Source organism: Mesorhizobium sp. M1A.T.Ca.IN.004.03.1.1 (assembly GCF_003997555.1).
In the GTDB taxonomy this organism is placed as follows: Bacteria; Pseudomonadota; Alphaproteobacteria; order Rhizobiales; family Rhizobiaceae; genus Mesorhizobium.
Genome location: NZ_RZTV01000011.1, coordinates 1 through 43,006, shown reverse-complemented (window position 1 = coordinate 43,006; position 43,006 = coordinate 1). Strand labels below are relative to the sequence as shown.

General features: G+C 60.5%; 43 protein-coding genes and 2 pseudogenes. 25 read left to right on the top strand and 20 right to left on the bottom strand.

The annotated features are described in order from the left end of the window. From EOD29_RS36075 to EOD29_RS25720, 4 genes are all read left to right on the top strand, one after another. A partial coding sequence (locus tag EOD29_RS36075; protein ID WP_164763837.1) for a type I secretion C-terminal target domain-containing protein occupies positions 1-1,941 on the top strand: 1,941 nt, incomplete at its 5' end. Between the two features lie 72 nt (positions 1,942-2,013). Then, the gene (locus tag EOD29_RS25730) at positions 2,014-2,382 is read left to right on the top strand and encodes a hypothetical protein (protein ID WP_095826434.1); all 369 of its coding nucleotides are present in this window, start codon (positions 2,014-2,016) and stop codon (positions 2,380-2,382) included. Positions 2,383-2,408: 26 nt separating this feature from the next. Further along, a complete protein-coding gene (locus EOD29_RS25725; protein WP_245475428.1) occupies positions 2,409-3,815 on the top strand; it encodes a penicillin-binding protein activator in 1,407 nt (468 codons plus the stop codon). A 29-nt stretch (positions 3,816-3,844) separates the two neighbouring features. Beyond that, positions 3,845-4,936, top strand: a complete 1,092-nt coding sequence (locus EOD29_RS25720; protein ID WP_127248298.1) for a phosphatase PAP2 family protein — start codon at positions 3,845-3,847, stop codon at positions 4,934-4,936. Here the strand turns inward: EOD29_RS25720 and EOD29_RS25715 are convergent. The 6 genes from EOD29_RS25715 to EOD29_RS25690 are packed head-to-tail and all read right to left on the bottom strand — an operon-like array spanning position 4,901 to position 10,432. Beyond that, a complete protein-coding gene (locus EOD29_RS25715; protein WP_127248297.1) occupies positions 4,901-5,941 on the bottom strand; it encodes a phosphatase PAP2 family protein in 1,041 nt (346 codons plus the stop codon). The two genes, EOD29_RS25720 and EOD29_RS25715, sit on opposite strands and share 36 nt — an antisense overlap. Before the next feature lie 24 nt (positions 5,942-5,965). Continuing rightward, positions 5,966-6,511, bottom strand: coding sequence for a prepilin peptidase (locus tag EOD29_RS25710; RefSeq protein WP_127248296.1), 546 nt, complete (start codon positions 6,509-6,511; stop codon positions 5,966-5,968). Beyond that, the gene (locus EOD29_RS25705) at positions 6,508-7,056 is read right to left on the bottom strand and encodes a tetratricopeptide repeat protein (protein ID WP_127248377.1); all 549 of its coding nucleotides are present in this window, start codon (positions 7,054-7,056) and stop codon (positions 6,508-6,510) included. The genes EOD29_RS25710 and EOD29_RS25705 overlap by 4 nt, the downstream gene beginning before the upstream one ends. A gap of 54 nt (positions 7,057-7,110) precedes the next feature. Continuing rightward, positions 7,111-8,067 carry a type II secretion system F family protein gene (locus tag EOD29_RS25700; protein ID WP_164763847.1) on the bottom strand — a complete coding sequence of 319 codons (957 nt, stop codon included), beginning with the start codon at positions 8,065-8,067 and terminating at the stop codon, positions 7,111-7,113. An 8-nt stretch (positions 8,068-8,075) separates the two neighbouring features. Continuing rightward, positions 8,076-9,047: a type II secretion system F family protein gene (locus tag EOD29_RS25695; protein ID WP_127248295.1), complete on the bottom strand. Its 972-nt coding sequence runs from the start codon at positions 9,045-9,047 to the stop codon at positions 8,076-8,078. Then, on the bottom strand, positions 9,047-10,432 hold the full coding sequence (locus tag EOD29_RS25690) for a CpaF family protein (protein WP_127248294.1): 1,386 nt from the start codon (positions 10,430-10,432) through the stop codon (positions 9,047-9,049). The genes EOD29_RS25695 and EOD29_RS25690 overlap by 1 nt, the downstream gene beginning before the upstream one ends. 496 nt (positions 10,433-10,928) lie before the next feature. Between EOD29_RS25690 and EOD29_RS25685 the strand changes: the two genes are divergently transcribed. The 10 genes from EOD29_RS25685 to EOD29_RS25640 all read left to right on the top strand — a co-directional run bounded on the left by EOD29_RS25685 (position 10,929) and on the right by EOD29_RS25640 (position 19,099). Continuing rightward, a complete protein-coding gene (locus EOD29_RS25685; RefSeq protein ID WP_127248293.1) occupies positions 10,929-11,141 on the top strand; it encodes a Flp family type IVb pilin in 213 nt (70 codons plus the stop codon). 95 nt (positions 11,142-11,236) lie between these two features. Beyond that, entirely contained in the window at positions 11,237-12,271 is a 1,035-nt protein-coding gene (gene cpaB / locus EOD29_RS25680) for a Flp pilus assembly protein CpaB (protein WP_127248292.1), read from the top strand. 69 nt (positions 12,272-12,340) lie between these two features. After that, the gene (locus EOD29_RS25675; protein WP_127248291.1) at positions 12,341-13,783 is read left to right on the top strand and encodes a type II and III secretion system protein family protein; all 1,443 of its coding nucleotides are present in this window, start codon (positions 12,341-12,343) and stop codon (positions 13,781-13,783) included. Continuing rightward, positions 13,770-14,057, top strand: coding sequence for a hypothetical protein (locus tag EOD29_RS25670; protein ID WP_127248290.1), 288 nt, complete (start codon positions 13,770-13,772; stop codon positions 14,055-14,057). The genes EOD29_RS25675 and EOD29_RS25670 overlap by 14 nt, the downstream gene beginning before the upstream one ends. A gap of 68 nt (positions 14,058-14,125) precedes the next feature. Continuing rightward, positions 14,126-15,646, top strand: a complete 1,521-nt coding sequence (locus EOD29_RS25665; RefSeq protein WP_127248289.1) for a pilus assembly protein TadG-related protein — start codon at positions 14,126-14,128, stop codon at positions 15,644-15,646. Positions 15,647-15,651: 5 nt separating this feature from the next. Then, positions 15,652-16,149 carry a TadE/TadG family type IV pilus assembly protein gene (locus EOD29_RS25660; protein WP_127248288.1) on the top strand — a complete coding sequence of 166 codons (498 nt, stop codon included), beginning with the start codon at positions 15,652-15,654 and terminating at the stop codon, positions 16,147-16,149. 41 nt (positions 16,150-16,190) lie between these two features. Beyond that, positions 16,191-16,778, top strand: coding sequence for a TadE/TadG family type IV pilus assembly protein (locus tag EOD29_RS25655; RefSeq protein WP_245475426.1), 588 nt, complete (start codon positions 16,191-16,193; stop codon positions 16,776-16,778). Next, positions 16,775-17,938, top strand: a complete 1,164-nt coding sequence (locus EOD29_RS25650) for an AAA family ATPase (protein ID WP_127248286.1) — start codon at positions 16,775-16,777, stop codon at positions 17,936-17,938. The genes EOD29_RS25655 and EOD29_RS25650 overlap by 4 nt, the downstream gene beginning before the upstream one ends. 55 nt (positions 17,939-17,993) lie before the next feature. Then, a complete protein-coding gene (locus tag EOD29_RS25645) occupies positions 17,994-18,557 on the top strand; it encodes a L,D-transpeptidase (RefSeq protein ID WP_127248285.1) in 564 nt (187 codons plus the stop codon). After that, a complete protein-coding gene (locus tag EOD29_RS25640) occupies positions 18,554-19,099 on the top strand; it encodes a hypothetical protein (protein ID WP_127248284.1) in 546 nt (181 codons plus the stop codon). The genes EOD29_RS25645 and EOD29_RS25640 overlap by 4 nt, the downstream gene beginning before the upstream one ends. Positions 19,100-19,142: 43 nt before the next feature. Here the strand turns inward: EOD29_RS25640 and EOD29_RS25635 are convergent, their stop codons facing one another. After that, positions 19,143-19,679 carry a hypothetical protein gene (locus EOD29_RS25635; protein ID WP_127248283.1) on the bottom strand — a complete coding sequence of 179 codons (537 nt, stop codon included), beginning with the start codon at positions 19,677-19,679 and terminating at the stop codon, positions 19,143-19,145. A gap of 130 nt (positions 19,680-19,809) precedes the next feature. On the opposite strand from EOD29_RS25635, the gene EOD29_RS25630 reads away from it, so the two are divergent. Together EOD29_RS25630 and EOD29_RS25625 are read left to right on the top strand one after the other, a co-directional pair. Beyond that, on the top strand, positions 19,810-20,511 hold the full coding sequence (locus tag EOD29_RS25630) for a thermonuclease family protein (protein ID WP_127248282.1): 702 nt from the start codon (positions 19,810-19,812) through the stop codon (positions 20,509-20,511). A 258-nt stretch (positions 20,512-20,769) separates the two neighbouring features. Beyond that, positions 20,770-21,510, top strand: a complete 741-nt coding sequence (locus tag EOD29_RS25625) for a GGDEF domain-containing protein (protein ID WP_127248375.1) — start codon at positions 20,770-20,772, stop codon at positions 21,508-21,510. 65 nt (positions 21,511-21,575) lie between these two features. Here the strand turns inward: EOD29_RS25625 and EOD29_RS25620 are convergent. The 7 genes and pseudogenes from EOD29_RS25620 to EOD29_RS37270 all read right to left on the bottom strand — a co-directional run. After that, positions 21,576-23,051, bottom strand: a pseudogene (locus tag EOD29_RS25620) (NAD-dependent succinate-semialdehyde dehydrogenase). A 359-nt stretch (positions 23,052-23,410) separates the two neighbouring features. Then, entirely contained in the window at positions 23,411-25,177 is a 1,767-nt protein-coding gene (locus EOD29_RS25615; RefSeq protein ID WP_127248281.1) for a tetratricopeptide repeat protein, read from the bottom strand. 456 nt (positions 25,178-25,633) lie between these two features. Continuing rightward, positions 25,634-25,885: a hypothetical protein gene (locus EOD29_RS36545; protein ID WP_206520495.1), complete on the bottom strand. Its 252-nt coding sequence runs from the start codon at positions 25,883-25,885 to the stop codon at positions 25,634-25,636. A 338-nt stretch (positions 25,886-26,223) separates the two neighbouring features. Beyond that, positions 26,224-27,420, bottom strand: coding sequence for a hypothetical protein (locus EOD29_RS25605; protein WP_206520494.1), 1,197 nt, complete (start codon positions 27,418-27,420; stop codon positions 26,224-26,226). Between the two features lie 264 nt (positions 27,421-27,684). Next, complete coding sequence (locus EOD29_RS25600; RefSeq protein ID WP_127248279.1) at positions 27,685-29,016, bottom strand: TfuA-like protein; 1,332 nt, start codon at positions 29,014-29,016, stop codon at positions 27,685-27,687. Continuing rightward, a complete protein-coding gene (locus tag EOD29_RS25595; RefSeq protein ID WP_127248278.1) occupies positions 29,013-30,263 on the bottom strand; it encodes a YcaO-like family protein in 1,251 nt (416 codons plus the stop codon). The genes EOD29_RS25600 and EOD29_RS25595 overlap by 4 nt, the downstream gene beginning before the upstream one ends. A 120-nt stretch (positions 30,264-30,383) precedes the next feature. After that, positions 30,384-30,464: pseudogene (locus tag EOD29_RS37270) on the bottom strand (thermonuclease family protein); the annotation flags it as partial. A 176-nt stretch (positions 30,465-30,640) separates the two neighbouring features. Here EOD29_RS37270 and EOD29_RS25585 point away from each other — a divergent pair. The 8 genes from EOD29_RS25585 to EOD29_RS25550 all read left to right on the top strand — a co-directional run bounded on the left by EOD29_RS25585 (position 30,641) and on the right by EOD29_RS25550 (position 37,856). Further along, positions 30,641-31,252 carry a cupin domain-containing protein gene (locus tag EOD29_RS25585; RefSeq protein WP_127248277.1) on the top strand — a complete coding sequence of 204 codons (612 nt, stop codon included), beginning with the start codon at positions 30,641-30,643 and terminating at the stop codon, positions 31,250-31,252. Positions 31,253-31,372: 120 nt separating this feature from the next. Continuing rightward, complete coding sequence (locus EOD29_RS25580) at positions 31,373-32,311, top strand: substrate-binding domain-containing protein (protein WP_127248276.1); 939 nt, start codon at positions 31,373-31,375, stop codon at positions 32,309-32,311. Between the two features lie 76 nt (positions 32,312-32,387). Then, the gene (locus EOD29_RS25575) at positions 32,388-33,185 is read left to right on the top strand and encodes an ATP-binding cassette domain-containing protein (protein ID WP_127248275.1); all 798 of its coding nucleotides are present in this window, start codon (positions 32,388-32,390) and stop codon (positions 33,183-33,185) included. Next, positions 33,182-34,186, top strand: coding sequence for an ABC transporter permease (locus tag EOD29_RS25570; protein WP_127248274.1), 1,005 nt, complete (start codon positions 33,182-33,184; stop codon positions 34,184-34,186). The genes EOD29_RS25575 and EOD29_RS25570 overlap by 4 nt, the downstream gene beginning before the upstream one ends. 4 nt (positions 34,187-34,190) lie before the next feature. Beyond that, complete coding sequence (locus tag EOD29_RS25565) at positions 34,191-35,282, top strand: phosphotriesterase (protein WP_127248273.1); 1,092 nt, start codon at positions 34,191-34,193, stop codon at positions 35,280-35,282. A gap of 52 nt (positions 35,283-35,334) precedes the next feature. Continuing rightward, positions 35,335-36,105: a glutamine amidotransferase gene (locus tag EOD29_RS25560; protein ID WP_127248272.1), complete on the top strand. Its 771-nt coding sequence runs from the start codon at positions 35,335-35,337 to the stop codon at positions 36,103-36,105. A gap of 3 nt (positions 36,106-36,108) precedes the next feature. Next, entirely contained in the window at positions 36,109-37,017 is a 909-nt protein-coding gene (locus EOD29_RS25555) for a PfkB family carbohydrate kinase (protein WP_127248271.1), read from the top strand. Then, positions 37,014-37,856: a BtpA/SgcQ family protein gene (locus tag EOD29_RS25550; RefSeq protein ID WP_127248270.1), complete on the top strand. Its 843-nt coding sequence runs from the start codon at positions 37,014-37,016 to the stop codon at positions 37,854-37,856. The genes EOD29_RS25555 and EOD29_RS25550 overlap by 4 nt, the downstream gene beginning before the upstream one ends. A 178-nt stretch (positions 37,857-38,034) precedes the next feature. On the opposite strand, the gene EOD29_RS25545 is transcribed toward EOD29_RS25550, so the two are convergent. The 6 genes from EOD29_RS25545 to EOD29_RS38040 all read right to left on the bottom strand — a co-directional run bounded on the left by EOD29_RS25545 (position 38,035) and on the right by EOD29_RS38040 (position 41,774). Next, positions 38,035-38,559 (bottom strand): hypothetical protein, encoded by a 525-nt coding sequence (locus EOD29_RS25545; RefSeq protein WP_127248269.1) that lies wholly within the window; start codon positions 38,557-38,559, stop codon positions 38,035-38,037. Positions 38,560-38,562: 3 nt separating this feature from the next. Then, complete coding sequence (locus EOD29_RS25540; RefSeq protein ID WP_127248268.1) at positions 38,563-39,225, bottom strand: hypothetical protein; 663 nt, start codon at positions 39,223-39,225, stop codon at positions 38,563-38,565. 663 nt (positions 39,226-39,888) lie between these two features. After that, positions 39,889-40,713: an MFS transporter gene (locus EOD29_RS37265; RefSeq protein ID WP_348630448.1), complete on the bottom strand. Its 825-nt coding sequence runs from the start codon at positions 40,711-40,713 to the stop codon at positions 39,889-39,891. After that, entirely contained in the window at positions 40,710-41,102 is a 393-nt protein-coding gene (locus EOD29_RS37260) for a hypothetical protein (protein ID WP_245475424.1), read from the bottom strand. Before EOD29_RS37260 ends, EOD29_RS37265 begins: the two co-directional genes overlap by 4 nt. 10 nt (positions 41,103-41,112) lie before the next feature. Further along, entirely contained in the window at positions 41,113-41,616 is a 504-nt protein-coding gene (locus tag EOD29_RS25530; RefSeq protein ID WP_348630447.1) for a peroxiredoxin-like family protein, read from the bottom strand. A gap of 29 nt (positions 41,617-41,645) precedes the next feature. After that, positions 41,646-41,774 (bottom strand): hypothetical protein, encoded by a 129-nt coding sequence (locus tag EOD29_RS38040; RefSeq protein WP_348630446.1) that lies wholly within the window; start codon positions 41,772-41,774, stop codon positions 41,646-41,648. Between the two features lie 105 nt (positions 41,775-41,879). On the opposite strand from EOD29_RS38040, the gene EOD29_RS25525 reads away from it, so the two are divergent. Then, complete coding sequence (locus EOD29_RS25525; RefSeq protein WP_127248267.1) at positions 41,880-42,770, top strand: LysR family transcriptional regulator; 891 nt, start codon at positions 41,880-41,882, stop codon at positions 42,768-42,770. Positions 42,771-43,006: the final 236 nt, after the last annotated feature.

The following is a 43,006-nucleotide window of genomic DNA, read 5'->3' as shown; positions in this document are numbered from 1 at the left end:
GGCACCAACAGCCTGTTCGAGAACATGACCGTCTCGCTCACCGACCAGGACGGCCAGAACGCCACCGGCACGCTCTCGGCCAACATCATCGACGACGTGCCGACGCTGAACAGCGTGCAGGGCCAGCAGGCCAGCAACGACCCCGCGCAGACGCCCGCCGTCGGGGCCATCAATTTCGTTCCCGGTGCTGACGGCGCCGGCGCGGCCATGACGATCACGGTCAATACAACCGGGTTGACCTCCAATGGGCACAATCTTGTCACAGAGCAGGTCGGCAACGTGCTGACGGCCTACGCCGACAACAACAACAACGGAAGCCATGACGCCGGCGACACGGCGGTCTTCACGGTCACGGTGAACACCGCGGCCGGCACCTCGGGGCAATACACCTTCGATCTGCTGGCCAAACTTGACGGCATGACAAGCAATGTCTCCATTGCCTCGAGCGGTTCATTCGGCGCCGGCCCCAGCAACTCCATCGTCGTGACGGCCGGCGGTCAGAACATCGTCATGGTGACCGGCTGGGCGCCCACGGATGCCGGCGGCATCTTCACTGGAGCTCACGAGGCTGCCTGGCTGGCAGGCGGCGATCCGTCGCTCGCGCAGACGTCCAACGTCAACGGCTCGACCGCCGGTTGGGGACTTGGCAACAATAACTTCGACGCGGGCGAGTTCATGCGCTTCGATTTCGGTGCGCCGAACGACTACGACGGCGCCGGCGGCTATACGCCCCCGGCCATCACCATGGCGAATGTCAGCTATGCCAAATTTTCGTTCGACGCAGTGAGCGCCAGCAACAAGGTCGAGTTCGTCGCCCACTACACCGACGGAAGCACCGCTTCCTTCATTCCAACGACCGGTGCGACGTCGCTGACGATCAATTCGCCTGCAGGCCTGCAGATCGCCTGGGTCGACGCATACGAGTCTTCGGGCAAGACCAAGCTCAACCTCACGGACGTCGGTGTGACATCGACCACGGTCGACCACACCATTCCGGTGACGCTGCAGCTTACGGACGGTGACGGCGACCAGACTGGAACGGCGAATTTCACTGTTCACGTCAAAGACGGCTTGACGCCTTTCGCCGTCGCCACCCCGGTGGTGCTCGACCTCAACCACGACGGAATCCAGACCACCGATCTCACGCACTCCACCGTTTCGTTCGACTACAACGGCGATGGTGTCGCCTCGAAGACCGCCTGGGTAGATTCGCATGACGGTATCCTGGCGATCGACCTCAATGGCGACGGCAAGGTGAACAACGGTTCGGAAATCGCCTTCACCCAACACGCCCCGGGTGCTGCGACCGACCTTGCCGCGCTCGAGCAGGTCTACGACACGAACCATGACGGCAAGCTGACCGCCGCCGACCACGACTTCGCGCAATTTGGTGTCTGGCAGGATGCCAATGGCAATGGCGTGTCGGACCCAGGTGAGTTCAAGAGCCTTGCCGCTTTGGGCATCGTCGAGATCGGACTGGAAAGCAACAACCAGCATTCGGTTTCGGCCGACGGCTCGGTCCTGACCTATGGCGAAGCAACTTTCACGACCGCCAATGGCGAGACGGGCGCGGTCGCCGATATCGGATTCGGCAATTTCGATAGCGCCGCTTCCGGAGCTGCGTCGACCATGGCCGGCACTTCGGGCGCCGATACGTTCAAGCTGGACAGCCTGGACATCAAGGATCTGATCACCGACTACCACGGCTCGGAGGGCGACAAGATCGACCTCAGCGCCCTGTTCGACACCGCGCCTGCCGGCAATATCAGCAACTACGTCCACTATAACAGCGAAACCAATACGGTGAGCGTGGACGCCAGCGGCTCGGGCAATCCCGCCAACTTCGTCGATGTCGCCGTTCTTCAGAACGCGCCTGCGGCCGGAACAATCAACATCCTTTACGACGACACGAACCATCAACAGCACACGGCCACGATTTAGTGCTTATGCGCGGCCGTGCTGCTATGCTATGCGTTAGCGAACCGTGAATTCGCAATTTGGAGAGGGGCTTACATGAAACATTCCGCAAGACTGCTGGCTTCGGCCGTGGCGGTGCTGCTCGCCGGATCGACCGGCTTTGCCGCAGATATCATCGGCGAGCCGGCGGTGAATTATTGCCGCACCGTCGGCACCTCGGACCTGGTGCTGACCGACAACATGGTCGAGCTCAAGGACCATGTGGTGAAGCTGATGGACGAATCGGTCGCCGTCGCCAACAGCCCGGAATGGATCAACTCGTCGCGCCCCGCCTTCGTCTGGGCCTCGGAAGCCAAGGTCGCCTGCGGCAAGGCCTATGGCTACCTCAAGACCAACTACAAGGACGAGGACTACCTCAACAAGTGCGAATGCTTCCACGACCGCATGGTCGAGTACATGCACTGAGCTGACGGGCGCGCCGACCAGCTGCGATGATGGCCAAGACAGCCTGCGCGGAGGCCGACGCTTGCGTGCGACCGGCGTGGGTCGCCACGCATGCCGGCGTGGCGCGGCATTTCCGACGCGGGTTTTCGCGAGCGTTGGAGCAGTTCAGCGTTTCGGGGAAACGCCGAACTGCTCCGACTGTTTGTGTTTGCGCAATCGCGGACGGGAAACCGCTGCGCACTTTTCCTGGAATTGCTGCGGCGCTCGCCTTTGCCGTTGTCGCGGCGATCTCCGGCTGCCAGTCGAAGAACGGGGCATCGGAGGTGCTGGATCCCGCGGCGATCGCCGCTCCGGCAAGCCAGGCCGGAGCCACCACCGCCGGGCCCTCGCAGCTGACCGCCAGCTCTGCAGCGACCGTTCCCAAGGGCAATCTGACGCTCGGCACTGGCTCGACCAAGATCGCCATGCTTTTGCCGCTCTCCGCCCCCGGCAGCGCGGGCGAGAACGGCAGGAAGATGTATGATGCCGCACGCCTGGCAATGGCCGATCTCGGCGACAAGCTGGTGACGCTGACCATCGAGGACACGCGCGGCGACAGCGGCTATGCCAAGGACCTGGCGGTGAAGGCGATCACTTCGGGCGGCGTGAAAGTCGTCATCGGGCCGGCCGAGCTTGCAGCGGCACAGCACCTTGCCAAGCTCTCCGGCACGCAGCGGCCGCCGGTGCTGGCGTTGGCCGACAATTTCGCCGGCGGCCCCGGCGTCTATTCGGTGCGGCTGAGCGAAGCCGACAGCGCGGCGGCGGGCGCGGCAGCGGTCGCCAGCAAGGGCGCCAAGAAATTCGTGCTCCTGGTGCCGGCGGGCGCGAACGCCGGCGCCCTCGAGGCGCGGGTCGCGAACGCGCTCAGCATCTATGGCGCGACGCTTGCCGTGACGCTTCCCTATTCGGCGTCGGACGCCGCCAAGGTGGTGTCGGACATGGGTTCGCTGGTCGAGGCGCCCGACGCCGTCGTCGTCGCCAGCGGCGACGGCAGCCCTGTCGCCGTGCTGGCGGCGCTCAAGGCGAAGGGTATTCCGGGCAAGGCCGTGAGCCTGATCGGCACCGAGCGCTGGCTCGAGCGCCGGATCGGTCCGCTCTATGAGGGCGCCTATATCGCAACGCTCGACCAGAGCGAGACCGGACCGATCGCCGACCGTTTCAAAGCGACCTACAACTACCAGCCCGACGTCAACGTCGCCTACGCCTACGACATGGTGGCGCTGTCGGCCGGCATAGCAAGCTCGGTCGGCCCGAACGGTTTCTCCAAGCAGGTGCTGGAAAACACCAGCGGCTTCCGCGGCTCGACCGGCCTGTTCCGCTTCCGCGCCGACGGCTCGAGCCAAAGATCGATGCCGTTTTTCAAGGTGGAAAAGGGTAGACTGAAGCTGGTGGAGAAACAGACTGCGGGGTTTTGAGGGGGCGGCTAGTTAAGCCGGAGGGAAGAGTGGAAGTCGTCGACGCGGTTAACACGAAGCATTTGGGCATCACGGCGCGCGGCGTGGCTATCCTCTGCCTCGTCTATGTCGCCGTCGCCGCCGCCATGGCACCCACAACTTATTTCGCGATTCTAACCGAATATACGTTGAAGAAATATTCGCTCGCCCTTCCCCTATTCGCATTGTTCGGGATGGCAGGCGTCGCTGTTTTCTCCCGGCCTTCTTCCCCTTTGACGTTCATCGTGGAAAAGCTACGCGACCGCGTCAAAGGCGCACTGATTGTGGTCGGGATTTTCCTTCTTTGTGCCGCCGCGTTCTCCACGCTCAAACACATCACACCGCTCTATGTTTCGTTCTTTGCAGATCCCGTTCTGGCCTGGCTGGACGCTACGATACACGCGGGCGATCCATGGAAAACGACACATGCCGTTTTTCCGCAACCGCTGGAGCCCGGTCTATTTGTGCTCTATGGCCCGGTCTGGTTCGTCCAAATGGTCGGTATGGTTCTCGTGGCGGCCTTCACCAAAGACGATGCGGTTCGGACCCGGTATTTTCTTTCGCTCCTTCTCGTTGCAGTCGTTCTGGGAAGCGTCGTTAGGATCCTTGGCTCGTCGGCTGGACCTATTTTTTTCCAAAGAATAGCCGGTGGCGATCGCTTTGCCGATCTAATCGCGGTGCTTGGCACGACTTTTTCCGGCAAGGCCATGATTGCAACGTCGGACTATCTTTATTCATCTTACGCCCTTGACCGCACCGTTTTTGGAACAGGCATCGCGGCGATGCCAAGCCTGCATGTGGCCGTGGCCTTGCTCAACGCGTTGTTCCTTTCGCAGTTCGGGCGAGCAATCAGCTATTGGGGTTGGTTCTACTTTGCCGCAATCATGTTTGGCTCCGTATATTTCGGCTGGCACTACGCCGTAGACGGATATCTGGCCATCGCTGCGACTGCACTAATCTGGCGATACAGTGGTCGAAGCATTAACAGTCAAATAGCGGTTCGCGAGAATTCTAAGTTGGCTTATTCAACTCCGAGAACTGCTGTAGTCGAGTCAGTTCCGGGCACCTCAGTCTGTGTCGGTCCGGCGAAGGCGGGCGTTTGACAGTCCTGCGATAGCCCAGATGATTGGCGTCATTAGCATCGAAACGTATCCATCCACCGCGTAGTGCCAGGCCAAGTGTACCGAACCCAGCTGAATTGCGGCTAGAAACGCAATGCTAGCCCAGCGCATTAACCGCCCAAAACGCCAGAGATAGATCGCGTTCAGGGTTGCAGCAGCAACGTGAACGGACGGAAACGCCGAGATGCCGCTGCCCAAATGTGGGCCATCAAGGCCTGCGTTCAGCAAATAACTCTGCGTGTCCAGCGCCAACACAGGATAGGTGACGTTGGTCGTCTGGAGATAGTCCATCAGGGGAGAGAATGTAGCGTCGCCGTAAAAGGTGGTAACGAATGCTGGCCCGACTGAAGCGAAGGCCGTGGCCAGAACGTTGCCCAGCAATGCCCAGGTAAGGATGAACGTGACCAAAAACTGCGAACGCAGGCCTTCGTTCCTCGTCGAAAAGACGACGCAAAACAAAACGATAAAAACCTCAGCAAACCAGAGATTGTAGAGAACGTTCAACGAGAAAGTGACAGTGCCAAAGCCAAGCAAAATATGAAAAAATCTCCAGGCATCGATCCCGCCATGAATTGCCCTATCGATCGCGGTCAGAGGCGCGTCGGCATAGAATGGTTGAATCTTGCTGATGCCTTCCTTGATGCTAGTGAACATCGAGAAAAAGAGCGGGAAGACGAGCGCAACTGGCAATCCTACTATAATTCGATACGGCAGGTTGTAAGCGAGCATAAGATCCTTTAGGGCACGCAACGGCTGCGCTGGCCGTTCAATGATCAATCGACCCGAAACAACGACAACAAGGATAAGGGTTACTACAGACCCAAAAAACAAGAAATTCTTATTGTACAGTTTTACGTCGATGGCAATTTTCCAATGCGCCGCAGCGGTCAGCGCGAGAAGAATATAGGCAATCACCGTCACGAAGAATGGTTGATTGGCGCGCCACGCCGCCGAACTGCTGCGAACCGCCAGCCTCGCTATTGACATGGAAGGACCCCCCGGACCTAAATGCTAGTTAAGCTGCTGCAGTACCCCGGAGCTGCTAGCCAGCATCACACCGCCATAGATCTGGAATAGGATCGCGCAGATCGCGGCGGCCGAGATCGGCACGCCGAACGGCACGACACCTTTCCTGTCCATATGCTGCACGTAGAGGCGGAAGGCACCCGCCGGCAGGAGAAAGGGATTCTTGACCAATGCCGCGCTCGCCAGCGCGAAGATCAGCAGGAAAATCGTGAACACGACAAGGCCGTTTCCGCCAATCAGAAGCGGCACGGCCGCCATCAGCTTCACGTCGCCGGCGCCCAGCTTGCGTAAGACCCAAAACGGAAACAGCGCCACGAACAGCAGGACACAGCCGATCGCGCTCAGGCTCATGTCCCACCATGATCCGGTCTGCACGGACACGAGCTGGAGCGAACCGAGACCGAGGCATATCAGCAGCAGCACGTCACGGTTGGCAATCTTCTGCGTGGTGAAATCAGTCCAGGCAATCTTGCCAAGGAGCGGGATGGCCAGCGCCCTAAGCAACAGCGACGCGGCAAGCAAAAGGCTCATGACCGCTCTATGTTTTGCACACTGGATGACAGCAGCTTCAGATTATTGACCACAGTCGGATCGTTGGGCGCGAGTTCGTAGGCCTTGAGGAAATTCGTCCGCGCCTCCTGCAGCTTGCCGCGCAGCAGATAAGAGTAGCCGACATTGTTGTAGTACTCCGGAGTCGCTCCGAGCAGCCTGGAGGCCCGGCTATAGGCCATATCGGAAAGATCGAAGCGACGAATGCGGTCGCAGGAGGCGGCAAGGCCTAGCCAGGCGACGCCATCGTTGGGCGCCAATCGTGTCGCCTTGTAGAACAGGGCGCCGGCGTTACCGTAATTCTCGGAACGGAATTGTGTCTTGGCCTCGGTGACCGCCTGGTCCGAAGCATAGTAGTCGACGTCGCTGATCGTCTTCAGTCCATCGAAGGTGTCGCCGAAAGCCGTGTAGTCGCCCTTCGCGGGCTCGTTGGTGCGCACGACGCCGGTGGTGTCGGTCGACTGGCAACCGGCGAGCATGACCAGAAGCACACCGGCTGCGACGGCGAGGCGCGTCGGCTTCATCATTTTGTGCCCCAAGGAGCCCTCCGACTCAATTTTAGAATCCAAGCATACGACGGGTCAGAAGAAAATGCCCTTCATGCGAATGATCACCGGTAGCATAATCACCATCATCACCACAGGGAAAATGCAAAGCCCCAGTGGAATCATCATTTTGACGGGCAAGGAATTGGCGCGCTCTTCCGCCTGGAGAATACGCTGGTCGCGCATCTCGGCGCTATAGACGCGCAAAGCCTCCGTCAGGCTGGTGCCGAGTTCTTCCGACTGCCGGAAGAGCACCGCCAAGGCCTTTGCCTCCTCCAAGCCGATGCGATCGGCAAGCTCGCGAAGCGCGTCGCGCAGCGGCTTGCCCGCACGCAGCTGCAGATTCATGATCGAAAGCTGGATGCCAAGCCATTTATGGGTGCCGGCGAGTTCGTGGCTGACCCGCTCGACCGCCGCCTCCAGGCTCATGCCCGCATCGGCGCAGGTGATCATCATGTCCATGAAATCGGGAAAGGCGCGACGATAGATCTGCTTCTGCTTGTTCTCGAAACGATCCAGCATGATGCTCGGGATGACGACGCAAGCCAGGCCGAGCAGCGCGGAGCCGGCCAAAGGAACGAAACCGGGCAGTCGAGGGGGCAGCACCCAGGACAAGAGCGCATACATCGCCAGAAAGCCCACGCACACACAGACGAGGCGACTGAGCGTGTAAATTAAAGGTGCACTCTTCTGATAGAAACCAGCGCGGAACAGCTTCGCCTCAAGCGCATCCGGATGCATGTGTTCCTTTTCAACCGCCTTGAAGTAGGCATCGATCGGCTTCTGCGCTGCGAGCCTGGCGCGCTGATCCTGGCCGAGAATTGATCGCGGATCGACCGAGCCCTCGCCCAATAGGCTGTCCGAAACGAGCTTCCGGGTCTGCATCGCGGGCATAAGAACCAGTGCCGCGAACAGGAACAAAGCCACCGCCGCCGCGAAAACGGCGAGGGAGACCAGGAAGGTCAGGCCGTTCATGTTCGAAAGCAGGCTCATGGTCACTCCTAGAAGTCGAAATTGACCATGCGATACATGATGTAGTCGCCAAGCAACGCCCACCCGCCGAACACGGTGAACACCGGATAGATGACCGGACTATGCCAAATCTTTCCGTAGTACGACGGCGCAATTACCTGCAGTATCAGGAACATTGCAAGCGGGAACAGCGAGATAACCCATGCGGAGACTCGCCCTTCGGCCGAGAGGGCTCTGATCTTCATCCGCAATTTTTGCCGTTCACGAAGAACGGTCGAAAGATTGGCCAGTATCTCGGTGAGGTTGCCGCCGGTTTTCGATTGGATCGACAGGGAAATCGTCAGCAAATGCAGTCCTTCGAAACCCACGCGTTCCGACAGCTTTCTTACAGCCTGCTCCATGCTGAGCCCGAAGGTGATTTCGTCGGCGACGATGCCAAATTCCGTTCCGAGCGGGTCCGGCATCTCACGAGCGACGAGACCTATGGCAACAGAGGCAGGATGCCCAGCGCGCAGGGAACGAACAATCATGTCCAGGGCATCGGGGAGTTGCTTGGCGAACTTTTGGATTCGCTTGCTGCGGGCGCGCCGTAGGACAAGAAGAGGCAGCGCAAGACCCACGACCAGAAACACCATCGCCGCTGCGGCAAGCGAAAAGCCGAAAAGCAGTGTCAGCATCAGCGCAATCACCGATCCGGCAAGCAGGAACACCGCGGCAAAAATCAGCGGGTTCCCGGTGATTCCGGACTGTGTATACAGCCGATTGAGCCACACGAAGCCGAAGAGAAAGTCTCCGGATTCGGTCAGGCCGCGTTCACGCAACAAGCTTTTTAACGTCTTTTCCGCCGGCGCTTCATCAGCGAGGCGGCGAATCCTGTGGTTGACCGCGGCGAAACGTGAGCGTCGACCGGCCAGCGAGAGATAGAAGGCCTCACCGGCAAGAATGACGGAAGCCGCTGCAACGGCATAGATAAAATAGAGAAGCTCCTGTCCAGTCAGCATCACAGGGCAACCTGCGGGTTGAACACATCCTTGCCGAAGTGGAGACCAAGCGTAGCAGCCTCTGCCGCGAACCGCGGACGAACCCCGGTCGCCCGGAAATCACCTATGATAGATCCGTCGGCGGCCACATCGCGCCTGACAAAATGATAGATTTCCTGCAACTGGACGACACTGCCTTCCATACCCGTCAGCTCCGAGATGGAGACCACACGCCGGCCGCCATCGGAAAGTCGTTGGGTCTGCACGATGATGTCGATGGCGGAGGCGATCTGCGCCCGGATCGACTCATTGGTCATCGGCATGCCAGCCATGCCGACCATCTGTTCCAGGCGCGATATGGCATCGCGCGGGGTGTTGGCGTGAATGGTTGTCATCGAGCCCTCATGGCCGGTATTCATGGCTTGAAGCATGTCGAAGGCTTCCTCGCCGCGCACCTCGCCTACGATGATGCGATCCGGCCGCATGCGCAGCGCGTTCTTCACCAGCTCGCGCTGGCGAATCTCGCCCTTGCCCTCGACATTGGGGGGGCGCGTTTCAAGCCGGCCGACATGCGGCTGCTGCAATTGCAGCTCCGCCGCATCCTCGATGGTGACCAGGCGCTCCTTGCCTGGAATATAGCTCGACAAGGCGTTCAACAGTGTGGTCTTGCCGCTGCCGGTGCCGCCCGAGACCAGGATCGATTTGCGCGCCTGCACGGCGATTCGCAGCATATCAATCATAGGCTGGCGGATCGAATTGAACGCCATCAGGCGTTCAAGCGAATAGGGATTCTTCGAGAATTTGCGGATCGAGACCAGCGGCCCATCGACCGAAACCGGCCGCACGGCGATGTTGACGCGCGATCCGTCTTCGAGGCGCGCATCCGCCATCGGCGAGGATTCATCGACGCGCCGGCCGATGGCCGAGACGATCTTGTTGATTATGCGGAGCAGATGCGCCTCGTCTCGAAAACGGATCGAGGTTTCTTCAATCATGCCACGCCGCTCTATGAAAACGTGCTCATGCGTGTTGATCATGATGTCGGCGATCGAATCGTCCTTGAGCAGCGGCTCGATCGGGCCGAGCCCCAACATCTCGTCCGCAGTATCGCTGGTCAGCTGATCGAGCTCGCGCGCATTGAGCGGAATATTTCGCCCGCGCACGAATTCACGCACGATCGGCCGGATCTCATTGAGGATCTCGTCTTTCGTGGCATTCTCAAGAGCAGCCAGGTTGAAGCGGTCGATAAGATGGCGATGCAGCTCGACTTTGAGCGTCAGGAAATCGTCACTCTGTGGTTCGGCTTCCGCGGCAGGGGCAACTGCCGGTCCATTTGCAGCTGTGACAATTGCGGTCGGCGGCGCCACGCGGTGCTCTCCAGACCCTTTGATGAAGCGACCCAACATGCCGCCGAACCCCTTCTGATTTCCCCGACTTCGAAACTAAGCGTTAACCACGAGAGGCACAAGCGGCGTAGGGGACACACTAGAAGTATTAGTTGCGACATAGTTAAGAAAACCGTATTTGAGAAATCGTTTTATTTTCCCCTGCCCCCGCTTTACAGACCAAAGTCTTAGGACCTTTGTCGGCCCAAGCACACCCGTTCGCATAAGCTACCAGATATAATCATTTATGCGTCATCCCTAATGTGGCGGAGCATCGGCCCGAACGAGGCAGAATTGTGAACGAATGGTTAAGATCGCTTGAAAAACGAAGCGAATCAAGGTGTTGTGAGAAACAGAAAACTCTCGGATCGAGTATTCAAAGGTTAACGGACTATTAATCCGTTTGACTCGGCTTTTTTGCGGGACAAGGATTGCACGTGACGGGGGATGCTTGGGTATGGGGTTCATTCCTTGGCTCTGTCTCGTCGGGTTCAAACCTCCAAAGGGAGAAATTGGCATGAAAAAGCTCATGACGATGACCCGGCAGTTCCGCGACGATGAAAACGGCGCTGCTATGGTCGAATATTCGATCCTGATCGGCATCATCGCGGTCGCGGCGATCGGCTTCGTCATCGGTATCGGCGGGTGGGTCACGGGCCGGTTCAGCGGCCTTTGCACCGCCATGGACAATTCCGGCATCGGCAACTGCGCCAGCGGCACCGGTTCCTGATCATTCAATCAGCATCAGGCCCGGGTTGGGCAATCCGGGCCTGGACTCAGTTGTGGCGGGCGAATTCTCGCACTATTTTCCTGGGGCTTGGGGTTATGCGCGCTAACACGCTTATCATGATAGTCCTCGCCGGCGTTTTCGGCGTTCTGGCTGTATTGCTTGCCAATATTTGGTTGGCCAATCAGCGCAATGCATTGGCGCAATCCAATGGCGTGCAAGCAGGCAGCATTGTGGTCGCGGCAATGCCGCTGAAATTCGGCGACACGCTGAGCGCCGACAAGTTGCGGGAGATTGCGTGGCCCACCGGGGCAGTTCCAGCGGGCGCCTTCAAGACCGTCAAAGAAGCGCTGGCTGGCAATGGCGCGCGGCAAGCCTTGCAGACGATCAGCGTCAATGAGCCAATCCTTGCCAGCAAGATCACCGGTGCCGGGCAGCGCGCCACGCTTTCGGCCGTGCTCGCCGAAGGTATGAAAGCCGTTTCCATCAGAGTTAACGATGTGCTGGGTGTTGCAGGCTTCGTCTTTCCTGGCGACCGGGTCGACATTCTCCTGACCCGCACCGTGCGCGGCGACGAAGGCGTCGACAGAAGTTTCGTCGACGTGCTGCTGCAGAGCGTCAAGGTACTTGCCGTGGACCAGGTCGCCGACGAGAGCAAAGAAAACCCGCAAGTTGTTAAAGCGGTGACCGTCGAGGTCAGCACCAAGGATGCGCAGAAGCTGACGCTAGCCGCTGGTGCCGGTCAGTTGTCGCTGGCGCTTCGCCAGACCGCGGCCAACAAGGGCGAGACGACGGAGAGAGTCACACTTGCAGACCTGACCGGCGATACGCCGGAGGATGTCGCCAAGAGGCAGGCCGAACTTGAGCGGCAGAAGGCTGCAGACGCGGCGGCGGCCGAAGAGCGCAAGCGCGCCAGCGAGAAGATTGATGGCCTGGCTCAGGCCGTGGAACGGGTCGGAAGCCAGATAGATCAATTGAGCAAGGTGAAGCCCACTGTGGCACCCGCACCACAACCCCAAGAAGTTGTAAAGGAAGTTGTAAAATATGTGCAGCCGGAACCGCCAGCGCGGGCTACAATCGGAGTATTTCGCGGCGTGAAGCTCGAAACATACGACGTGCCGCGACAGAGATAGCGAAAGGCGCATTCGGATAGGGGATCCGGGTGGGTCCGCTGGAATGGATCCGCAAGGGGGACGATCTAGATGCGAATTTTTCGGGGATCACTGGCCGCTGCCGCTCTAGCCTGGTCCTCGGCCTTGTTGCCGTTGAGCCCAATGGCTCATGCGGCTGACCGCTTCATCGACGTGTCAAGCCCATCGCTGCACCGCGTTTTCGTGCCGGTTTCGCAATCCGCCACGATCCAGGTTAACGCGACGCTGGGCGATATCGTCGTCGGTGACGAGAAGATCGCCGACGCGCAGCCGATGACCGACAAGACGCTCTACATCATCGGCAAGAGCGTCGGCACCACCACGGTCAACCTGTTTTCCGAGGACAAGCGCTCGCTGGGCGCCATTCAGATCGAGGTCGGCCAGGATGTCAGCGACATGGCGGCCGCGATCCGCCAGGTGGCGCCGAAAGCCCGCATCGAAATCGGTTCGATCAACGGCAAAGTTCGGCTGAGCGGCCATGTCAAGGACGCTGCGACGCTCGCATCTATCGTCGAGGTGACGCAGCAATATGGTCCTGACGCCATCATCAACGCCGTCACCATCGACGACAGCGAGCAGGTAAATCTCTCGGTGCGCATTCTGGAAGCCAAACGCAACGCAGACCGCGATCTCGGGGTGTCGATCAGGAGCACAAATGGGAGCGGTACGACGCGGACGGGTACCGGCATCGCGGCTGTCGACAAGGACAATGTAGTGCTCGGCCCCGGAGATCTGGTCACCGGGCTTTTATCGACCTCGAATCCCTTCGGCGCGCTGATCACCCGCGTCATCGACAGCAACATCAAAGTGGACTTAATCATCGAGGCGCTGGAGTCGAAAGGAGTCGTGCGTACGCTGGCCGAACCAAACCTCACCACGGCTTCTGGTGAAACCGCGAGCTTCAACGCCGGCGGCGAGGTGCCAATCCGCACCGTCCTCAATGACGCGGTGAGAATCGAATTCAAGCAGTTCGGCGTCAATCTGAACTTCACGCCTGTCGTGCTCGATGACGGCAAGATCCATATGAAGCTGGCGCCGGAAGTGAGCGACCTGACCGGCTTCACCCCTGCCGGCGATCCGATCTTCACCAATCGCAAGCTGCAGACCACGGTCGACCTGCGTGACGGCCAGAGCTTCGCGGTGGGTGGGCTGCTCTCCAGCAAGAACACCAGGCTGCAGGAACAGGTGCCCTGGCTCGGCCAGGTGCCGATTATCGGCGCGCTGTTCAAGAATTCGAGCACGCAGAAGGAAGAGACCGAACTGGTGATCATCGTCACGCCGCATATCGTGCGGCCAGTGAAGCCTGGTCAGCAACTGGCGACGCCTTTCGACAAGACGAAGCCCGCCAACGATCCGGAGCTGTTCCTGCTCGGCCAGCTCGAGGTCAGCAAGGACATGATCCGGAAGTACGAGCATGGCGACGGCGTCACTGGCCCTTACGGCCACATGCTGGATGTGAAATCGAAGGACAAGCTGGTCTATGTCAAGAAATAAGCTCCTGCTCGTCCTTCTCGGCTCCAGCCTGCTTGCGGGCTGCGCGGCGGACTATCTGAACAATTACGACACGATGACGCTGGCTGCGGGAGACTCGCAGAAAGCCAACCAGCTGCTGCAGACGGTCGATCCCTACAACCCGGCTTCCAACAATACCAAGATCGAAGGCAATGGGGCGCGGTCCGTCGGCGTCGTTCAGAGATACAAGTTCCCGCCAGCGCCGGCGCCAACGACAAACATGACGGTGAATGTCGGCCCGTCCGGAACGCAGTGAATTAAGGAGAAGGATGCGGTGCGTCAGGCGAGCGAGGCGCCTGGCACGAATGGAACAGAGAGTAGATCATGTTGACGCCCATTCGTGAATTCTGGAACGATCAACGCGGCATAGCGATGATCCTCGTCGCCATCATGCTGCCGGTGCTTGTCGGCTTTGCTGTTCTTGCAATCGATATGAGCCGAGCAAACGGACTTCACAACGATCTGCAGAAAGGTGTCGACGCGCTGGCTCTAGCCGCCGCGGCGGAGCTTGACGGCAGATCGGATAGCATCACCAGGGCCAACAGGGCCGTCGCCAATCTCCTTGCCAACAGAACGCTGTTTTCGACAGCAGGCGATCACCAACTCGCCCTCACCGATGTAACGGTAACTTATCTGACTGGAATACCGGCCAGCGACAACACACGACTAAGCGCCGCCGGTGTCGATTCGAACGGCGTGAACTGGGCCAGCACGGATCCAAAGGCTGTGTCATTCGCGGAAGTAACGGTGAACCCCTCAGGCCTCACTGACGGCGCGGGGGCCTTCGCGACGATTTTTCCAGCCAGTTTCAATGGTGGCAGCGACACGATGGATATTGATCCGCAGGCGGTGGCCGGCTTCACCCAGTCCATCTGCGAAACCGTGCCGATCTTCATGTGCAACCCGTTTGAGACAGCTACACCCGCAACCAGCAAGACGATTCAGGAAGCGTTCGCTTCGGGCGATACCTACAGCCGCGAATTTCGCATTCTGAAAGTGGACTCAAATCCGGGTCCGGGCAACTTTGGGCTGATCGACAACAGCCTGACTTCGCTGCGAGACGCAATCGCAATGGGCACAGCCGGCACCTGCTATCAGCGCGACAAGCTGACAACGAAGACGGGTGTTACCCTGGGCCAGGTTAACGCGGGCCTGAATGTCCGCTTCGATATCTATAGCAGCTCATTGAGCAAGTACAATAAGGACTGGAACTATCGCCCTGCAAGCAACGTTCGCAAGGGTGCCGATAAAACCAGCAATTGCAACAAGTTCACCGCAGCCACCGACGGCTCGGCAATGGGTCTCCCCCCCGGTGATAACTATAACAGCTCTACGGGGATGAGCGATCCAATCAGCGCCCAAAGCTTTTGGAGCACATACTGGAGCATAAACCACAACGGCGCCGCTTATCCGTCGATCCCGAGCGCCAGCTACCCGACCGGAGACACGACCCATCCCGCGTCTCGGTACGACGTCTACAAGTACGAGATTTCCCAAAATCTTGTCGGCGACAAGTCGCCGAGCCCATCTAAGGAGAGCGGCACCCCATCATGTTTCAAGGGTGATACGCCTACTGTCGATCCTGACCGACGGTTGCTGAACATGGCAATTGTCGACTGCATCGCCAACCAATCCAAAATAAATGGCCACACTCAGCTAAAGCCGGATGGATATGCGAGCGTTTTTGTGAATAGTCCTGTGCAAAAGCAAGACAACACGAAAAGCGATGAAGACTCCACCGCTGCCGAAAAGCCCATCAGCCTTGAAATCGTCGACGTCGACGGTCCGCTAGGAAACGGCACTCTCGACAAGGCTCTCCGGAACGAAGCACAACTCTACCGGTGAGTCTCATGACCAAGCTCGGCCACATCACCCAACTGTTCCGCCGCGACGAGGACGGCACAGCCTTAGTCGAAATGGCGATCGTCGCACCTTTCGTGCTTTTGTTGTCAGCTGGCGTATTCGAGTTCTCCAATATCCTGAACACGCGTCTGCTGCTTGAGGCTGGCGTCAAGGATGCGGCTCGCTACATGGCGCGCTGCAGCAGCGATTGGGACACTTGCAAGGGGCTGGCCCAAAAGCTCGCGGCCTATGGCGCGGTCGACGGCACCAGCGCCAGGGTGACCGGTTGGCTTCCGGCACAAGTCACAATTACAAAGACATCCACTGCGGCGGCCGATACGACCACCACGCCCCCTACCCAGATCTATCTCAGCAGCAAGAGCACCGTCGACGTGGTGACGGTCAGCACTTCGTATACGTATCCGGATCTCGGATTCTGGTCCTATCTCGGCTTTGGTAATTTCGCACTCAGCGTGGCCCATCAGGAGCGCGTCTTCGGATGGTGACTCCGCGCAACCCGTTTTGGAGCTGTCAGTCGGGGGCGGCGATGATCGAAGCCGCTATCGCAATGCCGTTGCTGCTGACCCTGCTGCTTGGCTTCGTCGACTTCGGCTATGCCTTCTACCAATGGAATGCTGCAAACAAGGCGGTCCAGGCCGGCGCCCGGCTGGCACAAATTTCCGCTCCCGTTCCTAGCGGCCTCTCACTCGAGACATTGACCCAAAGCGATACGACCAAAGTCGGCACTGCGGTCGCGCTAAACACGTATAACTACATCTGCACCGCCAACACTGCCGGAGTTGCCTCTTGCACCTGCGGAACAGGTGCAACATGCCAAAACCTCACTGTGAGCCAGGCCGCCTTTGACCTGATCTTCAGTGGCAGCACCACCCGTGCCGGGATGCAGACATTCTTGCCGATGCTCCAGAAATCCGAAGTCAGGATTCAATATCAGGCATCTGGCCTGGGCTATTGGACACGCCCAGGCGGACCGGTGCCGACCATCACGGTCAGCATCGTCAACCATCAATTCCAGTTCTTTTTCCTGGGCGGTCTGCTCGGGTTCGGCAATATGACGATGCCTTCAATGCTCAGTACAGTAACGGGTGAAGATTTAAAGAGTACATCGCCATGAACGCCATCGACACCAGAGTGCTGCCGACGAAACGCAAGCAGGTCGCGCTGTTTTCGTCGGATGCGAATTTCAGGCACGACGTGACCACCCGGCTCGACGCGCTGGCGATCTACGACGTCAGGGTTTCGGAAGCGGTCGAGTTCCTCAAGGGGCCGCCGGTCGATGCGCGGCCGGGCATCATCATCCTCGATCTCGGCGATGGCGAACTGCTCGGCAATGCGGCGATCGTCGAGGCGCGCTCGGCCTGGGCTTCGGTGCCGCTGATCGCGGTGTCGGGCGAGCTGACGTCGGAGCAGACGCGGGTGCTGGTGCGCATGAATGCGTCGGACTGGCTGCACAAGCCGCTCGACCCCAAGGAGCTGCTCAACGCCGTCACCTTCCACGACACCGGCAACCAGGGCACGAAGAGCCGGATCGTCACCTTCATTGCCGCCAGCGGCGGCGCCGGCGCGACGACGCTGGCAATCTCGGCGGCGGAGCATCTCGCCTCGAAATCGGCCGAGCGGGCGGCCTCGACCTGCCTCGTCGACCTCGACTTCCAGAGCGCCAATTGCGGCGCCTATCTCAACCAGTTCAACCAGTTCGACCTTGCCGGCATCATCGGCCAGCCGGAGCGGCTCGATGTCGAGCTGATGGACGTCATCAAGCTGTCGCGGCCGTCCGGCCTCACGCTCTATTCCTTCGAGCGGCCGCAATTGCCGTTCGAGCCACGCGGCGCCGATTTCGTCTTCCGCCTGCTCGACCTCGTCGCCTACCGCTTCGACGACATCGTCATCGACCTGCCCAACATCGAGACGCCGTGGCACGAGTCGGTGCTGCGCACCAGCGACGAGATCTTCATCGTCTTCGAGCTCAATGTCGCCTCGCTCAGGCAGGGCAAGCGGCTCTACAAGAAGATCCGCGAATTGCGCGGCAACGGCGTCTCGATCACGCTCGTCGCCAACAAGCACAAGCGCAAATGGTTCGGCAATCACTTCTCGCGCAGCGAGCTGGAGAAGATCTTCAAGGCGCCGCACATCAAGTCGCTGGTGCTCGACAACGCGCTGCTGGCCGATGCGCTGAACCGCGCCATCCTGCCCTCCGAGGTCGACGGGCGGGCCCGCTTCAACAAGGACCTCAAGCGCATGTTCAAGGAGCGGCTGGACAATGCCCAGCGCTAGAGCAACTCCAGGAGATCCGCGCAGCGGTTTTCCATCCGGAATTGCGACAAAGCAAATGCGGCGAATAGCGACACGCCTTGCCGGCGCCTGCCTGATCGGCATAGTCCTGGCGGTGCCTTGCGATCTCGCGGAAGCCGGATCGGGGCTGCCGCCGCTTCCGGCCATGGGCCCCAGCCTGCGCAAGACGGTCGCCTTCCAGACCGGCGAGCAGCCGGGAACGATCATCATCCGCAAAAGCGAGAAGGCGCTCTATCTGGTCACGAACAAGAGCCAGGCGCTGCGCTACCAGATCAGCGTCGGCCGCGACGGCTTCGGCTGGACCGGCACCGTCAAGGTCGCTGCCAAGACCGAATGGCCGGAATGGCGCCCGCCCCAAGAAATGCGGGTCCGCCAGCCGGAGCTGCCGGCGATGGTGCCCGCCGGTCCCTACAATCCGCTTGGCGCCAGGGCGCTCTATCTGTCGCGCGACGGCCGCGACACGCTCTATCGCATCCATGGCACCAACGATCCCAAAGGTGTCGGCTTCGACGGCACGTCCGGATGTTTTCGGCTGACGAACACGGATGTGATAGATCTCTTCAAGCGCGTCGCGGTGGGCGCAAAGGTGGTGGTTGAATGACGATGATCAGCGAGACGGATATTCCGGCAATCGAACTCAGCGAACGGGAAAAGGCGCCGGGCAGGCCGAGCCGGGCGAGAACCATCGGCGTGGTCGCGGCCGGCGCGGTCCTCGTCACCGCCATCAACGTCACCGCCGCCTTCTATCTCTATCGCGGCGTCAACGACCTTCGGGCATTGGAGGCGCGGCTGGACCAGCTCGGCCAGTTCGAGCAGAGGATCGGCGCGCGCATCGATACCGTCAACAACGGCTTTCAGAGCCGGTTCGAGACGCTGGACCGGCAGCTGCAGGCGAGTTTCGGCCAGATAAACGGCAATCTTTCCCGGCTTGAGCAGAGCCAGCCCGTCGCCGCCGATGCCGAAACGCCGCGGGCGCCAGAGCCCAGTTTCGCCAACACAACCGTGGCCGAGGCCTCGGCAGGTGAAAATCCCTCCGTCGGCGAGCCGGCATTCAAGGGCAAGGCCGCGCCGCCCGGACCCAATCCGTCCTATCAGCGCATCCAGCAGGCCGACGGTAAAGTCTACTACAAGAAGATCAACTGACGCGGCATAGGGCGATAGCGGAAGGCATTCCGATCAGCGGGGTCTACAGATCACGCTGCAGCGCCAGGATGCGGACGGCGCGGGCTTCGGCGCGCAGCCTCGCCTCGCGCAGGAAGGCGACATGGCAATAGGCGCAGGCCGCAAGGCCAAGGCACAGCACCATGCAGTTTTTCAAGCTGAAGTCGATCGCCAGCGAGAATTGAAAGCCGCGCGGCGCCGTGAAGTTGGCGATCGTGCTCGCCGTTTCCGAATGGCTGCCGGCCGCTATCATCAGACCGGCGAACATCAGCGCGGCATGGTTGGCGAGGAAGAAGCCGGCGGATCTCTTGGCCTGGCAAGCCATCCAGCAGACGCCTGACGCAACGACGATGACGGCGGCATCGACGGCCATCGAGCCGCCGAGATAGAAGTCCACCTGCTGCCAGAACATCGTCGAGAAGGGGCGCAGCTCGAGCCAGATGCGCCACATGGTCGGGCTGGCCGAATAGCTTCCGAGCAGAAACGTCGCCGTCCGTTCCGCCGCCAGCAGGAACAGCATGAGAGCCGGGAAGGCAAAGAGCAGTATCGGCTTGCGCGTCATGTCATCCCCCTCGACATCCGATGCTCGATTGTAGGCCGCATTGGTTGCGCGAGACTTAACGCAAAGCCTTGCTTTTCAAGCGATGTCATCGGCGCCTAATGTATGATCCGGTGAAACGACGAGGCGCGCTTTGGGCAAGGCGAAATCGACCGGCCGGCTTGCCACGACGCTCGGCAGCCTCGGGCTGGTCGCCGGCGCGCTGCTGGTTGCCGCGTCGAGGCACTGGTTGCCGCCGGACCTGCCCTCCCCGCCCGCCCAGGTCGCGAGCGAAGCCCGACCTGCCTCTCGCATCGCCGTCCATGACACGCGGCCAGGCCAGCCGGCGCGCAGGATAGCCGAGCACCTCATCGCGCCGCCGCCGCTCGACGTGGCGAGGATCGAGCGCATCGAGCCCCGCCCTCCCCTCGGCGAGCTCGGCCTCGCCGTGCCGCCGAAGACGCCGATGCCGCAGGACTGGCGTGAGACGCTGCTCTATCGCCCGGTCGCCACCTCGTCGGCGATCTTCGAGTCCATGGGGCGCAGGGTGATCGTCAGCGGGACCATCGAGGTCGATCCCGCCAAAACCTGCGCGTTCGGCGATGTCATCTGGCCCTGCGGGCAGCGCGCCCGCGCCGCCTTCAATGCCTGGCTGGGCGGCCGGGCGCTCAAATGCGTCCTGCCGCCCGATGCCGACCGTTTTGCCATCGCCGCGCCGTGCATGCTCGGCAAACAGGATGTCGGCGCCTGGCTGGTTGCCAATGGCTGGGCGATGGCGTCCCCCTCGGGCATCTACGGCAAAGCCGAATCCGTCGCCAGGGCTGCCGAGATGGGCGTCTTCGGCCCGCCGCAATAGGACATACCCGGAAAGGCGCGCAACGGCCTTGCCTGCGCCATTGCGTAAAAACGGAATGGCTAAAGCAGCTCGGCGATCCTACCAAACGCTGACCCGTTTCAGCGACGAATCAGATCGAAGCGAGAACCGGGCCGCAGCCGCCGGCGCCATCCAGGGAGAAAGACACTGATTTCCTTCAAATTGTAGGCCACGCTGAAACGGAAATCGTAACACACCGCCTTTATGCCAATGCGTCCAACAGGAGATTGGCCAGTGAGTATGAAAACCGAGACCGCGCCGGCAGAGCCCTGGAAGCATGTCGTCTGGCTGACCCTGCTGGGCACCGCCGGCTGCGTCGGCCTGTCGCTCGGCCTCAACTATCTGCTGCTGCTCAGCGACGCGTTGACGCCGTTCGGCCGCAGCGTCATCACGGCCGCCCTTCTGCCCATTATCATCGGTCTGCCGCTTTTTGCCTTACTCGGCTGGAGAGAGGTCGAGATCCGCCGTTACCGGCAGGAGCTCACCAGATCCGGCACCTACGACCATCTGACCGGCTGCCTCAACGGGGCCGTGTTCACGTCGATGGTCGACAGGCGAGCCGCCAGACCGGCCGGGCCGCGCTCCGGCGCTTTTCTCGTCATCCATCCGGAGCATCTTTCGGCGATCAATTTGCGCTTCGGCCTCGAATGGGGCGACGAAGCCTTGCGGCTGATCGCCACCGCCATCAGGTCCTCGGTGCGCAAGGAGGATCTGATCGGCCGCATCGGAACGGCGATGTTCGGTGTTTTCCTCGCGGGCGCGACCGAGGAGGACGCCAAAGAGGTCGGCAAGCGCGTCCGGGAAGCGGTCGGGCAGATCTATTTCGCGCCGAAAGGCGACAAGGACGTGCTCGCCATCCGCGTCGGCGGCGTCGTCTTCGAACATGAATTGGCTTTCGAAGACATGTTCCGCTCGGCCGAGGAAGGATTGTCCGAGTTGCAGGACGAGACCGGCTTTCACCTGTCCCATTTCAACAACTGAGCGGCGCGACCAGCGGCCAACCCCGCCGACAACCTGGCGGGAGCTGCGGTTCAAATCCCTGCGTCTCAGATGCCGCCCATGCAGAGATATTTCATCTCAAGGTAGTCCTCGAGGCCGTGGCGGGACCCCTCCCGTCCGATGCCGGACTGCTTGACGCCACCGAAGGGTGCCGCTTCCGAGGACATGCGCCCGGTGTTGATGCCCACCATGCCGTATTCCAGGGCCTCCGCCACGCGCCAGACGCGCTTCAGGTTGGACGCATAGAAATAGGCGGCTAGTCCGTAGATCGTGTCGTTGGCCTCACACACGACCTGATCGGCATCCTCGAAACGGATGACGGGGGCCAACGGCCCGAATGTCTCCTCCTGCGCCACCGTCATCGCGCTGGAGACGTCGGTAAGGACCGTCGGCTGGAAAAACGTGCCGTCTCTGGCAATCCGGCCTCCGCCGCACCGGATCGCGCCGCCCTTTGCCACGGCATCGGCGATGTGGGATTCGATCTTGGCGAGCGCCCGCCTGTCGATCAGCGGGCCGATGGCGACGCCGGGATCGAAACCGTCACCGACCTAAAGCTCGCCGACCCGCCGGACGAATTTGTCGACGAACTCATCGTGAACGTCCGACTGGACGTAAAGTCGGTTCGCCGAAACGCAAGTCTGGCCGGCATTGCGGAACTTCGCCTGGACCGCCCCGTCCACGGCGGCATCGATGTCGGCGTCGTCGAAGACGATGAAAGGCGCATTGCCGCCCAGCTCGAGACCGACCTTCTTGATCTGGTCCGAGCACTGGCGCATGAGCAGGCGTCCGACCTCGGTCGAGCCGGTAAAACTGATCTTGCGCACTTTGGGATTGTGGCAGAGCTCGCGCCCCACCGCGGCACCTTTCGAAGCATAGATGAGATTCACGACACCATCGGGAAAGCCGGCCTCGGCGGCGAGCGCGAACATGGCGCCTGCGACAAGCGGCGTCTGTTCGGCAGGCTTAAGCACAATGGCGCAGCCTGCCGCCAGCGCCGGCGAGATCTTGCGCGCCACCATCGATGCGGGAAAGTTCCATGGTGTGATCGTGCCGACGACGCCGATCGGCTGCTTGATCACCAGCATGCGGCGGTCGGTCGACGGGGCCGAGATCGTCTCGCCATAGATGCGATTGGCCTCCTCGGCATACCACTGCAGATACGCCGCCGCATGCGAGACTTCCGATCTGGCTTCGGCGAGCGGCTTGCCCATCTCCGCGGTGAGGATCGCCGCGAGATCGTCGGTGTGGGTGACGATCAGTTGATGCCACTGCCACAGCAATTCGCTGCGCTCCCGGGCGGTCAGCCCCGCCCATTCGGCCTGTGCGGCATAGGCCTTGTCGATCGCGGCGCGCGTCTCCGCAATCCCCATGTCGGGAAGTTCCGCCAGCAATTCGCCCGTCGATGGATTGAAGACCTCGAACGTGCTCCCGCCAACCGGCGTGCCAAGCGCCGGCACCCGGTCGATTGCGCCGAACAGGTCAGGGGATTTCAGGTGGCGCATGATCGGCAGGCATAGGGGCAATACCGGTCTCCTCCTTCAACGAGCTGACGTTTGAGAAGGCCGAGATGTATTCCGCACGTCTGCGCCTGTCATAGGGCCTGGGAAGGACGGCGGTAGACCCACCTGTGACAACTGGCTTCCTCGACCATCGGCAGGAATGAGAGCTCGACCAAGGGAGAGGAGGTGCCCCGAAAGCGGGCTGGTGCTGCGAGAGAGGATTGAACTCTCGATCTGTCCAATGATTTCAATGACTTACTGATCATTTTGTAACATTGTGACGGACCACAGAATGAGCAGCAAATGGCCTACTGAGGCCGCGGGCAGCTTAGTGCATTGCTGCCACAACCACCGTGACCTTCTCCTGGCTCCCTGTGACGGTGCTACCTTAACCCGGCTTTGCGCAGCCCTTCGATCAGTAGTTCAGTGTCCTCCGGATACTTGTGCGGAGGAACCTTGCGCCACTGCGCGGTTGTGAAGTTTGGGTGCACCTCCAATAGCGCTTGGGCATGCCTGTCCGCTTCCCGTGCGTTCCCGAGATAGGCATAGCTCGCTGCCATAAGCCGATGGCCCTCGGAGTCGTCCCGCATCTTTTGCAACGTCTCTATCGTTTTTTCATATTCGCCGAGCTGAAAATAGGCATCGCCGAGATACCAGAGATAGGAATCCGGATAATAAGGGTTGAGCCGCATCGCCTTCTCTAGCAGCCCCACAGACCGCTCCGCTTGACGAACGTAGACAAGGCAGTCACCCATCTCGGCTAGCAAGTCGGCGTCATTGGGATTGAGCTGCAGAGCACGTTCGTAGGCGGCGATCGCTGGATCGTGCTCCTTCTTGTAGAGGCGGGCCAGGCCCATTTCGGAATAACCGCGTGCGTCGAGGTCGTCATGCTGGACGGCCAGATTCGCCAGGTTCAACGCCTCGTTCAACGCGCCTTCCGGATCGTTGGTCCACGCATAACGCCATTCAACGTTGAACGTCCGCGACATGGCCGCATAGCTGCGCGCATAGTGCGGATCAAGATCCCGCGCCTGTCTATAAAGTCGCCTGGCATGCCAATTGCTCTCCGGGCGGAAGCGGAAACTAAGATCCTGTCCTCGCAAGATCAGTCCATAGGCATCGACGTTGGGGCTGTTCTGAGCCGAAAGGCGGCGCTTTTCCGCCATGTCTATCTGGACGGCCAGGCGCGAGGCTGTGGTAGCAGTCACGTCGTCCTGGAAGGCAAATATGTCCTCGATCCCGCCATCGTAGCGTTCGGACCACATCGTATTCTCGGTCCGCGCCTCGATCAGGTCGACGGCGATCCGCAGCTTGTTTCCAACGCGCCTCAAGCGTCCAGACAGAAGGTATCGAACGCCGAGTTTATTGGCGATCTCGCGCAGCGACCGCGTCTGGGCGGTCGCTGCAAAGGTCGAATGACGAGCAATCACCATCAGGTTGCGGAAGCGGCACAGATCGGAAATCAAGTCCGCAACAACGCCCTGGCACAGATGGAGGTCTGCAGGATCGCCCGAGACGTTCTCGAACGGCAGGACGGCGAGCGAACTGTCCGGGACGGAACGCTGGGGTGCCGGGGCAAACGGCAGCGCCGACACTTTGGGCTCGGCATGAGTCAGACCGAAGTCTACGGCTAGGACTTCGACCTCGTCAGCTATGTTCTTCAGCTTCTGCTTTCCGAGCGACCGGAACGAGCATTCTGGCTCATTGCGCACGAACTGGTGAACGGACTCGGCAATACATATGCCGCCAGGCGACGCCAGCGCCTGAATGCGCGCGGCCATGTTGATGCCATGACCGTAGACGCCCGTGTCGCCGACGATCGTGTCGCCTATGGTGATGCCGATCCGGTAGGCGATGGGCTCCTGGCCACCCGACCACACCGCGGCGTTGGACATTTCCCGCTGCATTTCGACGGCAAAATCCAAGGCCAAGGTCGCGCTTGGAAACAGGGCGACCAGTCCGTCGCCCGCGGTATCGACAACCGACCCGCCATAGTCGCCGACGAGGCTGCTGATGAGGCTCTGAGAGCGTATCAAGCGGACGACCGTCCCCTGCTCGTCATTATCCATCAGGCGGCTGTAGCCGTGGACGTCTGCGTAGAGGATCGCTGACAGCTTGCGATTGAGTTTCTCGGTTCGCGCGATGACCATGACCCCCTTCACCCCATTGTTCGACCGCAATACAAACCGCCGTGCGATCCAGCATAGCACACAAATGGCCGCTCATGCAGAAGCCGGCGAGTCGGAACGAGGCGGAATGCCGGGGGCGGCGGTGCGCCGTTCCTTCGAGGCTGAAACTCCAGCATCATCATTCTCGACGGGCGCGACATAGGCTGGATCGAGGTCACCCGGGGCGCGACACCGCCTACAATCGCACGCAGGTGCCGTTGCTGGACGACTATTGCGGGCTCGGCATCGGCACGCGGCTGATCAGGGGCCTGCTCGACACGGCGGCGCGAGGAGAAGACCGTCTTGCTGTCGGTTATTCGCTTCCGTGCGATCAGTCTCTAGGAGCGGTTCGGCTTCCGCATCGTCGATCCCAAGCGTCGCCAATCCTCAGCATGGTGGGGCGACGCAAGCCCGCGTCAGGGACGCATTCCTGTCCGGTCAATCGTTGTTGTTGCCGCCGCGGGTGCCGCGCGCACTCATTCCCCTTGCACTCATTCCACGCGCGCTCATACCCCGTGCACTCATCCCGCGCGCGCTCATTCCGGCGGCGTCCATGCCGCCCGGTCCGTCGCCGAGCATCGCTGCAAGCAGCACGTCTTCGAACATGCCCGTCTCGACATCCATGCGGATCGTGTAGTCGGCCTTGTCGTAGGACCAGACCATGATGTCGTCCGCGAACTCGAAGTCCATTTCTCCCAATCCGGTCTGGGAAGGTTGCGCCGGCGCACGTGCTCTATTAGGGCCGGCCCCTCCGCCAGGCTTGGCCTCACTGGCGGGAGTGCCCGCCCCGTGAACAAGGAAAAGGACAGGCCTCGGAAGATCGTAGTAACAATTTTCATAACTGAATCCGTATATCCTCGCAATTTTCGCAGCTGCAAAGACCAAGCTTTCTTGCACCTCTCCAATCGGACCGGGTCGAGGAACAACAAAAGGGCTGTGTGTCGCGTTCCCTGCCGGATTAACAATGGAAAGATCTTCGACTACGCGACCAAAAATTAGAACATTAGACGAGCTCAGTAAGGTCTCGGTCATGATACCATTCCCTTCTCATTTGCATTCCGCATCTGCCTAGCTTCGTATTTCTCCCGATACGACAGCCTCCGCCAGCAGCAGCACGGCTTCGTCGATCGCGGCACGAACACGCGCGGCATCTGGAAATGGCTGTCCTTAGCCGGTGCCGCCAGCCGCGGCCCAACGCGGACCTGGCCGATGGCGCGGCGGTCGAGATTGACCGCAATGATGCGGCGATAGCGCCCGCCGGTCACTATGCGGTCGACAGCGCGCAACGTGTTGCCGACGGCCGCATAGCTCAGATCGTCAGGTTCGAGCCGGCGCCAAGTTTCGGCGAGCAGCATGCCGAGTTCGTCGCGCGAGGCGACCAGCGCCTCGCGAAAATCTGCCGGCGCTGCGGCATAGGCCTCGTCGAAGATTGGCTGAATGATGCGGAAATAGTCTGGGCTGTCCTCGAGCCTGTCGGAAAGGTCTTCCTGTCCTTGGCTGATCAGCCCGCGCGCGACGAGCTCCTCGTGGAACAGATCGACGAAGACGTCGAACATCGCGCCGGTGAGTGGCTGGGCGAGCGCGTGCTCGTCGTGCCAGCCGCGCACAAAATCGAGCATGGACAGCGGGTTGGCGGCGAGCCTAATCTGGTCGTTGCTGGACAATTCGGCGATGCGGTTGACAAGATTGCGGGTGTAGAGATTTCCGCGGCTCTCCTCCAGCAGCTCGTCGATGACAGAATCGAAATGCAAGGCGGCGATCAGCGCGGTCAGGTCGGCGGCGGATTCATGGAAGCCGTAATATTCGGCGGACGCCGTTCCCGGATCGGGCACGCCGATGACCGAATAGATGATGCAGTGCCCGACCTCGTGCGCGATGACGTCGAAGTTCAGGCTGAAGGGCTCGATGCCGCCGTCCTCGCGCTCATGGATGCCGACCTCCAGGAAGCCGTAGCCCATGAAGGCGTTTTCCAGAAGATTGCGTTGGATGACCAGCTCCAGCCGGTCCAGGTCGCGCCGGAAATGCCAGGCGATCGGATGGCCGAAATATTTCTCCCATACGTCGAGCGTGCAGCGCACCGAGCCGAACAGATGCGCAGCCTCGAACTCAGGATCCTCCGGCGCGATGTGGTCGAAATGTCCCTCGCGATCGGGAAGCGCAGGCGGAAAGATATCGCCCCGCCATGGCGGCAGCAGATAGAGCGGGTCGCCGCGCAGATTTTCCACTAGTCCGTAAGCAAGCGGCTTGCCGATGGGATCGACGACATACAGGCGATCATTACTAGGCCCAGGGCCTATTGACCCGGCAGGCGACGATACGATAACAGTTTCAGGTTTGCGGAAAGGCGTTAGAAACGGCGCCTGGGCAAACAGCCTGAAGCGCGTTCCGTTCTTGACTACGCAGCCTTCCCCTCTAAATGCCATACTCGTCCCACCTACGGACAGAGGCATCCACATCTTATTGGCCGCAGCATCATCGGCGCGGCAAAGTCATCCTAACGAACTTTCGCCCGCGGCGCCAGAGTCATTCCCTAACGCGCGTTGGGTTGTGAAAGTATAGTCACGGGCCAAAAGCTCATAAAACTTGTCCACGCTGGCAAGTCCGATAGAGGCGGCGTAGTCGGCAAGGTCTTCGGGAACGGCCTGGCCGAGGCATTTCTCAAAATACCAAGCCGCCAACAGGGCACGCGGCATCGGCGCAGATGTCGACGCCCATCGCCGCCTGGCCAGAGCCTGCTCACGGTAGCCGCTGTAGAGGTCGAGTTCGCGCAGCCGGTCCAGCATGCCTTGATGAAGTGCGACATCGCGATCTCGCGCGAGCACCTCGATACGGGCATTGTCCTCCATAATAAGCCCCAGTCCCGCGAGATCGGTGCCGTTCTCTCTTGCCCAGCGGATTACGTCGGTTTGCCGCATGAGCCCGCGCCGCGAGCGGAACTCACCAGTCGCGCGCTTTACAGCTTGGCGATCCGGCGCTGCATCGCCATCGCTCCGAGCCAGCAGTCGAAGCAGGGCATCGCGACGCACCCGCGAGTAGTCGCCTCGCAACCGAAGTTCGTCCAGGATGGCTTCTTCTTCGATCGTAGTCGCCTCGTCGTTCCTCAGAGTTTCGCTGCGCCAGTGCGCGTTGTGCCAGTTCTCGGTCCACTCGAAATGGAAGGTCGGTGGCTCGGGTTTCGCGCCGCTACGGATGAACGCGTCCATCTGGCTCAACAGTTCGAGCGCGTCGTCGCGCTTACGATCAACCTTTCCCGTTCGCAACCACTCGGAAAGCGCCTGCATCTGCTCCGGATCGACAATATCCTCCAGCAGACCGCGCCAGGTTCTCAATTGATAAAAGCGTGCTTTCGCACCGGCGGCGAGACGTTTTCCGGTGGCTTGGTCGATGACCCGTTCTTCAACCGCCTTTTCGAGAGTCGCGCGAATGTTGACCATCGGTTCGCTGAGGCGGATGTAACCGGTTTCCGGGGGGCCATGGATGAGCGCCACCTCATCGTCATCAGTGAGTTCGCCGTCCCGATACGCTTCGAAGATGCGGCCGACGCCGCGCATGCCGAAAGAATGGAGCTCCGCAGCCCGCAGCGCACCCATGCTGGATGCGCCGAACACGGTGATCCTGCGTGCCAGCGCCCATAGTATTTCCTTATGCAGCACCGCCGCCTGTCCGTCGAAATAGCCGTCGATGATGCCAATGGCTCTGGGACTTCGGCAGGCTGCTGCATAGAACTCGCCCTGACGCACCGGCGGCCTGAACTCGAAGCCGTCATAACCTGCTACATCTTCTGCTTTCACACTGGGGCCGCAGAAGACGACCGCGTTCACAGAGCGGCTCCCAGGGTGCGGCGGGCCCGTTCGCCCGGCACGTAGCCGCCGTGATCGTCCGGTCCTTCAAGGCCGGGTATCACCACTTTGACAACCGGCAAGCCGATGTCATCCTTACTAAGGTCGACGGCGACAACCTCCGTGACTCTCGCCGCTTGCAACCTATTGATCAACCAACCCAGATTCGACACTATCCCGACCGTCGAGTCTTTTTCAGCGGCAGCAATCCGCCTATCAGGAGAATGCTCGGATAAAAGTCTTTCGGCGAGCCGATGGCGGTTCTCCCGATACGCTTCGCGATATTCCTCGGGCTGCAGATCGTCGCGCGCCCCGGAAACGTAAGTCGTTCGAACCTGCGCGGCCTCGATTAGCGCCTTGAGCAATGCGACTTCCGGCACCGGATGCGCTGCAGCGCCGATGCCGTGATGGCTGTTTCGATCGCGTTGATCGGCGATCAGGCAAAAGAACGCTGGCACACCGATGTCCGAAGTCGTTTCCCACCCCGCTACGCGGAAGTCGGCGCGTTTCAGTTTTTCAAGCACGTCTCGGCAAGGACCGTCCGGCGCGCTGCCAAGATCGACCCCGGTGCTTCTTCGGTGAGCAGACGGCAGGCGATTCCAAAGCGCGGTCGCATCGCGTTCGACAACCTCGCAGATCGCGTGATGGATCGCCTCGTCGTAGCTGCCGCCCGAGGCTAGCCCATTGCTGCTGCAGTCAAAATAGCCGCTTCCCGGCGGCGCAGGCACCGTGAAGTTTGCGCGGACGCACTCGAACGGCAACCACCTCCCTTCGCGCGAAATCAAATCCGTGCCCTCTATCCAAAGCGTCACGTGATCGCGGGTAAACTGTTCGCCGGCAACTCGCGGCAGACGATCAATTTCAGCAAAGCTGTGTGAATGCGAGAGTTCCGCCATGCTGCCGAGCTTTAGTGGAAGCTCTATGTGTTCCGCGTGGTAAAGTTCCACACTTTCCATCAAGCCAGACGCGATCGCGGCATCCATATCGGTGCCTTTGCCTTGCGAAACCGCAAGCGACCGGGCATTCGGCCGACACACCATCACGACAGGAATGCCAATACGATCGAGCCCGGTCAGGTTGGCGACCCGAGTAATCCCCATACGGGCCCAATGCGGTTTCACCCGCGCAATAGCTTTGCCTGCATCTCCTACTTGAGGAGTGTTTGATGAAACTAAAGGCGTGCCATCCACGGCCGACACTTCGAGCTCTGACCTAACCACCACGAACATCGTGTGCTGAGGGGCAGCCTAACGACTTTAGTAGGTCCGTAACAGGGAGATTCACAGGCAACGCGGGCTCGGCCCTCCCAAAGGAGGCAAGCATTGATCAGGCCGATTTCCTTTCGTAGAAGCGTCGACGCCATTAAGACGGATGCGCTGTCGGCGGATCTCCATAGTATCGCCATCGATGACCGAGGCGACGCCGGTGATGGCCTGCGCCGGCTATCCCGCGAGCGATTCTTACGTCCTGGCCAAAACCCTGAATGGAGGCGCGCGATTGGGCCGCGCTCCCATTTCAAATCGAAATTGGCAGATCACCACTTGCAAATCGACCGCCGCTGCCTTTTGCTCGCGCGACTGTGGTCCCTTGAACGCTTGGCGAACGGATGAACAAAATCGATCGGCGACGGTCAGGATCCGAAATGGACGGCACCCTGAATGCCGTTCGCCTTGGAACGCGGTTGCGCCTCGCCCGCCAAATGCGTGGCATGACGCTAAAGTCGCTGGCCACTGGTGCGAACTGCTCTGAAAGCCTTTTGTCCAAGATCGAGAACGGCAAAGCTTCGCCATCGCTGCCTATGCTTCACCGTCTGGTCGAGGTTCTGGACACCAACATTGGCTGGATGTTCGAGGAGGTTGACGATGACGAGGCGATCGTATTCCGGGCAGGCGCGCGGCCATTGATCATGTTGGACGCATTGAGGCGCGGCGATGGCATCTCGCTAGAACGTGTTATTCCGTATTCGTCCGGTCATTTGCTGCAGTGCAACATCCATCACATCGAGGCGGATGGTGAGAGCGAAGGTCCCATCCAGCATGTTGGCGAGGAAGTCGGCTATGTGCTGGCGGGCCGGATCGAGTTGATCGTCGACGGGAAGAGCCATGATCTCGCCGCCGGCGATGCGTTCGTGTTCAGGTCGGAGCTACCGCATCACTACCGCAACATCGGGAAGGAGAGAGCGAGCATTTTCTGGGTCAACACGCCGGCGACGTTCTGATCGGCGAGTGCCATTCAAACTCGTTGACAAATATTCAAGCCTCTTGAATTGTTGCCTCGTGCCTGTGCACCAATTGGACCAGCCAAATGAGGTTTGGCCCGCAAGCAAGGGGAATCGCAAATGCGTCTGTTCAAACTTATCGTCGGGTGCGCCGCCTTCATCGCCATCGGCTCGACGGCCGTGGGATCGGCTCTCGCCGACACGTTCGCTCTCGTCAACATCAACCAGCAGGCCCTGTTCTTCAACCAGATCAACGAAGGCGCCCAGAAGGCGGCCGATGCTGCCGGCGCCAAGCTGGTCATCTTTAATGCCAACAACGTCCCGAGCGCGCAAAATGACGCGATCGAAACCTACATCACACAGAAAGTCGACGGCATCATTCTGGTCGCCATCGACGTGAACGGCGTGAAGCCCGCGATCACCGCCGCCAAGGCAGCCGGCATTCCGGTCGTCGCGATCGATGCGCAGATCCCTAACGGCGACAACGTTTCCTTCATCGGTGTCGACAATACCAAGGCTGGCGCGGATATCGGCAAATTCTACGCCGATTATGTGAAGACCGAGATGGGCGGCAAAGCCAAGATTGGCATCATCGGCGCGCTCAATTCTTTCATCCAGAACCAGCGGCTCGACGGCTTCAAGAAGGCCGTGACCGACAGCGGCGAGGCGATCACCTTCCTCGATACGGTCGACGGTCAGAACGTCCAGGAGACTGCGTTAAGCGCTTCGGAGAATTTGATGACCGCCAACCCGGACATGACGTCGCTGTATGCGACCGGCGAGCCGGCGTTGCTGGGCGCTGTTTCCGCCGTGACCAGCCAGGGCCGCACTGGCGACGTCAAGGTGTTCGGTTGGGACCTGACCAAGCAGGCGATTCAAGGCATCGATGATGGTTGGGTCGTGGCAGTCGTCCAACAGGATCCGGCCGGCGAAGGAAAGGCGGCGGTCGAAGCGCTGACCAAGCTCAAAAAGGGCGAAAAGGTCGATCCGATCATCAACATTCCGGTGACGATCGTGACCAAGAAGAACGTCGACCAATACCGCGCGATGTTCAAGTAAATTGCACCGGACGACCTACCCGCGGCGGCGCTCAACGCAACGCCGCGGTGTCTTTGCCAATTCCGTGGACTCCAAGATGAGCAGTGGCGAGACCTATCGGGTGCGGATGAGCGGCATCTCAAAGCGCTACAACGCCATCCAGACGCTCGACGAAGTGTCGTTGACCTTGAAGCCAGGCGAGGTCCTGGGCCTCGTCGGCGACAATGGCGCGGGAAAATCTACATTGAGCAAGGTGCTGTCGGGAGCAGTGATCCCGGACGCCGGCACGATCGAGATCGACGGAATGCCGGTGAGCTTCAGTTCGCCGGCGGACTCGCGTGCAGCACGCGTCGAGATGGTCTATCAGGACCTTTCGCTCTGCGACACCATCGATGTCGCCGGCAATCTCTTTCTCGGCCGTGAGCCGCGCCGGCACATAGCGGGCATCTCCTTTCTCGACAAGAAGCGCATGCACGAGCAAACGCGCCAGATGCTCGACCGCCTCGGCATCGTTATCGCCGACACGCGGCTGAAGGTCGAAAACCTATCCGGCGGGCAGCGACAGTCGATCGCGATCGGCCGCGCCGCCTCTTTCGAGCCGTCAGTGCTGATTATGGATGAGCCGACGGCAGCGCTCGCCGTCGCCGAGGTCGAGGCCGTGCTGGACCTGATCCGCACCGTGAGCGCACGCGGCGTCAGCGTCATTCTGATCACCCACCGCCTCCAGGATCTGTTCCTCGTCTGCGACCGCATCCAGGTCATGTATGAAGGACGCAACGTCGCCGAGCGGCTGATCGGCGAAACCAATATCGAGGACGTGGTCAACCTGATCGTTGGCCGCAAGTTCAATGCTCGTTCCGCTGCCAGTCGATATTGCGATGGAGCGCCGACATGAGCGAAGTGACTCACTCCGCCCAGTCGCGAAAGGCGCGCGAAGGCACATGGCGAGAAGCGATGCTCGCCAACGGCAGTGTCGTGTCGATTGCACTATTCTTTCTTGTCGTTTGCATCGTCTTCTCGGTGGCGACGAACGCTTTTCTGACATCGCCCAATCTGTTGAACATCCTGCGACAGTCGGCGCCACTGCTGATCGTTGCCGCGGCGATGACCTTCGTCATCACCACAGGCGGCATCGATCTTTCAGTCGGCTCAGTGCTGGCCCTGGTGGCAACGCTGTCGGCGACCCTTCTGCAGTTTGGCTTTCCGTGGCCGGCGGTCATCCTCGCCATGCTTGCGTTGGGAGCCCTGCTTGGCGCGGTTCAGGGTTATTTTGTGGCTTATGAGGGCATCCCGGCCTTCATCGTTACGCTTGCTGGGCTTTCGGTGATCCGGGGCGTGGCGCTGCTCATCACCGGCGGCTATTCCATCCCGGTCGACCCAGGAAGCTCTTTCACGGTCATCGGCCGCGCCTGGTTCCTCGGCGTGCCGGTGCCGGCGCTGATCGCGCTGGCGATCCTCGCGATCGCCTATCTAGCCTTCAACGAGACACCGTTCGGCCGCTATGTGACCGGCATCGGCGCCAACGCCGAAGCGGTGAGACGCGCCGGCGTGAACACGCGGCTGATGACGCTTTTCGTTTATGTGATTTCCGCCACCGCGGCGGCGCTTGCGGGTATCATCATTGCTGCCCGTCTCGGATCTGGGTCCTCGAATGCCGGGCAAGGCTTCGAGCTCGAAGTGATCGCCGCCGTCGTGCTTGGCGGCACCAGTCTCTTCGGCGGCCGCGGAACGATCATCGGCACGGTGCTCGGCGCACTTACCGTGGCCGTCATCGGCAACGGGCTCATCCTGGCGCATCTGTCGCCTTTCCTGACGCCGATCGTAACCGGAACGATCATCCTGATCGCCATCTGGCTGAACTTCCGCCTGTTCCGCGGCGCCGTGCGGAGCCGCTGAGCTCATGAACAGTCTCTTCGATAACGCGCCGCCCAAGCAACGGCTGGAGATCGGGGTCGAGACCGGCCATGTGATGACCGTGCTGGGCCCCATTCCCGTCGACGAGATGGGGATTACCCTGATGCACGAGCACATCTTGCTCGACGGCGCGCGCACCTGGAAGTGTCCCTGTCATCCGGACGAGATGGCGCTCGCCGAGCAGCCGGTGAACATCGAGATCATCGGCGAACTGCGCATGAACCCTTATGTGAACCGCGACAACGTTTCGCTCGACGACAGCGACCTGGCGTTATCGGAACTGCGACGCTATCGCGAGCTGGGGGGCCACACCGTCGTCGACGCGACCAATATCGGTATCGGCCGCGAGCCGGAAAAGCTTGCCCGCATCAGCCGCATGTCCGGCCTGAAGATCGTCATGGGCACCGGCTTCTATCTCGAGCACACCCATCCCGAATGGCTGAAGGCGATGGATGTCGACGCGGTGACCGAGTTCATCGTCAACGACGTCGGCGGCGGCGAGACGCAGCCGCTGATCCTGGCCGGCCTGATCGGCGAGATCGGCGTCAGCAAGGATTTCACTGCCGAGGAACGAAAGTCGCTGAGAGCGTCCGCCCGAGCATCGCGCATCACGGGCGTGCCGCTGTCGATCCATCTGCCGGGCTGGGAACGCCTGGGGCATGAGGTGCTCGATGTCGTCGAGGCCGAGGGCGCCGATCTTCGCCACACCGTGCTCTGCCACATGAATCCCAGCCACGACGATCTGGATTACCAGACAAGCCTCGCCCGGCGCGGCGCGTTCCTCGAATACGACATGATTGGCATGGACTACTACTATGCCGACCAGGCCGCGCAATCGCCCTCCGATGAAGAGAATGCCCGAGCAATCGCGGCACTTGTCGAAGCGGGTTTCGGCGACCGCCTGCTGCTCTCGCAGGATGTGTTCCTCAAGATCATGCTGACCCGCTTCGGCGGCTTCGGCTACGGCTATATCCTGAAGCATTTCATACCGCGTCTGAAACGACGTGGCGTCGACCAGCCATCCATCGACCGCATGCTGATCGCCAATCCCAAGGCCGTGTTCGCGCGGCAGAATTGAACGGCCCTGACTTACAGCCTTACGGCAGGCCAAGACCTACTGCGGAGTTAAAATGTCCAAGAAGAAGATCCTGCTTGCCGGTGAATCCTGGGTGTCGACGGCGACTCATATCAAGGGCTTCGACCAGTTCCCGACGGTCACTTACCATACCGGCGCCGACGAATTGCTCACGGCGCTGAAGGCGACCGACTTCGACGTCACCTTCATGCCGGCGCACGAGGCGCAACGCACCTTTCCGCAAACGATGGAGGCCTTGGCGGCATATGACGCAGTGGTGCTCTCCGACATCGGCGCCAACACGCTGCTTCTGCATCCAGACACTTGGGTTCATTCCAAGCGAACGCCGAACCGCTTGCGTCTGCTGCGCGACTATGTGGGCGCCGGCGGCGGACTTTTGATGTTCGGCGGCTACTACAGCTTCCAGGGCATCAATGGCGGCGCGCGCTACCGCAAGACGCCGGTCGAGGACGTGCTACCGGTGAACTGCCTGGCGGTCGACGATCGCGTCGAGGTTCCGGAGGGTTTTGCGCCGGTGCTGAAAGGTCCGTCGAGCCATCCCATCCTGAACGGTCTCGGTGCCGACTGGCCAATGCTGCTCGGCTTCAACGAGGTGACGCTGAAAGATGGGGCGGAAGTTCTGGCAACCGTATCGTCGGACTATGGATCGCTGCCGCTGCTCGTCACCGGCCACTACGGCAAGGGCCGCACCGTGGCCTGGACGTCCGATGTCGGGCCGCATTGGCTGCCACCGGAGTTCATCGCCTGGGAAGGCTACAAGACCCTCTTCGAACAGATGCTTGGCTGGGCAACCGGCGAGAACTGAGCGATGCACGTCCACGTGATGGGCAACGCCTGTGTCGACACGACGTTTCGCCTTAGCCGCTTCCCTGCTGTCGGCGAGACGTTGAATGCCACCGCCTATGCCGATGGCCTCGGCGGCAAGGGTGCAAATCAGGCAGTCGCGGCGGCGCGCACAGGCGCGGCGGTGACGCTATGGACGGCGCTCGGCAAGGATCCGGCAGGCGCATGGATCAGGAGCCGGCTCGACATGGAGCTGTCGGACGTGCAGGTGAGCGCATTCGACCTGCCCAGCGACCGCTCGACCATCGTCATTGATGCTGGCGGCGAGAATTTCATCGTCAGCGGCGTTGCCTGCAGCCAAGCATTCGATCCGATCGTGCAAACTGCGCTTGCGCGCCGCATGACGCCGGGCGACATTCTTGTCTGCCAAGGAAACCTGCGGGGCTCGGCGACAAATGCCTGCCTGAGGACGGCACGGGAAAGTGGCACGCGCACCATTTTGAACGCCAGCCCTATCGCTCAGGCGGCTCTGCCTGACTTCGGCCTGACAGACTTGTTGGTGGTGAATCAATCCGAGGCGAAAGCACTGACTGGCCGAAGTGATATGGCAGCGGCGGCCGGCGCGCTCGTCGCCAAAGGCGTCGGGACAGTCGTGATCACGCTCGGCGCCGAGGGATGTCTTGTGCTTGGACCGGACCAGCCTCGAACACTTCCGTTGCCGGCCCCACACGTCGAGGCGCTGGACACCAGTGGAGCCGGCGACGTGTTCTGCGGCTGTCTGGCCGGCGGGCTCGCCAGGGAGATGCCTGTTATCTCAGCGCTGAAGTTCGCGCTCGCGGCCGCGGCAATCGCGGTGACACGGCCTGGCACATTGTTATCCTGCCCTTCCGCGTCTGAAATGGCGACGCTCGTCGATCAAACGGAGTTCTCATGATCCAGCCCTCACGTCCGGTCCGACAATCAGGCGGCGACGCGCTCGTCCAGCTCTTTGGCCGCAGCAAGGTGGTGATCGGCGTCGTTCACCTTGCGCCGCTTCCTGGCGCGCCGCGCTACGACGGCCAGGCTACAGAGGCGATCTATCAGCGAGGGCTCGATGATGCGCGCGCCTATCTCAACGGCGGATGCGACGGCGTGATCGTCGAGAACCATGGCGACATTCCCTTCGCCAAACCTGACGATATCGGCCCGGAGACAGCAGCCTATATGGCTGTCGTCTCCGATCGTATTCGCCGCGAACTCGGCAAGCCGATCGGCATCAATGTGCTTGCAAACGCCGCGATCCCGGCACTCGCGATCGCCAGTGCCGCTGGGGCGGGCTTCGTCCGCATCAATCAGTGGGCCAATGCCTACGTCGCCAATGAGGGCTTTGTAGAGGGCGAGTCAGGCCGGGCAGCACGCTATCGCGCCCGGCTACGTGCTAACGGCATCCGCATTTTCGCCGATGCTCATGTAAAGCATGGCGCGCATGCCATCGTTGCTGACCGCCCTGTGGAAGAATTGATCAAGGATCTGGTCTTCTTCGACGCCGACGCCATCATCGCCACAGGTCAGCGCACTGGGCACGCTGCGGATCTAAGTTACATCCGCATGATCAAGGACGCCGCCGGCCTCCCCACCCTGGTCGGCAGCGGCGTGACGCCCGATAATGCCAACGACATACTTGACATCGTCGATGGCGTCATCATTGCCAGCGCGCTGAAGCATGACGGCGTCTGGTGGAACCAAGTCGACCCCGCCCGGGTGAAAACTTTCATGGCGGGGCTCAGGCGATGACCAAGTCAATGCCGAACGCTTGCTGGTCGGTGTGAGGTTGGGCAACGACCCTCCACAGAGGATTGGACTCTGCCTTACTCCAATAAAATCAACAGTTTATGGTCTATTTTGTGACACTGTGGCGGATCGAAATTTGACCTACCAATCTCCCTCAGATTTTGCTGGAGGCTTGATGGAACTATCGTTGGGATAAGAACTTGAGGGCATCTCTCGCATCGATTGCTGAAGCGGAGTCGCAGAAGCGGATCTTGGTGGCCTTTAACTGGCGCTTCTCCTCCGATCTCGAGCCGTCGTCACAAAAATCTTCCGGCGCGCAAGGTTCCGCATTCGGGTTGTTAATCAAGCTCTCTCGGATACAGCGCTCCCCGCCCTGGCAACCAACAGTCACGGTCGATCCATTGACTGCGAGCCCTCCTATGGTGCTCATCGGGGCCTGAACAATGTTGACACTTTTGAATGGATAGCGCTCGCCGTCATCTGAGACGTTAGCCTGCTCCTTGTCGATACGAATGGAAAAGATATTGGCATCTCCAATATACTTCGCTTCTCTGATCTCTTTAATTTGCTCCGTCAAAAAATGCGGTCTGACTGGGCAGCGCACTGCTGTCTTCAGCAGCTCTAAGGCGTCTTCGACTTCGCCACCGGCGGCGGAGCTGCAAAGCGGGAACATCGCAAGCGGCAGGACACGAATAATCGCGATCACGCCTCAATCCTCTCTAAAATTGCGCATACACCGAGCAGTCCCTGGATCAATGTTACCCAAATTCTCTTTCGCTGCGCATTCCAATGCACACGTCTCGTCCCCCTCGTAGAACCTACCGCTGGACCTGCATTCTCTACGATAGCAAGGTGAGGCAGACGGATAGCTGCAATCCACCATCATCTGATATGTGGGTTGAATACCCCCTATGAGCTCTGGGGGGCCTGCTAGGCGTTCGGCCTCAAGCTGCCTTGCGATCTTGGCCCGTTCTCGCTTGTTCGTCTCCTTTAACTTCTTGAACTCTTCAGCCTCTTGACGCTCGCGGGCGGCGATTTCTTTCTCGAAGGCAGCACTTCGTTTGATTTGTTCCTTTTGCTGCGCTTCTTCCCCGCGCTGGGACGCCGCATCAAGCTCCTGCTTGTTTTTGCGGATCTCATCTTCGGCCCCCCTCGTCCGGTTCCTCGCCTTATCTAGACGCGAGGAAAACGAGTTCTTGTTTTTTGCACCCTTGCCCGGCGGCTCGCTTATTTCCGCCTTCTTAGCTGTCCCGCATACAACCGCCCTCGAGTCGTCGTATTCATAATCCCAAGCGCCATCAATCTTCCAACTAGCAAGGCCTTGCCACGTCGATCGCCCTCCACACTGCGAAGCGATAAGAGTTCGACGCACCTGCTTGCCTTTATCTTGGGTTACAGTGAATCGAATTGTAACTTGGAACCCGCAGCTATTTACGACCAATACGTTGTAGTAAGGATGGTCACGGACTACAGGAACTGGCAGCCGGCAACTCGTTGCCTGGCTCCAGGCTGGTGCACTTATAAGGAGTTCCAGCATGGTAGAGACGAAACATATATATAGGACTCTCACAGTCCTCTCCCGAAAGCCTGCGATCGGGAAGCTTAGAACCGCATCGGCCCAAAGTCCACGGGATCGAGGTCATTTCGGCTGCCATCTTCTAGGTTCCATACGGCCAAGGAATTAGACTGCAAGCTGCGTCCTAGTTGGGCTCGTCACCTGAACTGGATGGTTCAATATAAAGGTCTGCTGCAAATCTAGTCGCTCTGCTTGCGGCTTTGATCTGCTTCGGTGTCCACGGGCGGTCAAGGAGCGCAACGATCCTCAGCCTACCCAAGGCCAGCACGAAAAGCCTTGCTTCGTCAGCTTGATCTGATCGATGTGACATGGTGGTCGATGAACTTGCACGACTTCGGGCCACTCGCGCTGCAAGAAAGGATTGAACTTTAAATTATGTTATATAAATCAACGACTTACTTTATGTTTTGTAACGTTGTGACGACCAACAAGATGACCCTGAAAGCCAGGACCGAACCTCTATCTCAGCCCATGCGCTATTAGTCGAGCGGCCGGCATCCGCCGAAGCGCCATCATAGCGACAACACCGAGCAACGGGCCAGGCGCCAGGACCAGGAAGCTCCAGCGCCAACCTACCGTCTCCGCCTGAATGACACCAGATGGATGGAGCAAAAAGTGAGTGCGATGCCGACGCTTAGCTGCAGGGAAAGTGCTGTGCCCACGTAGCGTTGATCGCTCAATTCGGTTGCCATCGCCGAGAATTGGGCGGAATCGCCGATGACGGTCGCTCCCTACGCGATGGCAACGACGGAGAAAAGCCAGAACGGAGGCGCAGAAGGCGGATACAACCATCATCGCAGCCGCCGTTGCAGTGCGGCCGATGCGATCCGCGACGATGCCACCGGCAATTGAGCCGATCCCACCCGACGCTACGATGAAGAACGCAAGCAAGGACGCAATGCTGGGATCCCCAATGCCCAGACCGGGACCACCTGCCCTGATGTAAGCCAGTATCCAGCCCCACATGGCGTAGAGCTCCCACATGTGACCGAGATAGCCAAGATTGGCGAGCATCAGCGCGCGGTTTCGCACCAGCGCTTTGATGTGGCGAGGGTCCAATGCCGATCTCGCGAAAGGATAGGGTCCCTCCTCCCCCATCCACAGGATCAACAAAGCGCCGGCCAGTGCTGCGACGGAAGTGGCCACGATGACGCTTTGCCAAGTCAATTCGTCAACTCGGGCTGATATCAGATGAGGAAAGGCAGAACCAAGCGTCAGTGCCGCGAGGAGGACGCCAAGCGCCGTGCCCCGTCCGCGACTGAACCATGTGGATGCCAGTTTCACCGCTGGTGGATACACGCCCGCCAGGGCCGGCCGGTGACAAAACGGGCGACCAGCAGCAAGCCGACGGAGGGCGCGAACAAAAGGCACAGGTTGGCGGCGGCCGCCGTCAAGGCACTGACGCCGATCAGCTTGCGAAGCGAAAACACATCCGGAAGGCCGGCCATGCTGGAGACCAACGCGCCGATGGCAAAGCCGATCTGCACGGCACCGGTTATCCACGCGCCCTGCGCCGGAGAAAGATCCCACAGCCGGGTCAGCTGCGGCGCAATCGCCGTTGCGGAAAACCATGTCGTCATCGGCAGGAAGGCGCCTACTGAGACCACGCCTAGCATCAGCCAGCGCCGGGCGGCGCTGGCTGCTGTAACATTCGCGGCCGTCATGTGGTCCATGGCCACTGTCTCAGGCTGCGATGGAGCCCTGCAATCGCTTGAGCACGGGAAGAAGGTCGGCCGGGTCGGGTCTGCGCGTGTAGTCTGGGCTGACTTCGGCATAGGCGATGATTCCGTCTTGCCCGACCACGAAACGAGCCGGCATCGGCAAAGTCCAGGAACGATCCTCATTGATAAGCGGCAGGTCGACGCCAAAGCCGCGATACAACTCGATCAGATCGTCGGGCAGGCGAAACCGCAGGCCGAAGGCATCGGCGACCCTACCGCCGGCATCGCTCAGCATCGGGAATGCTATCTGCTTGTCGAGCTTGGCCTTGCGGCCGTTCGCCAACGACTGCGGCGAGATGGAAACCAGTTGTGCTCCGGTAGCCTGGATTGCTGGCCAAGCTTCCTGCAAGGCGGCAAGCTCGAGGTTGCAGTAGGGGCACCAGACTCCGCGATAAAAACTGAGCACCAAGGGAGCGCGGGCAAGCAGATCGCTGGATGCGACAGATCCGCCATCAGCCTCCGGCAATGCGAATGCTGGCGCAACAGCGCCTGCTTTTAAGGCTTGGGCCGCCGACCCGACGCTATGAGTTCGGCGGTTGCACGCCGCATGACCTCGACCGCTTGCTTGGGGGCCTTGCCTTCAAAGTCGGCTTTGAAGGCATCGAGCTTTTCCTGAAGAGACATGAGACACTCCAAATCTTGACCGCACGGCTTGCGGCGGAATGTCCTCGCCTATTTCCAGAAAGGGGGGTAGCTTGCCAAAGAGCATAGCAATCATCCGGAAAATGAATGGCCGACAGACTGCAAGAGCTTGAGGTTTTCGTGCGGGTGGCCGAGAGGGGAAACCTTTCCCAGGTCGCCCGCGAGATCGGTCTGTCGCAGCCGTCCGTGTCGCGGATTCTGAACGATCTTGAGGCGCGCATCGGTGCCCGCCTACTCATCCGCACCAGCCGCAAGGTCGGGCTGACCGAGGCCGGGCAAGTCTACCTCGACCAGATCCGGCCGCTGCTAGCAGATCTTGGTGCAGCGGCCGACACCGCAGCAGGCAATGAGGAGTTACGCGGAGTTCTGCGCGTCGAGTTGTCGGTGACATTTGGTGTGCGCGCGGTCATTCCTCGCTTGCCCAGCCTTCTCGCCGAGCACCCCGATCTCTCTGTCGAGTTGATGATGGACGATCGCCGGCGCAGTCTTGCTGAGGAGGGTGCCGATGTCGCGATACGGCTTGGCCTGCTCGACAATTCCAGCATGATGGCGCGCAAGGTCGGGCAGACGCCTCGGTTGCTCGTTGCCGCGCCGGACTACATTGCCCGGCACGGTCAGCCGAGCAGCCCTGCGGATCTGGCGAAGCACCAGGTGATCTTCGGGCCTTCTGATAGTTCCGGCGCGACGTTTCAGGAGCTGATCGATCCGCAGGTTCGCTTTGTGCTGCCCGAAAGTCCTCGCATCAGGGTCTCGAGCTCGGCCGGCGTTACAGCCTGTGTTGTGGCTGGGCTTGGCGTCGCATTCGGTTCGGGATGGATGTTTAACGCAGAACTACAGGACGGCCGCCTGTGTCGGCTGCTGCCGGATTTTGCGCTACCGACCATACCCATCCATGCTTTGTTTCCGGCCGGGCGCCAGCCGAGCAAACGGGCCAGAGGATTTGCCGACTGGTTGAGCAAGTCACTTGGTTCGTCATGATAAGTCGCTGCCACTGGCCAGCGGTATCACGCCCCTAGTCCGCAATGCGCGCCACTTTGCCCAACGCGATCAACTAGGTCCAATCTACATTCAGGATTCTCAACGCGGTTTGGCGTTGATTCATTGCGTTCCGAGGGTTCTGATTCGGAGCGCGACGGATGGCCAAACGGTACGAACTGACGAACGTCCAGTGGGCGCGCATCGCTGCGCTGTTGCCGGGTAAGGCGGGTGATCCG

Coding starts and splice junctions, on each gene's coding strand:
- EOD29_RS25675 (WP_127248291.1), top strand. CDS start 12,341: ATGCGAATTTTTCGGGGATCACTGGCCGCTGCCGCTCTAGCCTGGTCC.
- EOD29_RS25725 (WP_245475428.1), top strand. CDS start 2,409: ATGATGGCCAAGACAGCCTGCGCGGAGGCCGACGCTTGCGTGCGACCG.
- EOD29_RS25560 (WP_127248272.1), top strand. CDS start 35,335: ATGTCCAAGAAGAAGATCCTGCTTGCCGGTGAATCCTGGGTGTCGACG.
- EOD29_RS25640 (WP_127248284.1), top strand. CDS start 18,554: ATGACGATGATCAGCGAGACGGATATTCCGGCAATCGAACTCAGCGAA.
- EOD29_RS25690 (WP_127248294.1), bottom strand. CDS start 10,432: ATGTTGGGTCGCTTCATCAAAGGGTCTGGAGAGCACCGCGTGGCGCCG.
- EOD29_RS25580 (WP_127248276.1), top strand. CDS start 31,373: ATGCGTCTGTTCAAACTTATCGTCGGGTGCGCCGCCTTCATCGCCATC.
- EOD29_RS25715 (WP_127248297.1), bottom strand. CDS start 5,941: ATGTCAATAGCGAGGCTGGCGGTTCGCAGCAGTTCGGCGGCGTGGCGC.
- EOD29_RS25700 (WP_164763847.1), bottom strand. CDS start 8,067: ATGAGCCTGCTTTCGAACATGAACGGCCTGACCTTCCTGGTCTCCCTC.
- EOD29_RS37260 (WP_245475424.1), bottom strand. CDS start 41,102: ATGGACCACATGACGGCCGCGAATGTTACAGCAGCCAGCGCCGCCCGG.
- EOD29_RS25565 (WP_127248273.1), top strand. CDS start 34,191: ATGAACAGTCTCTTCGATAACGCGCCGCCCAAGCAACGGCTGGAGATC.
- EOD29_RS25550 (WP_127248270.1), top strand. CDS start 37,014: ATGATCCAGCCCTCACGTCCGGTCCGACAATCAGGCGGCGACGCGCTC.
- EOD29_RS36545 (WP_206520495.1), bottom strand. CDS start 25,885: ATGGACTTCGAGTTCGCGGACGACATCATGGTCTGGTCCTACGACAAG.
- EOD29_RS25685 (WP_127248293.1), top strand. CDS start 10,929: ATGAAAAAGCTCATGACGATGACCCGGCAGTTCCGCGACGATGAAAAC.
- cpaB (WP_127248292.1), top strand. CDS start 11,237: ATGCGCGCTAACACGCTTATCATGATAGTCCTCGCCGGCGTTTTCGGC.
- EOD29_RS25655 (WP_245475426.1), top strand. CDS start 16,191: ATGATCGAAGCCGCTATCGCAATGCCGTTGCTGCTGACCCTGCTGCTT.
- EOD29_RS25660 (WP_127248288.1), top strand. CDS start 15,652: ATGACCAAGCTCGGCCACATCACCCAACTGTTCCGCCGCGACGAGGAC.
- EOD29_RS25650 (WP_127248286.1), top strand. CDS start 16,775: ATGAACGCCATCGACACCAGAGTGCTGCCGACGAAACGCAAGCAGGTC.
- EOD29_RS25555 (WP_127248271.1), top strand. CDS start 36,109: ATGCACGTCCACGTGATGGGCAACGCCTGTGTCGACACGACGTTTCGC.
- EOD29_RS25570 (WP_127248274.1), top strand. CDS start 33,182: ATGAGCGAAGTGACTCACTCCGCCCAGTCGCGAAAGGCGCGCGAAGGC.
- EOD29_RS25615 (WP_127248281.1), bottom strand. CDS start 25,177: ATGGTCATCGCGCGAACCGAGAAACTCAATCGCAAGCTGTCAGCGATC.
- EOD29_RS25670 (WP_127248290.1), top strand. CDS start 13,770: ATGTCAAGAAATAAGCTCCTGCTCGTCCTTCTCGGCTCCAGCCTGCTT.
- EOD29_RS25710 (WP_127248296.1), bottom strand. CDS start 6,511: ATGAGCCTTTTGCTTGCCGCGTCGCTGTTGCTTAGGGCGCTGGCCATC.
- EOD29_RS25575 (WP_127248275.1), top strand. CDS start 32,388: ATGAGCAGTGGCGAGACCTATCGGGTGCGGATGAGCGGCATCTCAAAG.
- EOD29_RS38040 (WP_348630446.1), bottom strand. CDS start 41,774: ATGTCTCTTCAGGAAAAGCTCGATGCCTTCAAAGCCGACTTTGAAGGC.
- EOD29_RS25695 (WP_127248295.1), bottom strand. CDS start 9,047: ATGCTGACTGGACAGGAGCTTCTCTATTTTATCTATGCCGTTGCAGCG.
- EOD29_RS25525 (WP_127248267.1), top strand. CDS start 41,880: ATGGCCGACAGACTGCAAGAGCTTGAGGTTTTCGTGCGGGTGGCCGAG.
- EOD29_RS25635 (WP_127248283.1), bottom strand. CDS start 19,679: ATGACGCGCAAGCCGATACTGCTCTTTGCCTTCCCGGCTCTCATGCTG.
- EOD29_RS25585 (WP_127248277.1), top strand. CDS start 30,641: ATGAACAAAATCGATCGGCGACGGTCAGGATCCGAAATGGACGGCACC.
- EOD29_RS25705 (WP_127248377.1), bottom strand. CDS start 7,056: ATGATGAAGCCGACGCGCCTCGCCGTCGCAGCCGGTGTGCTTCTGGTC.
- EOD29_RS25730 (WP_095826434.1), top strand. CDS start 2,014: ATGAAACATTCCGCAAGACTGCTGGCTTCGGCCGTGGCGGTGCTGCTC.
- EOD29_RS25595 (WP_127248278.1), bottom strand. CDS start 30,263: ATGTTCGTGGTGGTTAGGTCAGAGCTCGAAGTGTCGGCCGTGGATGGC.
- EOD29_RS25665 (WP_127248289.1), top strand. CDS start 14,126: ATGTTGACGCCCATTCGTGAATTCTGGAACGATCAACGCGGCATAGCG.
- EOD29_RS25625 (WP_127248375.1), top strand. CDS start 20,770: ATGAAAACCGAGACCGCGCCGGCAGAGCCCTGGAAGCATGTCGTCTGG.
- EOD29_RS25645 (WP_127248285.1), top strand. CDS start 17,994: ATGCGGCGAATAGCGACACGCCTTGCCGGCGCCTGCCTGATCGGCATA.